The sequence below is a fragment of the Pleurocapsa sp. CCALA 161 genome (assembly GCF_003003995.1).
GTDB lineage: Bacteria > Cyanobacteriota > Cyanobacteriia > Cyanobacteriales > Xenococcaceae > Waterburya.
The window spans coordinates 1-57,671 of sequence record NZ_PVWF01000010.1; the positions used below are offsets into that span (position 1 = coordinate 1).

Consider the following 57,671-nt stretch of genomic DNA (forward strand, 5'->3'; position numbering starts at 1 on the left):
ACTTGTTACTTGTTACTTGTTACTTGTTACTTGTTACTTGTTACTTGTTACTTGTTACTTGTTACTTGTTACTTGTTACTTGTTACTCAGTTTTTCAAGTAACCTATCTAAAACGGATTTAGTCTAGCAAGCATCTTGAGCCTTTTGATTATAGCTAAATGAGCTACCAAACCATTGATTTGATAAAGCTTCTGCCTCTGGACTATCAATTACCGAATTAACAAACTCTTGCCATTGCGGATCATTGCTATGAATAATCATGCCATAGCGATCGCAAGTTAGAGGAACATCGGGAACTAAAGGATATTCTGCCGATGATAAATTCTGTTGTTGAGCTTCGGCGCGCAATAAAATTCCATCGCTAATCATTGCGTCTATCTTGCCTTGTGCCACCGCCTGTATACCTCGAATTCTGGCAGTCACTCCTTGGTATTGTTTGAGAGTTGCCTGAGGATAGCGTTGAGCAATAACTTTAGCCGTCGTGGTATTAGCAATCACGCCTAAAATATCACCATTTAAATCACCTCCAGGATCGAGAGAATTATCCTGTTTGACCAAAAATTGCGTCCCTGTGAGAAAAAAGCTGTCAGAAAAATTAGTGTTTTCTGGAGGAGTGGGGCGAATTGTGTTGGGACCACATTCAAGATCGATGAGGTTATCTGCCACTAAGCCAAAACGATTACTCGCGGTTGACTTAAGCAGCTTTACACTCAGAGTATTTCGTTCTAGATCTGTAATTAATTGTGATTTCAACAGAGCAAAAAAATCTAAACAGTATCCCTGCAAATTTTCCCTAGCGTCAAGATAGCCAAAAGGAGGAGCATCTTCTCTAATAGCAACGTTTAACACTCCTGTACGTTGGATTTTTGCTAAAGTATCCTCTGCCTTGACTGGAGATATAAAACTTAGAAGATACAGGCTACTAGCAAATAAAAATACTAAGTTACGATTCATCGTTAAAAACACTCATAAAGGCTGATAAGTAAGCAAGCATAATTGTTGATCAATCATTATCGGAATTAGTAACTAGCAGCCAAATTTCAGATCTTTAATTTAACCGATAAATTTTTAACTTTTTGAGGGGACGAACAGCCGTTCGCCCCACTTTTGACCTTACGTTGTACCCTTGGAGTACTTACATTTCAATGATTATTTTCGATTTGTGCAAAATAGCTAATAGATCAAGGATAGAAACCCAGCTTGGGTAAACCCAAAGATTCTGACCAACCCATCATCAGATTTAAGCATTGTACTGCTTGACCTGCCTGACCTTTAATTAAATTATCGATCGCCGACAAAACAATTACTCTACCTGTGCGAGAATCTACCTGAATGCCAATATATGCCAAGTTAGTACCACATGCCCACTTAGTTTGAGGATAAATACCGCTGGAGAGAATTTTTACAAAAGGAGAGGAGCGATAAAAAGCATTGTAGATGGTGATTAAATCTTCTCTAACTAGTCCAGGATCTCTCAAAGTGGCATAGACGGTAGATAAGATCCCTCTGACCATGGGAATTAAATGAGGAGTAAACTGCACAGTAACTTCCTGGCGGGCTAAAATACTGCAAATTTGCTCTATTTCAGGAGTATGGCGATGATTGGCGACTCCATAAGCTCCTAGAGAGTTATCAGCTTCTGCTAAGAGCAGATTAATCTTGCCTTGACGACCACCACCAGAAGTACCTGATTTGGCATCAATAATCACCGTCGAGGGATCGACCAAGCCGTTCTTAAGTAAAGGCGAAAGAGCGAGTAAACTGGCAGTGGGATAACATCCAGGACAGCCCACTAATTGAGCTTGTTTAATCTGTTCACGGAAGAGTTCTGGTAAGCCATAAACCGCAGATTTTGCTGTATCCTCGTCTGTGCGCTCTTTTTTATACCAGTCAGTGTAAGTATCTAAATTACTAAAACGATAGTCTGCCGAAAGATCTAAGACTTTACAGCCTTTGGCAATTAAAGCAGGAGCAAGATCGCAAGCTAAACCATTGGGTAGACCCAGAAATACGGCTGCACATCGTTGAGCAATAACATCTACATCAATTTTTTCTACTGTTAGATCTACACAATGATCTAGGTGAGGATAGATCGAACTATATTGCTTCCCTGCGCTGCTATCACCACCTAAATAAGCAATATCTACTTGCGGATGTTCTAATAAAAGTTTGACTAACTGAACTCCCCCATATCCAGATGCTCCTATAATTCCAATCGGCTTGTTGGCTGTCTCACTCATGTTGCTGTGCCTCTGACTAATCTTTAACTACGTTAATTTGATACCTTCTCTGAAGATCTATAGTTTAAGCACAAGTGAACAATATACAACAATAATTTTTGCTGTACAGCGTATATTAAGTCAATAGTTGTTGAAAATTCTGGATTTTTGCAGATGAAACGGCAGTTTACTCGATGGTTTGTAGTCGGAGTGGTTTGTATTTTTATTCTTGGCTATCTAACAGTTGAGCATAATCGAGCAGTAACTAGCAACTTAGACTCGGTACAAACAGCGCTAATCGCTAAAAACTTAGATCTGCCTCCTCGTCAGGATTTTCGCCTGGTTGTAATTAGCGATCTCAATAGTCAGTATGGTTCGACAGAATATGAGCCAGAAGTAGCCCAGGCGATCGCCTTAATCCCTCAATGGCAGCCCGATCTAGTCCTCTGTGGGGGAGATATGATCGCAGGACAAAAAGCCAGTTTAACCAAGTCCCAGATTGAGTCGATGTGGGCAGCTTTTGATCTGCAAATAGCAGCACCTCTGCGTAAACGAGGTATTCCCCTTGGCTTGACTATCGGCAATCATGATGGATCTGGAGCGATTAAAGACCAAACTTTGATTTTTCAAGATGAAAGAAACCTTGCTCAAGCTTATTGGCAACAGCAGCATCACTTTTTAAATTTTGTCGATCGCGCTAATTTTCCTTTCTACTATAGTTTTCAGCAAAATAAAATCTTCTTTCTCGTTTGGGATGCTTCGACCTCGCAAATCTCCCCCCAGCAGTTAGAGTGGATTGAGCAGACATTAGAGACTCCAGCAGCACAACAGGCAACCGCTAGAATAGTTTTAGGACACCTTCCGCTCTATCCTGTGGCAACGACGAAGAATAAGCCAGGAGAGTACTTGGAGCAAGGAAATAAACTGCGATCGCTGCTGACAGAAAATCGTGTGTTGATGTATATCAGCGGACACCATCATGCATACTATCCTGGTCAGGTTGAAAACTTAAAAATGCTTCATGCAGGTGCATTGGGACAGGGAGCAAGACAGTTAATTAATAGTCAATTATCACCCCGTCAAACAATTACCATCATTGATTTGAATCTGCCTAAATCAACATTTATTTATACTACCTACGATGCCACCACTTGGCAGAAAATTGCCCTAGAAGAATTACCAGCCTCGATTCCTACTAAGAATGTCACCATCTGGAGACACGACCTCACAATTCCTGATGGCAAGTCAATTAATATTCCAAAAAATAGCAACCAGTCGATCTTATAACGAAGTAGCAAGAGCAAGTAAGATTCACCATGATCATTAATACAAAATAACCATCTCTGAAATTAATTGAAATGACTTTAAGGGTAAATTCTTACACCCACTACTGTCGATTGATCATCGTGGCGCTTGATTGATCTGTCGCCAAGACTAAAAGTTCGCTTATATTAACATTGAGGGGACGAGTAGCGCAGAAAACTACAATTTCGGCAATATCATTGGGAGTCAAAGGATTCATCCCCTGGTATACTTTTTCAGCTTTTTCTACATCACCGCGAAAACGCACCTTACTAAAGTCAGTTTCGACAGTACCAGGATCGACAGAAGTGACTCGAATAGGAGTACCCAACAAATCCATCTTTAACCCTTGTGATAAAGCTCTAACGGCTGCTTTGGTGGCACAATAAACATTCCCCCCAGGGTAGGCTTGATGTCCAGCAATTGAACCAATATTAATAATATGCCCTTGATTACGTTGTACCATGACTGGTAAGAGCGATCGCGTTACATATAACAAGCCTTTAAGATTGGTATCAATCATTTCTTCCCAATTTTGGATCTCTCCTGACTGGAGTTTATCTAAACCACGGCTTAATCCTGCATTATTAATTAAAATATCGACATTACGCCAAGATTTGGGTAAAGAAGCCCAGGATGTTTCTACCGCAGTGCGATCGCTCACATCCATCTCTAATACATAAATTTTGCTATTATAAGCTGTCTTTAATTCTGCTGCTAAAGCTTCTAGCTTTTCTCGACGACGTGCAGCTAAAATTAACGCCGTACCTTCTTTGGCAAACATTTTGGCACAAGATGCCCCAATACCGCTACTTGCTCCTGTTATTAAAACAATTTGCCCTTGAATTGAAACCATATTGATTATTTATTTATCCAAAAACGCTATATTTTTTAGAGTAAATTTTTCTAATGATCAATTAAATATTTTGTTTAACAAGATGTGAGAGAACTTTCAGTCTTCGGCTACGCCAAGGCTGAGTTGAATCGAACTTGACACTAAGCGAGATTAATCCTAAAGGATACCCGCGCATGACTAGCTCCGCGTCCCTGAACGGATACACTCAATGCGATAAGTGCAAGCCCTAACCCTAAAGGGTACACTCAATGCGATAAGTGCAAGCCGCTTCGCATAAGGATTAGCTCCTTGCGTCCTAAAGGATTCCTAAAGGATTAGCTCGCTTCGCTCCCGTCACCGCTCCGCATATCGCGTCCCGCTCCGCATATCGCACTTCGTTATTATCTACTACAATTCTATCATCATATGATATGATGATAAATATGCTTAGACAAGCACAAAAAGTAAGAATTTATCCGACTGACGAACAAAAACAGCAACTAGCAGGTGCTATGGGTTGTTCTCGTTGGTGGTGGAATTTTGCACTTAACAAAAGTATTGAAACCTATAAAGAGACGGGCAAAGGCTTATCTCGTGCAGGACTAAATGCTTTGCTGCCTAATCTAAAAGAAGAACATGAATGGTTGAGAACAGAAGTTTATTCTCAATCCTTGCAACAGACATCACTTAATTTGTCTCGCGCTTTTATTAATTTCTTTGAAAAACGAGCTAGATTTCCTAGATATAAATCCAAGCATGGTAAACAATCTGTTGGTTTTCCTCAGTCAGTCAAGATTACAGGAGACGGGATTAAGCTACCTAAGATTGGATTAGTCAAGGCAGTATTCGATCGTCGCTATTTTGGCACAATCAAGACTGTTACTATCACCAAAGATAGTTCAGATAGATACTTTGCTTCCATTCTTTATGAAATAGAAGCTTGTTTTGTATCTGGCAATGGCGATAAAATTATCGGTTTGGATCTAGGAATCAAAGATTTTTGCATAGCTCATGATGGCACTAAGACTAGCAAATATGCTAATCCTAGACACTTTAAGAAGTATGAAAGAAATCTAGCTCGTAAACAGCAGAAATTATTTAGAAAACAAAAAGGAAGTAAAACCAGGCAAAAAGCTAAAAAATTAGTAGCTAAGGTTCACGTACGCATAAGTAATGCCCGTCAAGATTTCTTACACAAATTAAGTAGGAAACTGACCAACGAAAGCAAAGTCGTTGTGGTAGAAAACCTCTTCTTGAACGGGTCGCTCATGGGGGAAACCCCCAAGACCGCGCCCGTCCGCAACGTAAAAGGCATGGTGCGCAACCACAAGTTAGCTAAATTAATATCTGATGTTGGATGGGGGATGTTCGTTAACTTCCTGAGCTATAAACTAGAGCGTGAAAATAAACGTTTAGTTGAGATTGACAGATGGTTTCCCTCATCTCATATCTGCCCTGATTGCCTAACTCAAACACCAAAGATAGATTTGAGTATTAGAGAATGGACTTGCTTGAACACGACCTGTGGCAAAACTCATGATCGTGATGAAGCAGCAAGCCGAAACATCAGAGCAGAAGGCATCAGAATCATAAAGGCGGATGGAACAGCCGTCTCTGCTAGTGGAGGGAGCGTAAGACCCGACCGAGGACGAAAGACCAAGGTACGGCAGCACCCAGCGAAGCTAGAAACTCAGTCCTCGCCGTTAGGCAGGGCTGAGTAGTTCATCTATACAGGGTTTAATTGGGGTGGCAGCAATTTTTCCGCCAGCGATCGCCTTTTTATACTAAATCCGTTTCAGATAGGTTACTTGAAAAATTGAGTAATGAGTAACAATACTTTAATCTTGCACGGCTCAAGGTTTTACAAGAAGTTATTACTATGGTGGTGTTTGCAGGATTTAGCGTTAGCTATATGAAAGTCCCCGTGACTCGCAACTATTTTTTTTGCTGCCATGCTGCTAGTAGAGGCTGCATATCTCATTTTTAGCGAGACGAAAGCATAATTACTAAATTTAGAGGCTAGATCTAGATCGTTAAATAGAATTAAGTTCTTAATGAACAAGTGTAGTTTTTAAGAACATCTAAAAAGGCAAAAACTGCTGGTGTGTGTAGAGCATCTTTTAACACTGCTGCTTTAATAATCCTTTCTAACGGAACTGGCAAAGAATAAACCTTTAATTGTTCCGAAACGGGTTCGGCAGCAAGCTGAGGTAAAATCGCTGCACCTAATCCTTGCATTGCCATACTGGTCATGGCTGAATCCTGTTTCATTTCATAGGCAATATTTACGGGTTTTGGCGATCGCTGTAAAGATTGTCGGATTTTTAGAGAACAGCTATTATTCGCTGAGATAATTAGAGGATAGGCTGCTAATTGTTCCCAGGTTAACTGTGTTTGATTCAATTTTAGGCTACGGGGTAACAAGACCACATATTCATCTCGATAAATTTCCCAGGTTTCAAACTCTGGGGAACAAGGTAAATCGACGATCCCAATATCTCCTTGACCAGAACGCAACCTATTTTCAATCTCAAAATTCTCCTCAAGATCGGTAACGCTGACCTTAATCAAAGGAAACTGACGGCGAAACTGAGCAATTAACGCGGGTAAGATATGAGTTGCCGCACTGCGGAAGGCTACCAGTCTCACATTTCCTCCTTTTAAACCCTTAGCGCGATTAGCTTCGGTTACCATCTTCTGTAACAATTCTAAAATCTGTTTAGCTGGCAAAATCAATTGTTCCCCTACAGGGGTCGGATCTGCCCCGTTACGCCCTCGATTAAACAAAATTACGCCTAATTCTGCCTCTAAAGTAGCGATCGCATGACTAACTGCTGACTGGGAAATTTCTAAGTGCAAAGCAGCCTCGCTAAAATTTCGGTAATCTGCCACCGCTACTAAGATGCGTAGCTGAGAAATTTTTAGTTTATAGGGATCGATTGCACTCATAGATCTAGGCAAAATAAAATTTTAGAACCGAAAACAGACAAGAAGCAATAGTCACTTTTTACTTTATACGGTTTACTTTATACGGTTTGCATTACAGGTCACCTGGAGGTGCAATATTTAACTATGAATAAAATTCATAGTTAGTATGTCTAGCTTATTTTGTAGATTAAATGCCAAATAGCTACAGTTGATTTATCGAGAGAAAAGATACTTAAATACTTTTCTTTGTTGTTAATAACTGTAAAAATTAATCATGAAAGCAATCAATTCTATTGCCAATATTCTACGTAAAGCTGTAGATAGCTTAGTCATATCCAACCACGAACCTCAAGTTAGATATAAATGCGATCGCCATGGCAATCACTATTGGCAGGTATATGATTTCAATACTAACAAATCCTATATTTTCGGTTCTGAGCAAGATGTTAGAGTTTGGATTGAAAATCGTCATTATCGTCATTACTGTTTTTAACTGGGTTGGAAAATTGACCAAGCAAATTAGGAGAAAAAAATGAATCATGTTAATCCAGAGATTACTTCAACTATTGATAATAACCAAGTGGAGTTGGTAGAAAACAAGCTAATTTTAGGACTCAATAAGTTCTGGCGATTTTGTCTCTTTTATGGTGACTATTTGGCTAGTTTACATGCCAAGCAAAAGATTAAAAAGGTTAAGTCCTAACTTGTATTTAAGTAATAAAATACTTTCTGATCATCTCGAAGCTTAGTAGAATATATGTTCTATAGTGATGCTGTAAGAGTTGAAAGTAATTAATGGCAGAAATAAATAACTTACCACCAGCGAGTATTGAGGCGGAAGAAGCAATCCTGGGTGGCATTCTGTTCGATCCTGAAGCAATTACCAGGGTGGCGGAACTAGTCGTTAAAGATGCTTTTTATGTTAAGGCACATCAAGAGATCTATTACGCTGCATTGTGTCTCAATGCCAAGGGCAAACCAACGGATTTTATCTCTGTTAGTACATATTTAAGCGATCGCGATTTACTCGAACAGGTGGGTGGGACAACTAAGTTGGCGCAGTTACTTAACCGCACAGTGTCAGCGGTTAATGTGGATCGTTATGCCAACTTGATCATGGAAAAATATGTCCGTCGTCAGTTGATTACATCAGGGCATGAAATTGTCGATCTAGGATACGATAATACTTCAGAATTAGAAGTTGTCTTAGACGCTGCGGAACAGAAAATATTTCGTCTCACTCAAGAACGTCCTCAAGAGGGTTTAATTTCTATCGCCGAAACTTTGATCAATACTTTTAATACGATTGAAGAACTACACCAGGAAACGGCTTTACCTGGTATCCCTTCTGGCTATTATGATTTAGATGCCATGACCAGTGGTTTTAGTCGTTCTGACCTAATTATTATTGCGGGTAGACCATCAATGGGAAAAACGGCTTTTGCCTTATGTGTCGCTTCTAATATTGCGAGGAATTCTGAGTTACCCATTGCCGTTTTTAGTTTAGAAATGTCGCGGGAACAGTTAACTCAAAGACTATTATCTGCTGAGGCGAGAATTCCTAGTAACCGTCTGCGTTCGGGGAGAATTGCCCAAAACGAGTTTGGACAGCTAATTGATGGCGTAGAAAGACTTTCGGAACTGCCGATTTATATTGACGATACGGCTAACTTAACGGTAATGCAGATGCGATCGCAAGTACGTCGTCTCCAAGCGCAGCAAAAAGATCCTCTGGGTTTAGTGATGATTGATTATCTTCAATTAATGGAAGGGGGAGATAATGACAACCGCGTACAGCAGCTATCAAAAATGACACGCAGTCTAAAGGGTTTAGCCAGAGAGTTAAACGTACCGATTGTGGCATTGTCTCAGTTAAGCCGAGGAGTGGAACAAAGAACCAATAAACGCCCAATGCTGTCTGATTTACGTGAGTCAGGATCAATTGAGCAAGATGCGGATCTTGTCATGATGATCTATCGGGATGAATATTATAATCCTGACACCCCAGACAGAGGCATCACAGAAGTAAGTATCGTTAAACATCGTAATGGCCCTGTCGGCACAATTAAGCTGTTGTTCAACGCCGAATTAACTAGATTTGAAAGTCTAGCTCAACCTGGTAAATATTAATTAGTCTTAATTACTTAATTAGTCGTGTAAAATGAATTTCCTGGTGGAAAATTTTAGCTAAAATTCAGCCTGATTGAGTAGATATGTGACTTAATAAAGTAAGGTGAATTTAGATTCTAAGAGAAAATGATGGAAGGACAAGGCGTAAAGATCGGTAGTACCGCAATTATTTGGAGTTTAGCAACTGGAATGATGGCGATCTCAATTCCTATCGTTAAAATGACCGAAACGGGGATTATTTTGCCTGTAGCGGTAGTTATTGGAGTCAGTTTAAGCACGATCGCTATTTGGTTAAGCAGTTGGTTTTCTTAAACGAGCGAAGCTCGTAGCTGTAGGCTATAAGCTTAATCAAAAGTTGATTTGGACTACTCTTGATTCAAAACTCTTCATCTCTTCAAGATAGAAGAGGGGACTTAAACCCGTTTAGCTTAGAGCTTAGAGCTTTTGTTAAACTCTTTCAGAATGAGGTTTGGTATTATAAATTTAGCCAACTCAGGACAATCGCGCTAGCTAAACTAGCTGCCAACCACAAATCGAGTTGTTTATCATCAAGTCATCCGCTAAGTCTAGAGAATATAAGTTAATGATCTCTGCCACTGCTAAAGTACCTAGTTTCAACCTATCTCAAGTCAATCAACAATTAGAAAATGCTGAAGCTTCATCAATAGTGGAGTGGAGTGCCGAAACCTTTGGTGACGGCTTGGTCATGAGTACTAGCTTTGGTATTCAAGCAGCAGTAATGCTTCATTTGGTGACTAGAATTGTTCCTAAGATTCCAGTAATTTGGGTGGATACAGGCTATTTACCACCCGAAACTTATAAGTTCGCCGAAAATTTAGCTACCAGATTAGAGCTTAATCTGAAGGTATATCAGTCAACCATGTCTCCCGCTCGTATGGAGGCAATCCACGGTAAGCTTTGGGAACAAGATGATGTGGAAGCTTTTAATTACTACGATCGCATCCGCAAAGTTGAACCGATGCAGCGCGCATTACAAGAATTACAGGCTACTGCTTGGTTGGCTGGGTTACGTCGCGATCAAACTTCCCATCGTGAAGGTTTAAACAGAATCGATCGCCAAAACGATCTGTATAAAATTCATCCCATTTTAGATTGGAATGCCAAAGATATTTATTTATATCTGCTTAAGTATGATTTGCCCTATCACCCATTCTTCGATCAAGGTTATGTTACCGTTGGCGACTGGCATTCTAGTCGCCCATTCACTACCGACGATCATAATGCCAGAGATACCCGTTTTCGTGGCTTAAAACAAGAATGTGGCTTACATCTGCCTCAAACTAAGGCAGAGGAAGAGAGTCTTAATTCTAGTAGTCTTTAACCTTGCCGTTCCTACTATTTTAATCTGTTAACGTAGCGTATTTATTCTTCGTTTTCAAGCGATCGCCACCTCTTCTTTAATTACAAAAAGAGCGTGCGATCGCCAAGCTATAATCTTTTTTAATTGGTTACTGATAACAGCTAGTCAAAAGATAAACTTTAAGGCAAAATTGTCGCGTAGGCGGTGTTTTCTGGCTCTAATAACTGCTCATCCAGCAGATCGATATATACGTTCATATTGTTTAATTCAATAGCACCAAATACTGTAGCAAAAGCCGTGTCTGCCGCGTCTTTTCCCGTACCAATCCGCACTAGTCCATTAGTAGGCGCAAGACGAGTAGCATCAAATAAATACCATTGACCACCCAAATAAGCTTCAAAACAGGCATGAAAATCGGGTGGCTGTAACTGCCAGGCATAGGCAGAGACAAATCGAGCGGGAATGCTTAAAGCTCGACAAAAAGCAATTCCTAAATGAGCAAAATCTCGACATACGCCTACTCTTTCACTCGCCGTATCATAGGCTGAAGTTTGAGAGTCACTGCTTCCTGAAAGATAATCAATTTTATGATAAATCCAGTCGCAAATGGCTTGGACTCTTGCATACCCAGATTCACCGTTGCCAAATTCGTCTTGAGCTAACTTCATCAGGCGATCGCTTTGGCAATAGCGGGAAGGATATAAATAAGGAATAATCTCCAGAGGCAATTGATCGACAGAGGTTTCTTGAATTTTAGTTGTCTGATCAACGCGATGAGATAAATCTACGGTTGCCTGATAGTCGATAACTAGTTTTCCTGTCGGCGCAATTAGGCGAAAATAGCTGTTTTCATGATCTGAGTCGATATATTCTTCTATCTCATATTCAGGAGTGATTTTGAGATTTTGCCCTAAAATTTGCTGATACTCATTTGCTAAAACTCGAATATTGAAAATGAAAGTACTGCTACTAAAAAGATTGTAGTCTAGGTGGCAGCCAAGTTTAAACTTCATAATGTTTAGTTGATATTAATATTTTTATGTATTGTGTATTTTCCTCTAAAAACTGTCCTTTTGTTTTAGTTTATCAAGGTTAAAAGATAAAGTTTAAAAACTAAGGGTATTTAAAGTCAAAAGTCTTAAAGTCAAAAGCCAAAACTTGCTAATTGCTACCTACGAAATTAAGCTTCAATTCAGCTATTTTCAGTCTATGAAGGGTGATTTGCCAAAACATCTATCAAGAGAATGAGTATACATAATTAATGTCAACAAATATCCATGATTACTGACAAACTCAAACTAAATTTTTCTTCAAATAAAATCTACTAATTATTTAAAAATAGCTATTCAAATCCATCAAAAGATGGATATACTTCACTGCTTAAGGTAGATATACTAATGACAATTTTAATATAGGGAGATTAATTTTCATGAGCATAGAAGACCGTCTGAACGCTACTGCCAAAAATATTGAAGGCAAGGTACAAGAGGCTGTAGGAGAAGTAACAGGAAATCCTCAAGATAAAGCCGAAGGTCAGCAAAAGCAGGCAGAAGCTCAAGTTGAACATAGCGTTGAAAACGTCAAAGATGATCTAAAAAAAGCGATCGATGGATGATTTTGCTTAATTAGTTATTCATGGTGAGGGGAAGTTTATTGTAGTTAAGCTTCCTTTATTTTTTTAAGCAGAATGAATTTAGTATAAGGCGATCGCCATACGGCAAACTGGAAGTTTATTTTCTAAAATATAAAGAACACTTTACATTTCTTGATATTCTTTCTGAACAGGATTGCTTAAAAACACAACTACCATGACCAATACTATTGCTCAAACAACCAATAGCCAACCCTATAATCTTGAAGAATGGAGGCGGGGTTATGATTCCCAGCCCAACGAATATGAATACGAAATTACGGACATTGAAGGTGAAATTCCTGTCGAATTATCAGGAACTCTGTTTCGTAATGGGCCAGGCTTACTAGATATTGGTGGTTCGGCAATTCATCATCCTTTTGACGGTGATGGTATGATTAGCGCCTTTTCGTTTAAAAATGGCAAAGCACATTACCGTAATCGCTTTGTGCAAACCGAGGCTTATGTTAAAGAGAAAGACGCGGGAAAAATTCTCTATCGGGGTGTATTTGGGACGCAAAAACCTGGAGGACTTTTTAGTAATATCTTTGACTTTCAGCTGAAAAATATTGCTAATACAGGAGTAATTTATTGGGGCGGAAAGCTTTTGGCACTTTGGGAAGCAGCAGAACCTCATCGCTTAGATCCTAAGACATTAGAAACTATGGGGATTGATTATCTTGACGGTGTTTTATCTCCAGGAGATGCTTTTGCAGCACATCCTTGGATAGATCCCAGCTGCGAATTCGACAATGGCGCACCCTGTTTGGTTAACTTTCGAGTCGATCCAGGGCTTTCGAGTAAAATTACTCTGTTTGAATTTGCCCCTGATGGTCAGTTATTGCGTCGTCATGCCCATAGTGTTCCTGGATTTTCCTTTATCCACGACTTTATCATTACTCCCCACTACGCGATCTTTTTTCAAAATCCAGTTAACTTTAATCCTCTTCCTTTTCTGTTGGGAATGCGTGGCGCGGGAGAATGCGTCGAGTTTCAACCCCATAAACCCACTAACGTAATTGTAATTCCTCGCGATCCTCAGAACAAAGAAATTAAGACCTTTAGCGTTGAATCAGGCTTTGTCTTCCATCATGCTAATGCTTTTGAGCAAGATAACCAAATTCTCGTTGATTCCATTACCTATCAAACCTTGCCCCAGGTACAGCCCAATTCTAATTATAAAGAAGTAGATTTCGACAGTCTCGATCCTGGTCAACTGTGGCGATTTAAGCTCAATTTTGATAATGGTACTGTTGAACGAGAGATGTTAGAGAGTCGCTGCTGTGAATTTCCTACCCATAACCCGAATCAGGTTGGTCGAAAATATCGCTATTTATATATTGGTGCTGCTGCTAATGAAAATGGGCGAAACGCTCCACTACAGGCAATTTTAAAACTAGATCTAGAGACGGGAGCAAGACAACTGCATTCTTTTGCTTCTAGCGGATATACTAGCGAACCAATTTTCGTCCCCAAACCTCACGCTGAATCAGAAGATGCTGGCTGGGTCTTAACTTTAGTTTATGACGGGAGCAAACACCGTTCAACCTTAGCTATCTTAGATGGAGAAGATTTAGCAGGAAAAGCGATCGCCTTATTACATCTTAAGCATCATGTTCCTTATGGACTACACGGGAGTTGGTGCGATCGAGTCTTTATTTAAACAATCAAAGAGCTTTAAACTACAGTTTTTACCCTTTGGTTGAAATACCTAGAAATTACCTATAAATCTTTAAAAGTCCCCCATTATTTAATGGGGGGGGATACATACAAAATAAATACCAAGTTAACTGTTTAAGTCATCAAGTTTAGTATCAAAATTAATAATTGCTTTACGAGGCAATAAACTTACAATAAAATGATTTAGATTAGTTTTCAACTGCTTACTACTGCTACGATAAGGCTGAGGCAGAAACAGATCTCCTGCAATTAAATAAATAATTAACACGGTAAAACAGAACTCTACAAAAAGTTTCCAGCGCATTTTCCTTAAGCCAAATTGTAAGATTAATTATCCAAAATAGACAAGTCAGACCTCTACTTTTGAGTAGTGGACTCATTTAAAAAATGAAGACTTGATAAATTAGAATTGCTATTAATCTCAGTTTAATCACTCTAGCCACTCAACAACTTCCGTATTCTTGCTAATCTTTTCTTGAATCTAATTTTATTGACCTAAATCAATCATTTTAAATATCTATATTTCTATTTATTACCAACAAAAACCGCCTCAGAACAACTAGAGGCGGATTAATATAATTATTTAATTTCTAGCAACAACTAGTCGCGACTATTAATTGCGATCAATAGTCGGAGAATAAATATAAAGAGGTTGATGTAGGTTAGGTACATCGAAAGCGCCGCAGGTAAATATTGCTCGTCGGTATAGGTACGAGGGAGAACATAAAAGTCTACTACCGCTACTCCAGCAAATATGGCTACTCCCACACCCGAGATCGCAACTTCAAGCCAGCTTGGCGTGTATACACCAAAAACAGAAAAAAGTAATTGTCCGATTAAAACAACGAACAATGCCATCACGCCCAAACGGACTGTCTGCGCTAAAGCTAAACCATCTTCTTCTGATAGGTTAGAGCCAATTTTACGACCCACAATAAAAGTTACACCACAACCTAGGGCTGCAATACCGACTCCCTGAATACCCACTCCAGAACTACTGAGGGCAAGATAAACAATACCACTCAAGGTATAGCCTGAAAGCAAACTATAAAGAGCAAGTAAAGGTAAGGCAGTGGTATTGTTTCCCTGACTGGCAACTCCACGGGCAACAAAAAAGAGAACCAATTCGGCGATCATCGCCCCAATAAAGGTGGGCATGAATAAGTCGGGGCGAGCAGCAATTACGCCCAAGCCACCGTAAGTACCTAAAGCGGTTAAAACTAAACCCCCGCCAAGATAAGGTAGCGCATTGGTAATAACATTAGGGCCAAGGACTGCCTGTCCTTTAACCTCCTGCATCGCCTTTTTAAAGTTACTAGTATTACTCATTATTTTTGATTGAGATCTATTTAATTAGTTTAAGCTTGCTGATTTATTTTGATCTTAATTCAATTAATAATCTTAAGGTGGTGAGAAATTACCGAATCTTTAAACGAGAGAAAATTGTAAGCGATCGCCATATTTTTCCATTTTGCACAATATGGTATATTTTAAAATCAAGTTTTAGAGTGAATAGTACCTGATGGCAGTCAAAATCACCGAGGTAAACCGATCCCCAATTAGCGTAACAACCGTATCTGAATTTATTGACCTAGGGAAAAGCCGAAAAAACAGTGTAGCAATCCGTTCTGGTGTAGTTAAAAGAGTTAGCAGAAGATGTATTCAGTGAGAAGTTCGCTAGATGGTAATTAATTCTTAAACTTCTTAATGTTGTTTCAACTACTTTACTTCTGAAATGCCAACTCAATCCAGCGCACAAACTGCTTACAGTATCTTTGTTAGTCATCTTCAAGCGGGTAAAGTCGAGCAGGTGACAATTAAATCTCGTTTGCTTGAATATCGTCTTAAGGACGAATTTGGTGGTCAACGCTATAGCATTCAGAAAACTGGTTCTCAAGCTGATTTAATTAGCTTACTCAATAGTCACAACGTACAATTTGACACGGTTAGCGATAATTCAGATACTGCTACTGCTGCTGGTTTAATTACGCTGCTACTTTCTTCTGGGCTATTAGTTGGCGCTTTGGCTTGGCTGGCAAAATTTAGCACCGAAGGCGGAATAGGTTTGGATATGGGAGTCGGTAAAAGTAACGCCAGAGTATATCAAAAAGGCAAAACTGGGATTACCTTTGCTGATGTTGCAGGGGTAGATGAAGCAAAACAGGAATTACAAGAAGTAGTAGATTTTCTACAAAACGGGGATAAATACCGCAAAATCGGGGCAAAAATACCCAAAGGAGTACTATTAGTTGGTTCTCCAGGCACAGGTAAAACTTTACTAGCTAAAGCAGTGGCAGGAGAAGCAGAAGTACCTTTCCTGAGTATGTCTGGTTCGGAATTTGTCGAATTATATGTTGGCGTAGGTGCATCAAGAGTAAGGGATTTATTCAATAAAGCTAAACGTCAAGCACCCTGTATTATTTTTATTGATGAGCTAGACGCGATCGGCAAATCGCGGGGGAACAATCCCAACGGGGGCAATGATGAACGAGAACAGACTCTTAATCAGTTATTAACGGAGATGGATGGATTTGATGGTAACGAGGGAGTAATTCTGCTTGCTGCTACTAATCGTCCCGAAATACTCGATCCTGCTTTACGTCGTCCTGGTAGATTTGACCGACAGGTATTAGTCGATCGCCCTGATAAAAGTGGCAGAATTGAGATCCTTGGGGTTCATGCTCGTAAGGTAATCTTAGGCGAAGATGTCAATCTAGAAGAAATTGCTGCCCAGACAGCAGGATTTGCGGGGGCAGATTTGGCAAACTTGGTTAATGAGGCTGCATTGCTAGCTGCACGCCATAACCGTCAAGCAGTCTTGATGGTAGACTTTGGCGAAGCCTTCGAACGGGTAATAGCTGGACTAGAAAAGCGATCGCGTGTTCTTACTCTTCGAGAACGTCAAACCGTAGCTTATCATGAAGTTGGTCATGCTTTTGTGGGGGCATTAATGCCTGGAGGAGATAAGGTTGCGAAGATTTCTATTGTGCCTCGTGGTCTTGGTGCATTGGGCTATACGTTACAAACTCCAGAAGAAGATCGCTTTTTGTTGCTAGAAGATGAACTACGGGGCAAAATTGCTACTCTTTTAGGTGGAAGGGCAGCAGAATTAGTAGTCTTTAATAAGATTTCTACTGGTGCCAGCGACGACATTCAAAAAGCCACGGAATTAGCTGAAAAAGCTATAACTCAATATGGTATGAGTACTGTTGGTCCGATCTCCTTTGCCAAAGATGAAGGGCAGTTTTTAAATAGTTCAACCTCTAGACGTACTGTCAGCGGAGAAGTAACCGCGGAGATAGATCGCCTAGTTCAACAAAGCATCAATCAAGCCTATGAAATAGCGCAAAAGATTCTAGAACTCAATCGCGATTTACTAGAATCCACTACCCAAACATTGTTAAAGCAGGAAGTGTTAGAAGGTAGCCAGTTAAAAATGATCCTCTCACAGGTTAAAGCGCCTACAGAGTTAGCAGAATTTTTACAAGGTTAAAAATGATCGGGGCAAGGCAGTATCTTGCCCCTACAAATAATCGTACAAATATTTATTAAAGAACAATTTCATCCCCAATTTGAATAACCTTTCCTGCTTCAGTAGGAGATAAGCGAGTATTTACGGCAAGACGGAAATAATGATTAAAGCGCGATCGCTCTGTCCATTTTGGCAGGGTATTTTTTCTTTGCGTAATAAAGATTTTTTGAAACTTAGGCAGAGGTTCTCCTGTGTGCGGATCGCGGGTGACGACAACGCAGCGTTGGCAGGGATTAACCCCCATAAATTCAACGTCACCTATTTTAAACTTAACAGTAGAGTCTGGTGTAGTAAACAGTCGATCTTCCCAAAAAGCAGGTACTCCAGCAAGCTCAATATTGGCACGGAAACGCCGACGAATATCCCCTGTTTCTAGTTCAGGATACCAGGAGGCGATCGCTTCTAGAGTAGCAGTACTCACAATGGTTGCTCCAGGAGAAACTATATCATCAGGAAAACCCATGGTTAGATTCTGCTGCAACTCTACAGGAAAGCCAAAATATGACTCTAACCAATTACAAAGCGCTGCTTGTTCGAGCAGATTAAATTTTACCGTTTGATCTGTTCCCTGTATTTTTAAAGTTAAGGCGTTAGTATCCAGATCAAATTCTGAGCGCAGAGCATGAATTTTGGAGTTACGCTTACCATTAACAAAATTACCGTCGAGATCGCTAATCGCCCAAGTGCGATCGCCTTGTAATGCTCCAGATGCTAAAACAGTAACGCGATCGCAATCTACCCGATCTAATGATTTAACGGGATAAACAAACAAGGCAGAGACATAAGCAGTAGTGGCAGACATAATTCATCATTGCCAATTGTCCTCTAATTGTCTCGCAAAAAAAAGACCGAATCAAGTAAGTTACTCAATTCAGCCGTTCTACAACCTTCAATCACAATATTTAATTAACTTAAGCATATTATCTGCAATCAATTTCGTCGAGAACAGCAGTAGCTTTTGCACACAAAGCTTCATGACACTTACCGTTAGTGGCGACAATACAACCCCAACGCTTGACATCTCCTTGGTTATAGTAAACGGGCTTGCCATTGAGATAGCTAAATTTACCACCAGCTTCAGTGAGAATTAGCTCTGGCGCTGCAAAATCCCAGTCTTTAGCTGCCGATTTTCCTGATAAAGATAGATAAACATCAGATTCTTGCTCTAAAAGAGTAGAAATTTTTCCGCCCACGCCACCCATATATTTTTTATCCGCAAAGGGTAGGCGATCGATTAAAGCTTTAAAGCGATCGTCTCGATGAGAGCGACTGACAATCAAATAGAGATCTTCAATCTGTTGGCGATCGGATACCTTCATAGGAGTAATCTGACCATCTTTGGTTTCGACAAAAGTACCATTATCTTTCGACGCGAAATAAACTTTGCCCGCTTCAGGAATTGCCACAATACCAATTACAGGACGACCTTGATAGGCTAGGGCAATATGCATTCCATATTCTCCTGTTTTATCGATAAAGTCTCTTGTGCCATCTAGGGGATCGATAATCCATACCCAATCTTTAGGGATTGGTTCGGCTTTTTTGACATCAAAAGTTTCTTCAGACAAATAACCAAATTCTTCTGTTCCTAACTTCTCTTGGAGACTACTGAGAATGTATTTATTGGCTGCTAAATCAGCTTCGGTAACAGGCCCATCTTTCTTATCGTCAATATCTAAATCAGAGGTATCCTTGTGATAAAAAGAACTGAGAATATCCGCTGCACCCCAGGCAACAGAACGAGCAATTGTGAGAATTTCTGCTAATTCGGCTTGATTTTTGTCCAAAGCTATCTCCTAAGATTCTTTTTAATTTAATTATTGCCTCATAATTTTACCTATAATACGTTTGATGTGAATTAGCTTCGTTAAAATTGGCTGATTTTAAGTTTCAAGCTTTAAAAATTTACTTAATCTTTCACAGGGCTATTTCATTGCTTCAATGATTTTCATTGTCTCCACACTAACAGTACAGACACGCTGAAGTAAATCAATAACTTGTTCTTTATAGTCAGCAAAGCGATAAGTATTAAATTTCTCGGCGATAGTTTTGTCTTTGGGTTTTTTCTCCTTGTATTGATCTAAAATCCATTCCAACGCGCTACGATTGCCTAATTTATAATCCCACGCTTCAGGAGGAACACCATGTAAACTGGTATCTGTATCTAAGATAATCGTTCCTTTGTCTTGATCTGCTTTTAATTTTACTGTGGGCGATTTGGCTTTAGTTGAGGAAATATCAATGCGCTTTAATGTATATGGTTCGACGGTTTCGTAGTTAATATGTAAATCCATTAGTCGTCTTCCCCAGGCTACCCATTGTTGGAAATTGTCATAGAAAGGAATGCGAGGAAAATCTCGTTTCAAATTTTGTTCGTATTTTTGTCTGTAGGCGGGGTTATGTAAGACAGCGTAGGTGTAATGAAAGATATCCAGTTTTGTAATCGTAGGGGCGATTCGCGAATCGCCCTTACAGGAATCGCCCCTACAATAATGATTATGGAATTGTTGTAATCCCCAGTCGGTTATGTTATCGGTTCTATTTCCTGATTTATCGTAGCTGTAGAGAGATATACATTGACAACCTGCTGGAAGGCAATTCATATCAACTATGTATTGAGATGACAAAATATGAAAATCTTTAGGAGAAGCAATTCCTGGAATTATTATTACTAGATTTTTTTCTTTAAGAAAATTGTCCCAAGAATAGATAAATGAATTTAAATATTTATCAAAATAAACATATTGATTAACGTATGGTTTAATATATCCAGCAACTATATTACTCTCATCAAATATAATATCTGTGTTTTTGTTCCAAAATCTTTTGAGTTCTCTTGACCACTTGATAGATGAGTTAATTTTCTTTTCTTTCAAACTTAATCTATATTTTTCAATGAAAAATTCTATTTTTGTTTTCAGATTATATTTGGACAAATCATAAACCCAGTCAGCACGATTTGTTTCTAATCCTCTAGAAAAAAGTTTAAATACAGCTTGTTCTGATTTACCTGCTTTAACATCCTTATCAATCGACGGTAGTAGTTCATTAAAATTATTATCAGTTTGATTGAGCCAATTATTTTGTTTGTCAGAAATTATATGAGTAAAATTGACTTCAGTAAATTTAGTAGTAGCTAAGAACTGTAGTTTATCTTTAGCAATTTCTAACTCTGGACGACGAAAATAGAATACTTTACAAGGCGAAGTATTTTTATCTTCTTTTTTTACCATAAAGAAAATAGCCACCCCTGTTTGAATGCCAAAAACATTATTAGTAGTACCTGATAGCTTAGGATTAGCTCGAACATCTCCACCTAAGTCAATTATATATATATCACTAAATTCATCTGAAACTACTTTTCTAAATCCGTCATAAATTCTTTTATCTAGATAAGATCTATTGACAACATAAGCTACAATTCCATCATTGTTTAATCGATCTAAAGCCCAACGAAGAAAACGAGTACAAGGATCGTAAACGCTATTTTGATTTTGCGCTGTTCCATGTTTAATATATGTATCTTTTATTCTTTTATCTATACCGTCTTTGTAGCTGCGGTTAGCATTATTGTCATTAAAATTTTCTTGTTTAGCATTATATGGCGGATTGCCAAGTATTACGGATATAGAGTTGCTATTTTGACGACTAATTCTTTCGGTATTTTCAACGCTTAAATGAAATAAATTTCCCTGTTTATATTGAAAATAAGTATGTTCAAGTGTATCAACTAAACAGATATTATTAAACTCCTCATACTCACCCATTTTTTGTTTATAGGTGTATTCAATATTGAGATTAGCAATATAGTAAGGAAGAATTGAAATCTCATTACAGTGAATTTCATTTTGATATTTATGCTTGAGTTTATGTTTGGGAATATGCTCAATTAACTCAGTAACGAAAGTACCTGTGCCGACTGCTGGCTCAATTATGTGAACATCTTTATCTTCAAGTAGTTTTCCAAAGTGTTTGTGGGTTAAATAATCAACGCTTTGTACCATAAAGCGAACTATTTCATTGGGAGTATAAACGATGCCTAATCTATCCGCAGCTTTTGGATTATAAGCCTGATAAAAATTTTCGTATATAGCTTTTAGAAACTTTTGCTTCTCATGATGATTACCAATATTAGCAGCAGTTCGCTTAATAACTTTGTAATATCTTTGGATAGTCAAAAAAATATTTTTCTTTGTCTTGCCACTAAAAAAAGTATTAACTACACTCTGTAATTCTCTGGCAATATTATTCTCTTGATGAAATTGCGACTCATTAAAAATATTGATAAAAATATCTTCTGTCAAAATGTGCTGAATAATCATTTCTCGCACATCCAATAAACTAACTTCTGGATTAATTGAATCTCGACAGATCTGTAAAAACTTATCTCTATTCGCCAAAAAATTTGTATTCGTTTCCGACTCTCGATCAATTAAATCTCGCAGAGTTTCTAGAAGAGTAGGTAAATCTTCCTTAAAAGAAATAATTGCCTTACGAAAATCTGTTACTTCTGGCGGAACATAATTAATAAACCGAGCTATTAAACCATCCAAACCAGACGCATCTTTCATGTCAATACGTCCAGTTTCATCCCCATGCTGAATTAAAACAGCAGTAAGTGAATCTTCAAAAAGAATATTTCGATCTGGATATCCTTTGGCAAATTTCTTTTCTATCTCTTCATCAAGATTGTCATATTTATCTTTTGCTTCCCAATAACCATAATCAAGCCTAATTGCATCTTTAACCGTGCCATCTGGACGAATAGTTTTCCCAGCTTTAGTTTTATAATCAAGTTCGGGAATCAGTAAAAAATCTTTTGGTTTACAATATTCATTTAGTAAATTTTGAAAAGCAGTTCTAATTGCAGTTTCCTTACGCGATCCACCGTATTGAATGATTTTTTCTACTTCTGATTGATATTGAGTTATTAATAATCTAGACATAACTATTAAAGGAAAAATATAAAGTAGTTTTAATAAACTTATTCTTCCCTTTATAATTTTCGTAATCTTCTAATGATTTCCCACAATTAGATAAAGATTTGATAAAGATATTAACTTATAGACAAATCACAGATAAATAGTAGTAAATGGCAAATGAATAATTAGTCAACTCTAGATGTAGCGTATAAATTTTAGTTTTTATTAATTAGCAAGATTGGAAATATATTTAAACCTTAAACTTACTTAAGTAAAAACAAATACCAACATTTAATTATTGATGAAATGTCGGCTATTTTACACAGGTTTTTTATCTAGATATTATATAAGCTAAGTAATTTTACTTTTAACTTAAGTACCTAGCCGAAATTAATTACACATTTGATTTTCTTTTTCCCTTTTTTCCTGAGCTAAACTAGAAAATTTATTTTGCAGGACTACTTAATACTTATGTCATCTATGTCATCAAGAAATAATTTTTATTCCATTAAAGCAATGAAGTTCAGAACCCTTCACTATAGCTATTAACAATAACCAATGAATTTTGGTAACTTAAGCTTTCTCCAGCTATTTTTAAGCATTGGTATTATTTATTTATGTGTCTAAATTTTTAAATAACTTGCCTACTTCGGGATTATAAATCAGCATATAGTTCCAATAGTTTTCAAACACCGACTCTACATAGCCTTTGGTTTCTGGATAGGGAATTTTCTCGACAAAATCATCAGCATCCTGCAAACCATAACGCTTAACCCATTTGGCTACCGCATTAGGGCCAGCATTATAACTAGCCACTGCCAACATCGAGTTATTGTTATATTTCTGGTGGGTAAAGTCGAGATAGTAAGTGCCAATATTGATATTATCTTCAGGATTGGTCATGGAATAGTTAGACAAACCAATGTTTTGGGCTGCGGTTTTGGCTGTTGGAGGAATTACCTGCATCAAACCCATTGCCCCCGCTGAGGATTCGATTTCTGGTTCAAACCGCGATTCTTGGCGAATTAAAGAAGTAACTAATAAAGGGTTGAGTTGACGCTGTTTTGACCATTTTAAAATAGTTGACTCAAACGGAAGGGGATAGAGAGCTTGCCAATACTCAGGAGTTTGGCGCAACTGTTGCCATTGTTGTTTGTCTTGGGGAGTATCCCTATCTTGAAGCTCGGCAATTTGGTTGATGCCTCGAAGATTTTGTCCTTGGTGGAGTTGCAGTAAACCTTTGGTGAAGTCATCGGCAACGGTTAAGTTTGAGCGATCGCTGATTTCTGTCTGGAATTGAGTCCAGGCTTCCTGTTCTAGACCTAATTTATATAGCTCCTGGAAGGTTGCCGAACCTCCAGTCGGGGTGATTTTCTCTACCTGGAGTACTTGAGGAACTTGCTGACGTATTGTGGTAAAGTTGCCCACATCCCAACCTAAAGCTACCGCTGAACGCCAAGCATAATAAGATCTAGGGAATCTACCTAGTACAGATTTATAGGCGGTAGTGGCATCCTGGGGACGATTAAGTTTAGTTGCCCACTTGGCAATCCAGAAACCTGCTTGGGGTGCTAGTTTACTCTCAGGGTTATTGATCACAATTGGTTGCGCCCATTGCCAAGCGCTCACTAAATCTCCTGATTGGGCTTTATTGCTGGCAACCTTCCAGCGATATTCGGCTGCTGCTGCGGAAGATTTGTAGTCAGTTAAAAGAGTGTTTAGAGCTTGGGTAGCCCCTTGAGGGTTTTTTAACGCCTGTAAATATTGTGCTTTTTCTACTAAAGCTTCTGGTGCTTGTTGGGGAAATTGGGCGATCGCCCGATCGAGATAAGTTACTGCTTCTTTTGGTTGGACTAGAGTAGCCATCCGTCGTAGACCCCATCCCGTATCGACCGATTGGGGGTACTGTTGGATCAGCTGAAGATAGTATTTTTTGGCGGTAACTTGATCATTACCCAGGTGATATCCTCTCCCCGCGCGATATAGATTACGGGAGGTATCTGGTGCTTGAGCATAGGCTTGACCTGCTTTGCCATAATCCCACTTAAGCCAGTAGCTATCGGCGATCGCTTCCCACTCTGTTGGAGTCAACTGAGAAGCATATTCTTTGACCAAGCGATCGCGCATTTTGTCTACCCCAGGTGCATCAGGAGTATATTTAACCAAAATCGCCATGAGCTTTGGTTGATTGGGGTTTTTGCTTAATTGCTGCCGAATAATTTCTTGAGTTCGGGGATGAGTGGGAAATTGGGCGATCGCCTGTTGCCAATATTCAGGCTGAGATTTACCCAGAAGATATAATGCTTCTCCTGTCACAGCAGAGGTGGGATATTTCGCTACTACCTGTTGCCAAGTTTCAGTTGCTGCTCGATTGTCTTGTTCTAGCTGATATGCCTTACCTTTAGCCAGTAGAATATGGGCTGCCAAAAGAGGATATTCTTGCTCTAAACCCTCAAGTTCGGCTAATGCTGCTTTACCCTCGTGGCGATCGAGCAAATCTGAAGCCAAGAGGAAACTATGTTGAGTACTCGCTGGCGGATTACCCATAGCAAGGGACGTTTTTTTTGATGATAAATCGTTTGTATGCTTGGAAGTGTCGGCAACAGATTTATGTGCATCAATCAAAATTTTTAAACCGATTACTGTTGATATTGAAGCAAGAAGAATTAATAAAAAAACTTTGCTATTAAATAATTTCCACATATTAGTTTCTTAAAGACGGACAGTCAGAGCTATAGGATGATTGTTCCCTGAAAAAATATTTTTTATATCATCTAAATAACTGATTAATGATAATTATCAACTGGGCAAAACAGTAAGTAACAGTAATCTAAATACTTAGATTAAGATTACGTAATAAGTTTATTTTATTATGTTTTCTCTCGTTAAAATATACAGTTATATTAAATTTTTGATAAAGCCTTCAAAAAGTAAATTTATTTAAAGAAAATGAACTAAAAATATTAAATTCAATTACAATATAATTTGTAAAATTTGATTAGAGCTTAATACTAAAAACCCAAATTTATCTAAGCTTAAGCCCCAAACTTTGAAGTTTCATTTTCACAGTTTATTACTACTTTGCAAGTCCCAAAAATCTTCTCTTTTGGCGATCGCGCAATTGATCTCAAACGTCAGCAGTAACGATTCAATTCTGCTTGATACTGTTTCCACTGAGGCATAAACAGAGTAACATAGCTCCAAAAGCGCTCGTTGTGTTGGCGCTCTAATAAATGAACTAATTCATGAACAATTACATATTCTAGACAGTGTTTTGGTTTAGTGATCAACTCTAAATTGAGCCAAATCCTTTTGGCTTGGGTATTGCAAGTTCCCCATCTAGTCTTCATTTTTTTGACTCCCCAATCGTTGACACTGACACCGATAATCCGTTCCCATTTATCAATTAAACCAGGAAGTTCAGCCTTAAGCTGCTGACGATACCATTCAATTAGCACCTGTTCTCGCTGTTCTTTAATGCTACCGTATCGCACATATAAATTTAGTTTGGTTGGCTCAAGGACAACTTTGGGCGCTGCCTGGTGATAGATAATCTTGAGCAGATAGCGATCGCCTTGGAAATAGCAACTTTCCCCTGTAATGTATTGCCTGGGAGACTTCAAGTGTTGAGCTTCAAATTTAGCTTGTTTTTGTTTAATCCAGTCGATTTTTGCCCCGACAAACTCTCGAATAGTTAATTCATCAAGCTTTTGGGGGCAAATAAGACATACCTGACCATTGGGGGGATGAACTTTGATATAGAGATTTTTAATATTTTTGCGGACTACATCAACTTCTAGATTACCAATTCTCATGCTAAATCAGATTACTTTACTCGCCTCAGTATAAACAAAGCAAGATTAAGCAATTTTTACTAGCTTTTCACTCAATTCCCAGAGACGTTTACCCTTGTTGTTATCCATAGCTTCATCAGAGATTTCTTGCTGGAAAGCAGTCCGATCTTCTTGCTGGCGATTACCCCAACTATAATAAACTCCCGACTCATTAAATTGAGGATCGGCGACTACTTTGGCAACTCTTTCCCCTGCTAATTCTTCCGTCACATAGCCTCCTGTAATTTTTTTCTGAAACCAAGGAAAGATCGTCCGAAATAGAGAATAATGGTTACGGAATAAGCCTGTCTCTGCGACACATCCAGGATAAAGAGCATTAAAAATAATTCCTGTAGAATCGTGATAGCGATCATGTAACTCCCGCATGGTCAGCATATTGCAGAGTTTACTATCTTTGTAAGCTTTTCCTGGTTTAAACTTCTTGCCGTCAATCATGGCGATTGGTGCTTTAAAACCTGCTTCCATCCCCTGTAGATCTCCTAAGTCTGGGGGTGCAGGGATGGGAATTTTACCGCCAATTTCTTTGGGGTTAGCGGTGACAGTACCTATAGTTACCAATTTTTTTTCGGGCGCTGGAGAATTCTTGAGATCCTCCAGCATAAGATTACACAGCAAGAAATGTCCAAGGTGATTAGTAGCCACACTTAACTCATAGCCTTCTTGACTACGCTGCGGTTCTTTTTCTAGAGGGAGATAAACTGCGGCATTACACACTAGAGCATCTAAAGACTTGCCTGTAGCGCGAAAATCTTGAACAAACTGATGCACGCTAGCTAGTGAAGCAAGATCAAGATGAATAATACTATATTTGTCCTGGGGAATACCAACTTCTTTGGCTACTTTTTCTGTTTTAGCTAGATTGCGACAAGCCATAACTACATGCCAACCACGGTTAGCCAAGGCTTTAGCAGCATATAAACCGACACCAGAAGATGCGCCAGTAATTACAACAGTTGATTCTTGTACCATTTTCTTAAAGATCTTGTTTTTTATTAGTATTCATACCTATTTATAAAATCTCATACTCTATAACTCTTGGTGAGCAGTCAGTTATAAAGTGTCATATTTTTAGTCAACTTCTAAAACATCTAATTCTTGGTTGTGCTTTGCTATCTTTCTTTTATGGACTTGAAAGGTAGGTATCCAAACAATCTGTTGATAACGAAAGCGATCGCCTAAAAAACAATTTGAAATTACGCTCAACTCAGACTTTATACCCGATCAAATTTGATGTAGCTGTCAGATGGTAAATTAGTAGCTGTCGCCAATGAATTTAAAGAACTTAAAATAGTCATCATGACCAAGCAACACCGCATAACTTTACTTCCTGGGGATGGTATAGGGCCCGAAATTATTGCCGTAGCGGTAGAAGTATTAGAGGCGATCGCCCAAAAACATGAGCTAAAGTTTAGCTTTACCGAAGCTTTAATTGGTGGTGCGGCGATCGATGCCACAGGCGAACCTTTACCAGAAGAGACTTTAACCGCTTGTCGTCATAGTGATGCGGTATTACTGGCGGCGATTGGCGGTTATAAATGGGATAATCTCCCTCGTCACCAACGTCCTGAAACGGGACTACTGGGAATGCGGGCAGGATTAGGATTATTTGCTAATCTTAGACCTGCAACAATTTTACCTCAGTTAATCAATGCTTCCTCCCTCAAGCCAGAAGTGGTGGCAGGAGTGGATATTATGGTGGTGCGTGAATTGACGGGGGGGATCTACTTCGGACAGCCTAGAGGAGTGTTTACCACCGAAACTGGTGAACAAAGAGGCGTAAATACCATGGCATATAGCGTTAGTGAAATTGATCGCATTGCTAAAGTTGGTTTTGAAACTGCTCAAAAACGCAGCGGGAAACTATGTTCTGTGGATAAAGCTAACGTGCTAGATGTTTCTCAACTATGGCGCGATCGCGTCACAGCAATGGCAGAGAATTATAGGAATGTGGAATTAAGTCATCTTTATGTAGATAATGCGGTCATGCAGCTAGTGCGCGCCCCGAAACAGTTTGATACTATCGTTACGGGCAATTTATTCGGTGATATTCTTTCTGATGCAGCAGCAATGCTCACGGGTAGTATCGGCATGTTACCTTCTGCTAGTTTGGGTGAGGCTGGTATGCCTGGGGTATACGAGCCTGTTCATGGCTCTGCCCCTGATATTGCTGGTCAAGATCAGGCTAACCCTCTAGCGCAAGTATTAAGTGCAGCCATGATGTTACGCTACAGTTTAAACGAGCCTGACGCAGCGACGGAAATTGAAACGGCGGTCAATCGAGTTTTAGACCAGGGTTATCGTACCGGAGACATTATGTCCCCTGGCATGAAAGCTATTGGGTGTAAAGAAATGGGGCAAGTTTTATTAGCCGCCCTGAGTGAATAATCTTGTAAGGCTGATCTGGAGTAGTTATCAGCTATCAGCTATCAGCTTTTAGAACCCAAACAATCAAGTTCCTAATTCCTATAATATTGTTCAAAACTCTTGTTCAAAGTCATTTGATCAATTAATTAAGACTTGATGCCTATCGTCTTTTTTTTGGGTATAGCCACCCAGAAAAAAGTTTGGTCATTCTGGGCATCAATACATAGGTCATCAGCAATACCAAGATGGCAGTAATTATTAAACTTTTGACCAACAACGGCAAGAATAATAATTCTAGCAGAGGTGCAAGAGTCAAATTTGCTAATTGAATTGAGGGAAAGAGCGCTAGCAAAGTAACGGTTGCCATCTTGTAACGCGGTGGTGGATGAATTTGCGGGGAAGAAGAAGGCAAAGTAAACCAAGTTTCTAAGCCTGTAATCACCCTAATTCGTGCAGGTTCTAAACGCAAGCTCTCCGCGCGGGCTAGCCACTGACGACGACATTCTGATTGTTCCCAAATCTGTAAGTTGCTGGCACGATCAAATTTAAAAATAATGCGATATTCGTTATCTGTTGGACTGCTAGGACGAAAAACGTTAGTGCCTAAATGCCCTTCAAAGGTCATCGCAGCAGCGGTAATTCCTGAAATAAACTTCTCAAATGCTACTTTACACCCAGGCTTTACTTTGCGCGAGATAACTACCGTGACGGGGGGATCGATTAAGTCTTTATCTCTCATACTATTACTGCTAACTGTTTGTCTTTCAGTTTTTGAATAAGCTTATCTTGGCTCAAATTATAAAATCAAAAGATAACATCATAATTTGGTGATAAAAGACTAATTAGTAACTAAAAATACAAACTTATTATGGTTAACTGTATACAGTATGCAGTATTAACAAACTAACTATTAATGACTAGGGCTTAACCTTTATGCTAGTCACCAAAGAAAAAGTATTCAAGCAATTTTGGTATCCTGTGATGCCTGTCTCTCAGATGTCAGGACAACCCGAGGGATTCGAATTATTGGGGCAAAAACTGGTTTTATGGCTAGATGATTCTGGTAGAGCAATAGTAGCAAGCGATCGCTGTTGTCATCGTTCAGCACAATTATCCAAAGGCAAGATTATTGATGGTAATATTGTCTGTCCCTATCATGGTTGGCGGTACGACGGACAAGGAGTCTGCGTAAAAGTTCCTCAGTTAGAAGACAGCAGCCAGATACCTAAAGGTTATCAAATAAATACCTATTTAGCTCAAGAACGTTATGGATATATCTGGGTATGCTTGGGCGAACCTTTAAATGAAATTCCCGAAATACCCGAAGCGAACGATCCTAATTTTCGCTTAATTCCTGAATTTTATGAAACCTGGTATTGTGCGGGGTTGAGAGTGATGGAAAATGAGTTCGATCTAGCTCATCCTACCTTTGTTCACACTACTACTTTTGGTAGCCAAAAGCATCCGATTCCCGATGCGATCGAGGTTAGCGAAACTGATTATGGGGTCACGGGAAAAGCAATTCTGGGTGTATTTAATCCCGAACAGCAACAGCAGAATCTCAAAATGGATGAAGACATAACCACAAGAAATTTAGATTTAGATTGGTATTTACCTTTCACCTGCAAGCTAAGAATAAATTATCCCAATGGTTTAGTCCACATCATCGTTAATACCGCTACACCGATTAATGATTCTTCTTCGCAGATTGTTCAGTTTTGCTTGCGCAACGACACCGAAGCAGAAACAAAAGCAGCAGATGTGGTGAAATTTGATCGCGCTGTGACTTTAGAAGACAAAGCCGTATTAGAAACTACGGATTATGACGTGCCGTTGGATTTAAAACAAGAACAACACATGATGACAGATAAGCCAGGAATTTTGATGAGGCGGAAGTTAAGCAAGCTGTTGGCAAGTAATAAATAAAAGAAAAGATAGAGGCGAACGGTGACGGACATGCCTCCAGACACTTATCCTTTAGGGCTAGTACTAAGCGTGAATCTTTTAAGGCATTTGCCCATATAAAAATGAGTATTAATCAAGACGTAATCGATCGCAAGGACATAAATCAACCTAGAGGGGAACCGCCTCGTGGGGGTTGGCAAGGTGCAGTTTCTCGTTATTTTGAATTTGACCGATATCGGACTAATTTTCGCACCGAAATTTTGGCAGGCGTGACTACTTTTATGACGATGGCGTACATTTTGGTAGTTAATCCGTTAATTCTTTCTGATGCCATATTTCTGAATCAGCCCAAAGATTTATTTGCCGAGTTGGTAGTAGCAACGGCAGTATCGGCAGGCATTGGCACACTGATTATGGCATTGTTGGCAAAATATCCTTTTGCCCTTGCCCCGGGAATGGGGATTAATGCTTTTTTTGCCTATTCGGTAGTTCTGGATTTAGGTATAAATTGGCGTACCGCCTTAGCTTGTGTATTTGTCGAAGGCTTGGTTTTTATCCTGCTGACAGTTAGCGATATTCGTCGCCATCTAATTACTGCTGTCCCCAGTTCGATTAAATCAGCAACTACGGTAGGAATTGGTTTATTTTTAGCCTATATTGGCTTAGGAGGGGCAACAGAAGTAGGCGGCGCGGGTCTAATTGTCGCTAGCGAAGTTACTAAAACCGATTTTGGTAGTTTAGCTCAACCTCAAGCTTTGATGGCAATTTTTGGTATTTTCCTGACTGCTTTCTTTATGGTGCGACGGATCAAAGGAGCATTGTTATGGGGAATTATTGGTACTGCTAGCTTGGGGTGGATCTTTGGTGTGACCAACACACCTCAAGGATTTGCTTCTATTCCAGCCTTTCCCAAAGATTTATTTGGGGCAGCATTTGTGGGTTTAGGAGGAATCAATGGCAGCAACTGGATTGATTTTCTGGCTGCACTGTTGGTGTTTCTCTTTGTGGATCTGTTCGATACTATCGGCACATTGGCGGGAGTGGGAATGCAGGCAGGATATATCGATGAGAATGGCGAATTACCAAGGGCTAATCGAGCCTTAACCGCAGATGCGATCGCCACTACGGCTGGGGCAGTCATGGGAACATCTAGCGTTACTACCTTTGTGGAGTCGGCTTCAGGCGTTGCTGAAGGAGGGCGTACTGGTTTTGCATCAGTCATAGTTGCAGCCTTGTTCTTTATTTCTTTAATCTTTACACCGATTTTTGAAGCTATACCGGCCTTTGCTACTACTCCAGCCCTAACCATTGTGGGTGTATTGATGATGGCAAGCATCACAACTATTAACTGGGAGGATTTAACCGAAGCCATACCAGCTTTTTTAACTATATTCTTTATTCCCTTTGCCTTTTCCATTGCAGCAGGATTATCTATTGGCTTAATTGCCTATCCCCTATTAAAAACCTTTAAGGGCAAAGCGCAAGATGTACCTTTAGTCACTTGGATTCTGGCAGCTATATTTGTCGCTCGCTTTATTTTTATGACTTTGCGCTTTGGCTAACCGTACAGGCAAACGGCTATTCACCCCCACCACAAATAATCAACAATTAACAAAATGACCAATCAAGAATTGACTTTAGCAGAAGAAATTAAAACAGAAGCACCTGCTTCAATTGAATCCGATTTAATTTATGGTTTAGAAGCCCGTCCCCCTTTTGTCGAATCTATCTTTGTCGCGTTGCAGCACGTATTTGCCTGCTTCGTCGGAATTATTACTCCTGGCTTAATTATCTGCGGAACATTAGAAGTGTCGCCAGCCGATACTACCTTTATTTTGAGTATGTCCTTGGTAGTATCAGGTATTGCTACTTTTATTCAAGCAAAAAGGTTTGGGCCAGTGGGTTCTGGATTATTAAGTATCCAAGGAACTAGCTTTGCTTTCTTAGCTCCAATTATTGCTGCGGGTTTGGCAGTCAAAGAAACTGGAGGTTCTCCCACAGATGCACTAGGTCTAATTTTTGGGTTATGTTTTTTTGGAGCTTTAATTGAAATTATTATTAGTCGTTTTTTGCACTTGGCAAATCAATTAATTACACCTTTGGTTACGGGGGTAGTCGTGACTTTGATTGGTTTGACCTTAATCAAAGTTGGGATCACTTCTATGGGTGGAGGAGTAGCCGCCCAAAATAATGACACTTTTGGCAGTTGGACTTATTTAGGTGTTTCTCTGTTGGTGTTGGCGGTAATTGTTATTCTCAATAGTCTCAACAGTAACTTTTTGCGCATGTCATCGGTAGTTATTGGTTTAGCTGTAGGCTACATAGTTTCAATTCCCTTGGGATTAGTCGATTTTAGTAATTTATCTCAACTGCCTTTAATTGCTTTGCCGATACCGTTTAAATATGGCTTAAAATTTGATTTTGGGGCATTTATTCCCTTTGCTTTTTTATATGTAATTACTGCCATTGAATCAATTGGCGATTTGACCGCAACCTCGGCTATTTCTGGCGAACCGATTAAAGGGCCAATATACTTTCGTCGACTTCAAGGCGGAATTTTAGGGGATGGAATTAATTCCATGATTGCTGCTGCTTTCAATACTTTTCCCAACACTACTTTTAGTCAAAATAATGGTGTTATTCAATTGACGGGAGTAGGTAGTCGCTACGTGGGCTATTTTATTTCGGTAATTTTTGTGGTTCTTGGTCTTTTTCCGATTATCGCGGGAATTTTTCAGGCTTTACCCCAACCAGTCTTGGGTGGGGCGACCATTATTATGTTTGGAACTGTGGCGGTAGCAGGAATCAAAATTCTGTCGATGGTCAATCTAACTAAACGTAATTCAATTATTTTGGCGGTTGCTTTAAGCATGGGTTTGGGGGTAACTTTTGTTCCTGAAATTCTCGAGGCTTCACCTGAACTAATTAAAAGTATTTTTTCTTCAGGTATTTCAACAGGAGGACTCACTGCTTTAATTTTGAATATGATTTTGCCAGGAAGAGAATAATTACTGATTTTTGGTGGTCTTTCGATGAGCATTAGTAGCAGAGTATTTTGATGTAAACGTAATTATGTTCCTGCCCACAATACAACTAACGACTAATAACTAAAGACTGATTAATATGTATCAACTTAAAGCAATTATTATTGGCGCAGGGATGGCTGGATTAGCTGCTGGTATTGCAATGCGTCAAGCAGGATACGAAGTAGAAATTTACGAAAAGACAAAGAAGTTACGTCCTGCGGGGGCGGGGATTTCTCTGTGGTCGAATGGGATTAAAGTTCTCAATAAATTAGGACTAGGGAAGCAAGTCGCTGCTATTGGCGGACAGATGAACCGCATGGAATACCGTAATAGTCAGGGAGAAGTTTTAAATGATGTCAACTTGATTCCTTTAATGGAACAGGTAGGACAAAGACCTTATCCTGTATCTCGAACTGATCTACAAGAGATGATGCTCAACGCCTTCGGTAAATCAGATGTACAGATGGGAATGCGCTGTATAGAAGTTAAACAGGATGCAGATAGTGCCACAGCTATTTTTGAGGATGGGACTATTGCTACAGGAGATGTGATTATTGGTGCAGATGGAATTCATTCAGTAGTGCGTAGCTATCTTGCTTGCGGAAAGATAGAATCTCGCTATGCAGGTTATGTTAACTGGAATGGATTGGTTGAAGCTAGCCCCGATTTGGCAGAAAGTGATGTTTGGGTAATTTATGTAGGCGAAGGGAAACGCGCCTCGATGATGCCTGTGGGGGGAAATCGGTTTTACTTTTTTATGGGCTGTCCAAAACCTCAAGGAACAACCCCACCTAATGGAGATATTCGCGCCGAGTTAAAAGAAATCTTCGCAGGGTGGGCGCAGCCAGTACAGAACCTAATTGAGAAGCTCGATCCTGAACAGGTAAACCGTCTGGAAATTGGCGATATAGATCCCTTGCCTAACTTAGTAGAAGGTCGAATTGCCTTAGTCGGAGATTCGGCACACGCAACTACTCCAACTTTAGGACAGGGAGGCTGTCAGGCGATGGAAGATGCAGAAGTACTTTGTCGCTATTTGATTACAACTAATATTAGCGTCGAAGATGCCCTCAAGCGTTATGAAGCAGAACGAAAAGAAAGGGTGGCGCAGCTAGTATTGAAAGCCCGCAAGCGGACTGATACTATCTATAACAAAGAGCCAGATTTAACCCAGCAGTGGTACGAACAATTAAAGCAAGAAAATCCTCAAGATGTTACAGGTGCGATCGCAAAAATCATTCTTGGAGGCCCTTTGCATTGAACATTGAACAGACATGCCAGGTAAATTAATGACTCACGTATTAGATACGGTAAATGATTGTCCAGATCAAGGAGTTGCGATCGCAAATTATGGAAACCTAATCTCAAATATAGATTCTAAAATCTTCTTCTCTTGCTTTAAAGACACTATTCTAATCGCCAGTGAATAATAAATATGCGATCGCAAAATTAAATAATCTGTCTCAGGAAGAGTTTACTGCTGTTTTGGGGAAGATTTGGGAAGAAACACCCGAAATTGCTGAGAAAGCTTGGCAAGATAAACCTTTTGAGAATTTAGAAGCTTTATATCAGGCTATGCTTGCCGTGGTCAACCAGATGAGTGAAGCTAAACAGGTAGCGTTAATTAAAGCTCATCCCGATTTGGGTAGCAAAACTAAGATGGCAGAAGCTTCAGTGCAAGAACAAGCAGGAATAGGCTTAGATCGCTTATCTAAATCAGAATATCAGCGTTTTCAATTTCTCAACCAGGCTTACAAAGACAAGTTTGGTTTTCCTTTTATAGTTGCGGTGAAGCATCACACCAAAGAAAGTATTTTAGAAGCATTTGAAACTCGTTTAAATAATACTCAAGAACGAGAAAAACAACAGGCTTTAACTGAAATTAGTAAAATTGCTCGACTACGTTTAGACTCTTTAATTGATTAAAGTATATGTAAGTATTTCATATATCTATACGGCTTATTGCTCATCCTTCTTCCCTTAAAATAAATGTCTACCTTACTGGTCAACAACATTCATACTCTTGTGACAATGGACAACGAACGTCGCGAAATTCGGCGTGGCGCGCTATTGGTTAGGGATAATGTCATCGAACAGATAGGAACAACCGAAGAATTACCTGATACTGCCGATGAAGTTCTAGACTTACAAGACAAGCATATTGTATTACCAGGGCTAGTAAATACCCATCATCATTTCTTTCAAAATCTAACCCGTGTAACTCCCGCAGGACAAAATGGTGACTTATTTCAATGGCTGACTGCACACTATCCTTTGTGGTCTAATCTAACTGGAAAAGGGATGTATTATAGTTCTCAGTTAGCAGCGACAGAATTAATCTTGTCAGGCTGCACTACCGCCAGCGATCATCACTATATATTTCCTAATGACTGTACCCTTGATGAGCAAATTAGAGGAGTGAGGGAAATTGGTTTGCGGTTTCATGCCAGTCGGGGAAGTATGAGCGTCGGGGAAAGTAATGGCGGTTTGCCTCCAGATTCTCTGGTAGAAAAAGAAGCCGATATTTTGAAAGATTCTCAACGGTTGATTGAAGAGTATCATAATAGCGATCGCTATTCTATGCTGAGAATTGTCCTAGCCCCCTGTTCCCCTTTTTCTGTATCTACAGACTTAATGCGCGAGTCGGCTGCAATGGCGAGAAGTTACAAAGGAGTGAGATTACATACTCATCTGGCAGAAAATAAAGGAGATGTGGAATATAGTCTATCTAAGTTTAATCTCACTCCTGGAGATTATGCCGAGTCGGTGGGTTGGCTAGGGGATGATGTCTGGCACGCTCATTGTGTAAAATTAAGCGATCGCGCGATCGATAAATTTGGTCAAACTAGTACGGGAGTCGCCCATTGTCCCTGTAGTAATATGCGTCTGGCTAGCGGTATTGCCCCGATCCGCAAAATGCTCAACAAAAATGTGCCTGTTGGTTTAGGAGTGGATGGGGCAGCTTCTAACGATGCTACTAACTTATTCCATGAAGCCCGCCAAGCTTTCTTACTCGCTCGCGTTAGAGATGAAGATGCTTCGGTAATGACTGCCCGCGATGTCCTAGAAATTGCCACTAGAGGCGGTGCCAAAGTTTTGGGCAGAGATGATCTCGGCTATCTCGCCCCAGGAATGGCAGCAGATTTTATTGCAGTCGATCTAGATAAACTTGGATATGTGGGAACACAAGCCGATCCTGTATCGGCATTAATTTACTGTCAAACCGATCGCATCGACTACAGTTTTATTAACGGTAAAAAAGTTGTAGATCGAGGCAATTTAACTACCATTGAGCCTGAAAATTTGATCGCAAAAGCTAATTTAGTTGCGATCGCTTTAGCTAATGGTTAAGGCTTTACTCTGTTAACCTCCGACTCAAATCTTTTTTTGTTACCTAATTGTAATCTAAAGTAAATTTTACCAAATCACTTAAATTTGATTTGTATACTGTATACATTAATACGATGGCATCAAGATAATAATGATAATTTTGCTTATGATCAACAGGTGTGAGTTTGGATATGAACGATAGAAAAACTGAGTCTTGGTGTCCTAATTTTATTCAGAATTTTAATTTAATTAAAAATTCAATTTGGTTATTTTTCCCTGTTACCTTGCTATCAATTTCTACTATTGAAACCTCGGCATCAGAAGAATTATCTAGCTTGGACGATACGAATAGAATGTCTCAAGTTAATCATGTCCGACAGTTGAAATCACCTCAAAATTTGCCTAATCTCGAAAAAAATAACGGGATGTCTCAAATTACCAACGTGAAACAGTTACGAGACGTTGCTCCTACAGATTGGGCTTATGAAGCGCTGCGTTCATTAGTAGATCGTTATGGTTGCATTGCGGGGTTTCCTAACCAGACTTATCGTGGCAGTCAAGCTTTATCTCGGTATGAATTTGCTGCGGGTTTAAACTCTTGTCTCAATCAAATCGAACGTTTAATTGCCTCAAGGGACAACGTATCTCAGGAAGATCTAGAAACCGTACAGCGGTTGAGTCAGGAATTTGAAGCAGAATTAGCAACCCTTGGTGGCAGAGTTGATAGTCTTGACAGCCAGGTAGCTGTTTTGGAAGATAATCAATTTTCTACTACTACCAAATTTACAGGTGACATCTTTTTAAACGCTACAGGTGCAACTGCCAGTGATGATGTTTTAGCAGAGACAGTTAGTCTTGATACACCTCTTAGTCTTCGTCGCGCAGGGCGAGATGCAAATAATAATCCGATCATTAGTAATATTACCGAAGATCCTGAAATAACCTTTAGTTACTATACTTGGCTCAACTTCAACTCTTCATTTACAGGAAAAGATAACTTTACTATTCAATTAGTAGCAGGCAACGGTGATTCTCCTGCTAATAATTATGTTTCCGCAGGGCTTTATAACACTTTTGGCACTCCTTTTACCGATCAAACTGGTACAGCTTCAGGAACAAATAGCGTTGAACTACGAGAATTGTTCTATGATTTTCCGATTGGCGAAAAGCTCAGAGTTATAGTAGGACCAAGAATTAATTGGTATCGCTATTTTGATAACAATAACTATACTTTCTTTCTGACTGGTGCAGGTAGCTATAACTCTAGTGGGGGAACTCTAGTAAATCCAGTCGATCGCGGTTCGGGCGCAGTAATAACCTATGATTTTAATGATTCACTCAGCTTTAAAGTTGGTTATTTGGGAGAAAACACCGAATTTTTACCATCACAGTTCTTTAATACCTCTTCTGATCCTAATCAAGGATTATTTAGTGCAACTCAAAGTCTCACTGCCGAATTAGATCTGGCGATCGCCGAACGAGCTAACATCCGTTTAATGTACACTAGAGCTACGGTGGATAATAATCAACCTATCCTAGATGCAAATGGCAACGTCACAGGCTTTGGTGTTGGTGGGGCAACAGGTGAACCCATCTATGGAATAGCTGATGATGGTTTTGGTGGCACAATCGGCGATGCTCCTTCTGATACTTTTTCTGTTAACTTTGACTGGGCAATTCTCGACAAGCTGGGCATATTTGGTCGCTATAATTATGGCAGCACCAGCATTAGACCGACAAATCCCGCTCTGGACAATGGCGAAGTAAATGCCCAGGCTTTTCAAGCTGGAGTAGCTTTTCCTGACTTGGGGAAAGAAGGTGCATTAGGGACTTTATCTTTTGTAATTCCTTTCGATGTACTTGATGGAGAAGAGTTTCTCGTATCTGGGGCGGGGGATGATGGTACTCAATACGAGTTGGAAGCTACCTATAATTTCCCTGTCAATGATAATCTATCAATTCTTCCTGCCTTTTACTTCGTAGCTAATCCTAACAATTTTGAAGATAATCCTAATATTTACGTGGGTAATGTGCGAATGCAGTTTAGATTGTAGTTAATCCTGAGCTTATATCTAAATAGCTGTATAGCTAGCGATCTCCTAAGTAGTATACGAGTTATCTAATCAGTACGAAACAATATGATAGGTTAGAGTAACCGTATACAGTATACTTATTTATCTTCGGCTGCTTAATCTATGAAATCAATAACTATTGCTAACCTGACGATCAATGGCGATCGCCTGAATCAAAGCATTGCGACCTTAGCAAACATCGGTCAACTACCTAACGGTGGTGTAAAACGGATCGCCTATAGCCAAGAAGACATAGAAGCTCGAAATCTAATTCAGCAATGGATGAGAGAGCTTGAGCTGGAGATAATTATAGATGCAGCAGGAAATATAATTGGCAGATATACTGGTAAAAATCCAGTCGCTTCGGCGATCGCCACTGGTTCGCATATTGATACTGTTCCCTGTGGCGGACATTATGACGGTGCTTATGGGGTGTTGGCAGGATTAGAAGTAGTCAGAGTTCTTCAAGAAAACCAAATTAAGTTAGACCGAACGATAGAAGTGATTGTTTTTACCGATGAAGAAGGCAGTATGATCGGCTCAAAAGCAATGTCCGACAGAGTCGTTGGCGATCCTGAATATTATCGTCGTCCCGATGGTACAGATATTCAAACCTGTTTAGAAAGAGTTGGAGGTAATTGGGATAAGCTTACTCAAGCTCGTCGTAATCTTAATGATATATCTGCCTTTGTTGAACTTCATGTCGAACAAGGTCCTGTTTTAGAATCTATGGGCAAACAAATCGGTGTAGTAGAAGGTATAGTCGGACAAAGACGGTTCAATATTACAGTTAAAGGTAGTGCCAACCATGCTGGTACAACTCCAATGCAAATGCGCTGTGATGCATTAGTTGCAGCTTCTCAAGTTGTCTTATTGGTCAATCAAATTGGCAACAGTCCTGGTCAACAGGTAGCTACTGTCGGCAAAATTGAAGTATTCCCTAATGCTGCTAATGTTGTTCCTGGTTGGGTAGAAATGAGCTTGGATATTCGCGATCTGTCTAGCTTACACATAGATAGCTTGCTAAAGCAATTACGTGTTCATCTCGAAGAAATTGCCGTCACTACTAACACCCAAATTCGTTTAAATTCCTGTCTGCATAACGAACCAGCTTTAGCCGAATCCTATATCCAAAAAGCGATCGCCCTAAGCTGTGAAAATCTCAATTTAAGTTATACTCATTTGCCCAGTCGCGCTAGCCATGATGCTCAAGAATTAGCTTTAATTAGCGATATGGGGATGATTTTTGTTCCCAGCAAAATGGGAGTTTCCCACGATGCCAGCGAATATACTTCTCCTGAACAGTGTATTCAGGGGGCAAACGTATTATTGCAGACATTAATTAGATTAGGAAAAAGCAAATAATTATTGATCCCTATTGAATTTAAGATCTAATTGTTTCGTTCATTGATTTATAAGCTGCCCAACCGCCTAAATCAGAAATATCGGGCCAGTTATACTTTTCAATTAACTCTTGGGGATATAACATTGCGATCGCATTTTCTTCTCCTTCTAAATTTACTGTCTCTGGATACATATGAGGAGGTTCGTTAGCCAAGAGATACTCATACTGGTCGTTAGTCATTTCATAGATTTCTCCAGGAATGCTAATACCATTTGTTTCGGTTGCATAAATAGCGGGATGCCAGCCGTTTTCTGCTGCATGAAGACGGTATTGAGGAAGAGTTTTGGTAGTTTTCATAAACTTCGCCGACTGAAGGTTTTGATGGTCTGGTTGTCCTTTCAAAGCCGAACCACAGATGAAAACTTGTTTGCTCTCTGATTTTGTTGTCATGATGTTAATTATGATGTGTGTAATTCAGGATTCTTGATAATTGTTAATTCCTCGAACATTTTGGCTTTACTAGCAATTAAATGTTTTTAAATAGTTGTTCGAGCCAAATCTGAGTTTTTCAAAGCATCGCTTTACAATTTCTCGATGTTCTCAGCGGAAGAGATTAAGAACTAAATGTTTGAATGAGCTGGTTATTTTAGTATACAGTATACAATAATTAACTTTGAATTTAGAGTATTTTAAAATTTTTTAGCACAAGAATTTTGGCTATTGAGCGTAAAATTTATTTTGACAATTAATCATTTTCACTGGGCAAAACAGTTATAGTTAGGCAAAATTTTGACAAGTTTGTTGTGTCAGTAGATTGCAGACTTCTTGATCTGTGGTTTGGGTAAAGTCTTTATACCAAAAACCTACTCCATTAAGAGTTTTGGGAGTTACTAGACAGGTGATTTGATCTACTTTGGGTTGCAAATTGGCGATCGCCTGTTGAGAAGCCACGGGAATGGAAATCATAATTTTTGCGGGGTGGTGTTGACGTAATACTTCCACCGCAGCTTGCATCGTTAAACCAGTAGCCATACCGTCATCAACTAAAATAATTGTGCGATGCTCGATTGTCAGCATTGGGCGAGAATGACGATAACAAGATTCACGCCATTTTAATTGCGCTTTTTCCTTAGCAGCGATCGCTTGTATTTGGCTGGCAGTTACTCCACTGGCTTGAGCTGTATCTTGATCGACAATAGTTATGCTGCTGCTAGAATTGTCTGCTAGAGGAGCCTCAGCAACTGCTCCCATGGCTATTTCTGGATAGTTGGGTAAGCCGAGTTTTCTAACTAAACAAACGTCTAAAGGAATGTTGAGATTCTTAGCTATTTCGTAAGCTACAGGTACGCCACCGCGAGGTAGTGCCAAAACTATAGTTTGAGCTTGGTGTTTATAGGCCAAAAGCTGTTGAGCTAATTTTTTACCTGCATCATGTCGATCAGAAAAAACTGCATTCATTTTACATTCACGAGCTTTTACTTATCATTATTCTAAGGCTTGTATAGCGATACGCAGTTATATTAAGACAATCATTACTCGTTACTCGTTACTTACGAGCAAATAACTATAATATGTCCTAACCTAATCTTGTACGGCTTAAGTTTACAGCTTAAAACAAATGAGTCTGACTTTTCATTGACACAGACGGACAATAGCGATCGCTAAAATTCTAGCTGATTCCAGAGCAAAATGATTAAAATTATTCAAGAATCTATTTCAGATATACCAAAGTTACCCCTGCACCACCTTCTTTTTGGGAAGCAAGTTCAAACTTTTCTACCTGGGGATGACGCTGAAGATATTCATGAACACCTTGGCGTAAACGTCCTGTACCTTTACCATGGATGATCCATAATACTCCTGCTTCAATAGCTTTGGCGATCGCATTATTAATTTCCAACTCGGCATTATCTACCCTTTGACCACGAATATCAAGGGTGTTATTGGATGTTCTAACTAACACCACTGTTTTTTTGCGTTGCTCCTGGGACAAAGGTTTTTTCTTCGTCTCTTTGGGTTTCGTATCCGCTTTTTGTCCGCTCAAAGATTCTATCTCGCCGATTCCGACATTCATTTTCATAATGCCAAAGCGGACAGTTAATTGTTCTGTCTCCTCATCAATACTCAACACATCTGCTGTTTGATTCAGACGAGGAATTCTGATTTTTTCCCCCACCTTAGGTTTATAACTGAGTTTAGCTGTTTTTGCAGCTTGGGTTTTGGCTAGTTCCTTGCTAGTAATCAGATCTAAGGCTTCTGTGGCTTGCTGGGTTTTCTGCATGGTTTGCTCTCCCTGCTGTAGCCGACGAATAACGTTTGCCACCTCTTTTTTTGCTTGGGCGATCGCATCCTGTACCGCCTGTTCCTGATATGCTTTTAAAGACTGTTCTCGTTCTTGCAATAAAGAGGCTTTTGCTGATACTTCGGCATAGAAACGCTCGGTTTGTTCTAATAGCTTACCCGCTTGATTAGCTTTCTCTTCCTGTTCTCTCTTTTGGGCTTCTAGAGCAGCAATTACTTGGTTTACGTCTTCTGCCGATCCTGTTCCCACTAAAGAATGTGCTTCTTCAATGATGTTTGGATCTAAGCCTAAACGTTGAGCAATAGTCAGAGCATTAGAACGCCCAGGTATTCCCCATAAAAGCTTGTAAGTTGGCTGAAGGCTACTATCATCAAACTCTACCGAAGCATTCTCAAATCTGGCATCTTGGTACTTGAGAGCTTTTAATTCGCCATAGTGGGTAGTAGCAATGGTTAATAAGCCATGTTCCGCTAAATATTTTAATAAAGCGATCGCCAAAGCACTACCTTCGGCGGGATCTGTCCCTGCACCAACTTCGTCTAAGAGAATTAAAGAATTACCCTCATGATCGCGTAAAGCTTGAATGATTCGACTAATACGGCGTATGTGTCCTGAAAAAGTCGATAAACTTTGCTGTAAAGACTGTTCATCCCCAATATCAGCCAAAATCACCTCAAACCAGGGCAATTCTACGGGTATCTGAGCGGGTACAAACATTCCTGCTTTTGCCATCAGGGCAGCTAACCCCATAGTTTTCAGGGTAACGGTTTTTCCTCCCGTATTTGGTCCTGTGATCGCTACTACCTTAGTTTCCGACTTAACTAACACATCAATTGGGACTACTTCTGTTCCTTCTTCATGACGCTGCTGCCACACTAGCAAAGGATGACGTAAACGACGCAGGATAGTATCTTCCTCATTGATAAACCGAGGCGGATTTGCCTCTAACCATAAGCCATAACGCGCTCTGGCAGTGGCTAAATCTAAGATCGTGGCGGCAATCAAAACTCGTTCCAAGTCTTCCTGTACCCCTGCCACCTTGTCTGACAATCCCTTTAAGATAATCTCTTCTTCCCGCTGTTCTTGACGTTCTTTTTGCCGTAGCTGATTACCCAAATGAATAATTACATTCGGCTCAATATAATAAGTTGAACCTGTACTGGATACATCATGCACAATCCCTTTAATCGTCTCTTTTTGACCAGGTTTGACCGAGAGTACAAAGCGATCGCCTCTTTGAGTAATTACCGCCTCCTGAATCGCTGTGGGGTTACGCTGTATAATGCCTTGCAGTACTGTATAGATTCGACTGCGTAAATTTTTGATCTCACTGCGAATACCTGCCAGTTTTGGGTTAGCGCGATCTGTTATTTCCGCGCGATCGTCAATGCAATGATAGATCTCTTGCTCTATCTCAGGATAGGTACGCACATCAGCTACTAGCTCCGCCAGAGTTACCAACTCTTCGTTGGCATCAATCAAACGTCGCAGATAACGCATTCCTGCTAGGGTAGTTGCTATATCTAGCAATTCTTGGGCGGATAAGATACCGCCAATTCCTGCTCTTTCTAAAGCCGCGCCAACATCTTTAATCCCTTTAAAATTCCAACCAGAATCTAGCTGCTGTTCTAAGTTATAAATCTCCTTGGTTTGAGCCAGTAAATTCTCGCTTTCGGCTTGGGTAGTAGGCAATTTTAACTGACGCGCTGCCACCACACCTAACTTAGTTGCTGCAAAGGTAGATAAATGCTGGCATAAACGTTGCCATTCCAATAAGTTTAAAGTTTCAGTGGTAATCACAGGCCGTCTGTTATGCTTCTACTTAATTATGGTCAGATTAAAACAAAATATGTCATGAAGTTACGCTATATTAAGAATACTTGACACAAGTAAACCTCGCAATAAGGAGATAACCGTAACCATGGAAAAAAAAGAAGGCAAATTTGGCTTTACCAACTATGCAGAGATTTGGAATGGTCGCCTAGCAATGATTGGTTTTGTTACGGCGATTATCGTAGAAATGAATACTGGACACGGTGTTTTAAAACAGCTAGGCATTTTGTAATCACTAGCTTAATTAATATAGTCATTTTAATTAATTTCCCTATGGTTACTTTGTATTAATGATGATGGTGAATTTTACTTGTTACTTGTGAGACAGTTGCGTTGCGGAGGTTTCCTCCGTTGAGCAAACTGTCGAACCCGAAGGGTTACTTGTTACTTGCTACTTCGTTATAAGATCCACTGGTTGCTATTTGAAATGACTATATGTTACTTATTTACCCCTCTGATAAATAAATTAGTTTTATTTATTGGAGGTTTTTTGTACAAATGCTTAAACTAATGTAGCTGGAAGTGCGTTTTGAGTATTTACCATCTACTTGCTACTTGCTACTTGCTACTTGTGAAATTTAATCTTCAGGATTAGTTTGCTGCTTCTGTCTGTGGTTAATTTTCCACACCAAACCTGATACTAAGTTGGTAATTATATGCGCAATGACAGGAACTAGTAAGTTCCCAGTAATCAAAGCGCAGTAGCCCAGGGTAAAACCGACGATTGTTGCCCACACCACATAGGGCCATTGTCCATTACCACTCAAATGCAAAACTCCGAACAGAACGCTCGAAACCAATACCGCCAATAAATCAAACCCCAAAGCGGGTAGCATTACTCCGCGAAACAACAGCTCTTCGCTCAAACCAGGTAGCAATCCCAACCAAATTAAATCACTCCATTCTAAAGGTTTAATCACTAGTTCAAGGTAAACATCGGCGCTACGTCGATAGGCTGGCCAAAAACGATAGACAATACCGCTGGTTAGAGTAATCCCTAAAGCTAAACCGATACTCCACAATAGAGCTTGAGGAGTAAACTGAAACGATAATAGCTGCACTCCCCCTAGCTTTTGCCAAATTTTAGCGATCGCCAATAAGAAAATGGCGGTAATGCCCATAAAAATCAGGATTTGGTTACGGCTCAGGGGTTCTAGTTCGGGGGTTTTTGGGTTGGCCACAGTTTTTACAAGCTCTCAAGAGCAGATATATAAGGATTTAACATGCGAAAGTCTACTCCCGCACGTCTAGCAGCGATCACGCCTAAAGCTTCTAGATAAGAATCAACTTTCGTTACCTTGATGCCCAATGGTTCGGGAGGAACTTGAATTTTAGTTGTATTATTAGTGACGGCAATAATTTGAGCTTGATTAGCAAAGTTGAGAATAGCACTTCCACCACAGGCAGTATAGGGAACTACCACTATATCTACTTCATCAGACCAAATAGCATTGCGGGAATGAGATTGCTCAGTAATAAACTGAGGTGCGCGGCTTAAACCCACTAACACACAGGGGAGGAAGGTATAGCCCAATTCTTCCGCAGCAGCACGGGGAGATACTTCTGGATCGACTGTCAAGGGTGATAGGGCAGGGGCATGGGCAGCAGGAATTTGAAACTGACGGACAATCAAATGGGAAATCACGGCTTCTGCACCAGCTAGATGATCTACTCCTGAACCATGACGGTAATTTTGGAGGGACTCGCTCGCATCATCGGGAAAACGAGCAACCACAGCGATCGCTTCTGCCCCTCCTTGCTTAATCAACTTTTCTGCTGCTCTAAGTAAGCTGCCAGGATTACCTAACGTACCCCAACTTGCGCCAGAATCAGCAGTGCGCAATTCTACCTCTAAAGGCGCATCCGTGACTACATAGTTGGTTAAATCTATTCCTAGGGTTGCTCTAGCAGCATCTGCTGCCTGGAGATGTCTCAAACGTAACTCTGGTTCAATTGCGCAATCTAATAGCAGTCCGATTTTGTTTTGCCTGACAGGGCTTAAACCCCAGTCTTGAGCTGCAAAACGGTCTAAGCCATAACCTTCAACATAGTAAGTATTATCCAAGGGCCAATACAGCTGTGCGCCATTAAGAACATTGGGATGAGTAATCAGGCGATCGCTAATTTGGGCGATCGCTTTGGCAACGGGAAGAGCATCGCCCGCATAACCACCAATAGCTGCACCTACCCCTGTGGGAACAATCAGCACAACTGTAAAGGGGGACATAGTCTGATTTGCCACTAAAATTTAACTCTCTCTGGTCACAACGGCTTCTACCGTTGCCGTTTGTTGTTCTCGATCAACTTTGGTAACTGCCCAGCGGAGTGGTTTTCCTGACTGTTCTAGTCTGGTTTCAATCTCTTTATTTAACTTAACTGGATTTTCTTGAAGATTAATTTCAGCGGTAATAAAGTGTGTAGTCATTAGTTTCACCTGAGCTATCAATACATATTTTCTAATTTAAGTTGCACCGATGGTAAAATATAAAGCAATAATTAATATTTTTTGATTATTTATTTACCTTTTGACTTGTGAAGGCTCGATTAATTTCCATGCCATAATGTCAGCGAACAAAGTTTGATAGCCTATAACATTAGGATGCAATCCGTCATCTCCTAACTGAGTATCGATCCAGTCTATACCTCTAGATAACCAAAGATCAAAAATATCTAGGTAAGGAATATTTCTGTCCTGACAAGCCTGTAAGGTTGCTTCTTTATAGCGATATTGATCTAAATGATTGTAATAAAGACAATCCATAAAAGGCATTTTTGCCTCGCTGACGGGAGTCATACCAATAAACATTACGGGGCAAAGATCTTGCGCCACATTTAGCAGATAATCAAGATGCTGACGAAAGCTATCTAAATCAGTATATAGCTTGCCACTGGGCTTCCCTAGCCTCGCCGAATCATTCAAGCCAACCGAAAGCAAAATTAAGTCTGGAAGACGATTGCGCAATTCACCGCGGCAGTTAAATTCCTGCTCTAAGCGAATGGCGACTTGATTAACGCGATCGCCCCTCACTCCTAGATTATACAAAACATGTCCTGCTCCCTGGGGCGACATCCATTCCCGTCGCAATCTTTCCACCCAGCCACCGCCGACATAGTCGCCATAACCATAAATCAAACTATCTCCCAAAGCAACTACTTTCAAAGGCTGTTGGCGCTGTAGCTTTTTGTGTAAAACCCGATCATTACTCGTGACAAAGCTAGAGTTGGGACTGAGAATAGTCTGCATAAAAAAAGAAAATAAGATCTGAAAATATTTAGAGCGTTTTACAAAACAATATTTATATTTAGCAATAATACACAATTACGGCTCTGGTCTTGAAAATAGAGTATAGCCGATCCCCTAAAAATGTATTACTAATTGCTCATTGTTGTGAGCCAGTTTAAAATCCGATTCCATCCCCACCAACAATCGCGATCGCCATATTTTTGTTGGCAGTTTGGGCTACTGACATAGCCAACATGTCCCCCTGCTTTAGTTAAAATTAGGTTTAAAGCTTCATTATGGCGACAGACGGTTTTGAGCCGAGGAATAATACTGGGAGCAAACATGGGATCGTCTTCTGCATAAAGAATTAGAGTAGGCTTCTCAATTTTGGGCAAAATTTGAAATGGACTACTAGCAGTATAGTAATCTTCTACGGAGTCAAAACCTAAGCGAGGAACAACTAAATGATGATCAAAACCCCAAATGCTGTTGGCTTTTTCAATAGCCGATCGCTCAAAATCTTGAGGATGATATGCAGAGATTTTCAGCACTAACTTGGTTAATTCTTTAGCGATCGCCTGTTCGATATATTTGCCTAGAGGATGTTTCATTAGATAGGGCAAAGAAAGATTGGAGTCGAGATTAGGACAAATAACTGCACCTCCCGCCACATCAGCAGAATTTAGACCATTTACCGCCAAAAACTGAGAATAATAAATTCCCCATAAAGCTAATTGTCCCCCCAGAGAATAGCCAGTCAACCAAAAGGGTGCAGGACAGCCCAAAGTTTTGCTTTCCCCCGCAATACTGACAAAATCTTTGCCCTCATTAATCCCATCTGAAGTTAGTACCGAGGATAATTTTGCCGATTCTCCATGAGCGCGCCAGTCAAACAGCACCACAGCATAGTTCTGAGCATAAGCTTTTCGGGCTAAAATTCTCAAAAACCACTGATTGTCTAGCGTACCTGTAATGCCATAAGTGCCGACAATCGTTCCTTGAGGATTTGGAGGGATTGCTACCCAACCAGCTAAAGGTACTTCTCCCTGGGTAAATACTACCTTCTGATAATGAGGCTCTGGTTCACTAATAGTTTCTTGCCAGATCTGGCCTGAGCGCATGGCTACATAGATCGTCATCAAAAAACCATTGTCTAAAAACCAAGGTGGGGAATAGGAACTATGCAGCATTAATCAAGTCTAAATCTTGTTTTTATTTATTTGTTCAAGCTTACAGCTCATAGCTTATAGCTTATAGCTTATTCAGAGTGAGATCACAGACAAATTTTACCAGAGCGTTATTTTTCAAACTAGTTTGGGAATAATAACGGTGTAAACCCTGAAATATTTGCATAATTTCTCTAAACAATGAATTTAATCAGAGTTTTTACCATCGCCAACAATGGTTTTAAAGAAGTTATTCGCGATCGCATCCTTTATTTTATTGGCTTTTTTTCCTTGCTACTAATTCTGGCTCAAAGAATTATCCCTGAAATTGCAGCAGGGACTCATGAAAAGATTTTGCTCGACATTGGTATTGGTGCAATCAATATTCTCAGCGTAATCGTGGCAATTTTTATAGGTACGGCGCTAATTAACAAGGAAATTGAAAAACGGACGTTATTGATGCTCATTCCTAAACCAATTAGCCGTGCTGAATTAATCTTAGGTAAACATCTAGGACTTACTGCCGTGTTAGGGGTGATGATTGCCATTATGATGGTCATCTATCTAGCTATGCTCAGTCTTTCCCAGATTGACTATCCCACAGCAGCATTGATTACTGCATCCGTTTATCTGTTGCTCGAATTAGCCTTAATCGCTGCGGTGGCAATTTTCTTTGGCGTATTTACCAGCTCAATTTTAGCCACCTTATTTAGCTTCGGTGTTTATTTGATGGGACACTTTAGCGAAGATTTAGTTGAATTAGGCAAACTAAGCAAAAATGCCAGTATTGAGAGCTTAACTACTAGTCTTTATTTGGTGCTACCCAATCTTTCACGGTTAGATTTAAAAAATGAAGCTGTTTATGGTTTATTACCAAGCTCAGGAGAATTAATTGCCCATGCCATGTATGGTTTACTGTATACCGCTCTACTCTTAATTATCTCGATCATGATTTTTGCTCAAAAAGAATTTTAAGTAGTTTTACTGAGTATTAGTAACTATCTTGTTACAATAATTCTCAATATCTTCATAGCTTTTTCTAAGCTAACTATATTTAATCGCAATTTAACCTATTTTGATTGATTACTCATTTACAAAATAGCTAATTACCGATTATAAATGCCAAAGATCATCAGCTTTCGCTAAATCTTGATACTTATTGCTTAAAACGAGATAATAAGTGAAAGTTTGGATAACCGTCCAATTATCCTCGAAAGCTAATCGACATCATGAAGGCAAAATTGTTGAATACGCGCAAAACATCTAAGCAGCATTTGTCATTATGTTAGAAAGTTCTGGGTCGTTACAGCTACATTTAAAACCTGCACTCAGCAACGTGAATCTTCTTATTGTTTCCAATCAGTCAGAAAACTTTAAAGCGATCGCCAGTTGTTTAGATGCAGCCAACATCATTTTTTGTGCCGATCTGATTAGTAATCTAGATCTAGATCAATTAAGCGACCCTGCTGACCAATATAGTGCAATTTTCTATGATTACGCTGTCAATCCTGAAAACAACCAGCTAGAATCATTAATCGACAACATTCAGTGGTGTTGCCATTTATATCCTGATATTCCCCTGATTCTAATTACTGATGTTTTAGGTGATGAAGCAGCAGCCAGATTAGTTCAATCAGGAGTCAGTTGTTATCTACTCAGACATAAACTCGCTCAATTACCTAACATTCTCAAAAAATCTTTATTCGATTTTGCCAATAAACAAGCAATAGTCAACCAACAGCAAGACTTAATTAAACAACAACAGTTTCAGCTTCAACAGCTACAGGCAGAAATTAAAATTAATCGTGATGTTGAAAAAACTCAAGCAATTAGATTAGCGCAGCAGCAAAAAGTAATTGAACAAGAACGCAATAAAGTACAGCAGCTAGAAGCAGAAATTCAATCCTGGCTTGATGGAGAAGAAGCTAAGCAAGAACATCTTTCTCACTTGAATCATGAACTGCGTAGTCCAATTTCTTCAATGTTGGGTTTTGCAGGAATGCTCAAAGAGCAATATTATGGCGAACTGAATGAGCGGCAGATGCGATATGTTAACGCCATGCTCAGTGTCGGTCAATATATGTTGGATCTGGTCAATAATTATCTTGATATTGCTAAGATTGACGCCAACAAACAAACCTTGGATTTAGAACGATTAGCCGTCGCTGAAGTTTGTCAGAATGCGCTCTTTTGCCTAGAAAAGAAAGCCGAACAAAAAGGATTAGAGTTAAACTTCGACTTGGGGGATGATATCGACTTTTGTACTGCTGACTCCCGCTGTTTAAGACAAATTTTAATTAATCTATTAAGTAATGCTGTTAAATTTACCCAGCAAGGACACATTACCCTTCAGGTTCAACAGGATGCAGAGTTTCTTAACTTTGCCGTAATCGATACAGGGACAGGAATATCAGCCGAAAATATGACTAAATTGTTCAAGCCATTCCCCCAAATTAGCAATCATCAAGAAAGTACAGGTTTGGGTTTGGCACTGTCAAGAAAACTAGCTCGACTTCATGGTGGAGACATTATAGTAACTTCTGAATTAGGTCAAGGCAGTTGTTTTACTCTGAGCATTCCTCGATTCAGTGAACAATAAAAGCTATTTTTCTTAAGAATAGACAGTGAGTTTAACCTAATTAATAGTTTAAGTCTGAACGCTCAGATTAATTAGTAACAGGAGTGGCTTTGGTTACCGAACCATTGTTAATACCCATAGTAAAGTTCAAAGGTATGTCAGGATAGCTTTTACTAACCTGTCGATAAACATCGTAATTGGTAGGCAAGTTTAATTTTTCACCATCTTTGTCAAACTTAACTCGGTATTCTATATTTTGACCTAGTTCAAGCTTGCCGATTTTCTCCACAGAATTTTTTTTGCCCGATTCGATCTCATCAACAGAAGGTTTAGGCGGTAGTTTGGGCCACCAAATATCTTTTTCATTTTCTTTCATTACTGCTCCTTCTGGCTTTTGTCCATTGACGGTAGTCAAGGAAGTGGACTCGAACTCCTCATAATGACCTCTTTTGTCGTCTGTCGGCGCATTGGTATATCTCACTCGCCAGGTATAGGTGGCTTTAGCCGTTGCCTCATATTGTCCTGCACCAGATTGACTTGTCCCACAGCTATTGATAGCGATCGCCAAACCCAGACTTACTGTGGCTAGACAAAGATGATTAAATTTTCGTCGAGTAATTAATGGGGAAATTTTGAGCATAGGTATTATTTGGGTATTACGACATAAGATTTTTTCTGATTAGTAATCTAAGCTATTTTGGCAAAAAATAGACAAGATATAAACATAATGTAATGACATAATTTAAGTTTTTAAATTTCAAACAAATTACATTTTTTATATATCTGTTTTTGGATTAAATGTCAGATTAAAGCAAAAATTAGTCGCCTTTTTAAAGAAATAAAGTAAGCTATCTAAATATCTCATTTTGAGCTAAAACGTCAATCTTGACATATTTTATAAGTTTAATGTACATTAATTCGATTATTATATTATTTAATACTTAAAGTTATAAATTCTAAATTTACTACAGACTTTTTAAAAAACTCTATGCAACTAAATATAAATAATGTTGATCATCAAGAATCTCGCATTTTATTATGGTCACAGCGCAATATAGAAAATTTTATTTTTAACTCTTGTTTATTTGAATTTGAAGACATTATTAATGATGTTGACGTAGCCGATCTTATTTCACCTCCACAATATAAGTTTATTGGTAAAATCACCAAAAAGTTTGTCAAAAAGACTACACAATACTGTCAAATTGCAGCTTATCTTAATCCATATTTTCAGCCTGTTTATTTAGAGCGAGAGTACGATATTTTCTTAACTATTTTAGACTTTTCCGATAATTTATCCTCAATTAATTTATTAAAAAATCGACGTAAAAAATGTCAGTTTTCAGTGTGCTATTTAATTGAAATTTGGCATAAAGATCTGCCCAAGTTAAAAAATTTTATCGAATTTTTCCAAGACTTCGACTTAATTTGTCTCGGGCATTCTGAAATAGTAAATGATGTTCAGAAAATTATTGATCGTCCTTGTATCTATCTTTCTCCTGGAGTTAATGCAGTCAAGTTTTGTCCTGATTTGGCAAAAAGCGATCGCTCAATCGATCTGGTTACTTTGGGTAGACGTTCGGAGATAGTTCATGGAGCTTTATTAGAATTAGCCGAGCAAAAAAATTTTTTCTACTATTATGACTATATTAGTGGTGCTAAACAACGCAACAATTGCCACCAAGAACATCGAACTTTGATTGCTAATTTGCTTAAAAACAGTCGTTACTTCATTGCTAATTATGCCAAAATAAATCAGCTTCAAGAAACTCATGGACAAAGAGAAATTGGCTATCGTTTTTTTGAAGGAGCAGCAGCAGGATGTGTTTTACTTGGCTGTTCTCCCGATAATGTAGCTTTTAAGCATTATTTTGATTGGGATAATGCGATAATTCCCATTGACTTTGATGAATACAACATTGTCAAAATTATTGCCGAACTCGATTCTCAGCCAGAACTTTTAAAGCAGATTCAGACTGATAACGTGGTAAATTCTTTGCTAAAACATGACTGGGTATATCGGTGGGAACAAATATTACGGAAATTAGGTATGTCAATCACCCCTGGTATAGAGCAACGCAAACATCAACTACAAGAGCTGGCGATCGCCTATTCAAAAAGATAGTTACCTACTTTGAATGGTCTACTAAGTATTTTATATTACCCAAATTTTGAATTTTAAATGAATTGCATTTTTTTTATAAAAGTAGGCTTCCCAAGTGGCAATCAAAAAAAATGAAAAATCTGATCGACGAACGTTGGTCAGAAGTATGGGCAATTTGTTATAGCCAGGAAACGTTCTCACCAAAATTCACATTAATTACGGTAGAAGTAAAAATACTTAGCAATCAAAAAGGACATCGATCGCTAAAATAAACTTAATTCCTCCCATAATTATTGATGAATACTTTTCCCGAAACTCTAGACGCAGCAGTAGAACAGGCAAAAGAAGCTGCCCAAACAGCGATCGCCGATGGTTACAATCTAGTTCAGGTGGAGTTAGTTGTGCCTGAAATTGCCTTGCAGTCTGAGGCATTAGCCTTGGAGTTTGCCCAACTGTTTGCTGCCACTGGTTCACGGGTAAAGGTGATGTTTCCCGATACAGGTGCATCTGCTCTTGCCAAACGCAATTGGGGTGAACAGCCTTTTGCTGTTACGGATATGGGTAGTCGCTTTACCTCAATTGAAACTCAAATTGCCGAAGAAGATGAAATCTTTATTGTGGCTTGTCCTTCGGCGGTAGAAGTTGACCGCGCCGAGAAACTGAGTCAGCTTGCAGGCGATCGCCCTGTACTTTTTCTGATTCCCCAACTAGAAGATGTAGCAGTGGTGGGGATTGGTTTAGCCGCCAGACAGTTACGCGATCGCTTTATTAAGAATATTTATTCTTGTTATTATCTGCGTCCCCTTGAAGAAGGGGCAATTTTGCGCTGTCATCCCTCCCCCTGGCAAATCTGGCTAGAGCGAGATTCTGGTTATGAATTAGCCACAGAATTAACTACTAAGCCAATGGGAGAAGATTTAGAGCGATTGATGATCGACTTGACTAATCCTCAAACAGCAAACAGTGATGGGAAGTCGTCTAAGAAAAAAGTGAGCTTGTTAGGTAATTTACAAAAGTTCTTGAATGCTCTTAGTCAATAACGGGTAACTTACATTAGCTATTCAAAATTGGTCAATGTGTTGAATCAATATAGGTTTTGCCTGGCTGCTAGCATTATTACGGGTATATTGTTTAGCCTGTCGGGGTTTGGGCTATCTCTACATGACTATACAATTCAAGATGATGCCAGACAGCACGTTTTTTGGCTACAGCGATTAAACGATCCCGAATTATTCCGTGATGACTTAATTGCTGATTATTTTAGTTCAGTTGCTCCTGCTGGATATAAATTTATTTATTGGCTAGCAAACCGATTGGGAGTTGAGCCATTAATCTTTAATAAGATCCTGCCTTTATTGTTGGGAATTGGCACGAGTATCTATCTTTTTCTGGTTACTCTAGAAATCTTTCCTGTGCCTTGGGCAGGTTTCTTTGCCAGTTTATTATTAAATCAAAATCTTTGGTTATTAGACGATCTGGTTTCGGGAACTCCTAGATCTTTTTTCTATATCTTGTTTTTAGGGTTTATTTACCATCTTTTACGTCAACAACTCTTACCCTGCATCTTGCTAATTGTATTGCAAGGACTATTCTATCCTCAAGCCGTCTTAATCTCGACAGGTATTCTGTGCCTCAACTTAATTACTCAAAAACAGGGTAGATATTTATATCTAACAGGATTAATTGCTGCTGTCTTTACCGTCAGTATCTATAAACTTCAGACTGCTGAATTTAGCGAAGTAATCACTTTAGCCACAGCTAAACAGCTTCCCGAATTTTATTCCGCAGGCAGAAGCGCGTTTTTTAGCGATAACCCCTGGTATTTTTGGCTGGTGGGTAAACAGAGTGGTTTCTTTCCTTTTGAATGGCAATACTTTTTGATGTGTTCTTTTGGTCTATTGCTGCCATTTATTGAGAAATTACCGCATATATTTCCTTTAGTAGGTACAATTAAGAGTAAATTAATTATAATTTGGCAAATAGTGCTTAATTCTTTTATTTGGTATGCCTTATCTCATTTAATGTTATTTCAACTCCATCTTCCTAGTCGTTATTCACAACACACCAATCGAATAGCGATCGCTGTACTTTCAGGCATTACTCTGACGATCTTAATACACAAGCTAATACAGCAAATTGCGCCGCATTCGCCGACTCGCCAGTTAATTATTATGGGGATCGCAATTAGCGCCTTGCTCTATCCCACCTACGCTGTTCAAGCCTATCCCTATCGATTAGGATATGTTACGGCAAAAACACCAGAACTCTATCAATTTCTGCGACAGCAACCGAAAAATATTGCGATCGCTACTCTGGGAGAGTCAGGAGATTTTATTCCCAGCTTTGCTCAACGTAGCGTGTTAACCGCCAGAGAATACAGTATTCCTTATCATTGGGATTACTACAAACAAATTCGCCAGCGTACCCAGGACTTAATTCAGGCTCAATATAGTCCAAATCCAGCAGATTTTCGACAGTTTATCCAACAGTATCAAGTAGACTTTTGGCTCATAGATCGTCCAGCTTTTAGTGCCGAATATCTCCAGCAGAACGACTGGCTCAATCAATTCCAGCCTGAAATACAGCAAGCGATCGCCAATCTAGAAGATTCAGCGATCGCCAAAAAAATCGACCAGTGTAGTATTTTTCAAACCCCCACTCTTAATGTGCTAACTAGCAAATGCTTGCTTGAAAACTAGACGTTGCTCAGTGCTTGGTAACGACGAAAAGCTTATATCCCTCTTTTGTGACTCTGCGAGATTAAAGCTTAAAGCTTTGTTGGTAGATCAACTCATTTGAACATCTAAATCTGGACGTAAAATTTGTGCTTGGCGGAGATAACGATGGACAATTGCTGATTGGTCAACAGAAGTATTGATCTGAATGAGGATTCTAATGCAGCGTTTAAGACTCCCTTTAACATTCATTTGTTGCACATCGATTAGTGGCACATGATCCCAACCAGGACGTTTTCTAGCAGCAGCAGCAGGGAAGATGGCATCAAGATCGTCTGTGACAGTAAAAAAAGCGCAAACTATATCTTCTGGTCGAAACAAGTTATGAGCTTCAAGTTCAGCGATTAACTCATGGACTGCATCACTCATAGCAGCCTCTGTATTTTCAGTTACAGTTGTTGCTCCACGAACTCCTCTTACTTGCCATTCAACCATTTTCTTCTCCCCTTAAGTTGGTTTTTCTGTCGATTCAGCACAATTATTAAAGCAAACCCTATCCTACAGATATAAAGGTATTTCATCTACTCAAAAAATACTATAAAGCCACCGCAGCTTTAAAACCTCCTCGTTCACAAAGAAATAAACAGAAATTCTTTCCTTAGAAGAGGTAACTGTTCATTGTTCACTGTTCACTGCTCACTGTTCACTGCTCACTGTTCACTGCTCACTGCTCACTGTTCACTGCTCACTGCTCACTGTTCACTGCTCACTGTTCACTGCTCACTGTTCACTGCTCACTGTTCACTGCTCACTGCTCACTGCTCACTGTTCACTGCTCACTGTTCACTGCTCATTGTTCATTGTTGAATAATAGCCTCGCATCTTACCAGGATTTAATAAGCCGTTTGGATCTACCTGTTGCTTAAAAGCTACTTTTTGCGGATCGATTTGTTTGTTCCCACCGTCTTCAATAGTATAAACATGAGGGTTAGCAATAAATGCACCTTGAGATTCATGTTCAGCAATAATTTCCTTCAGTCTTGCTTCAGTACTGTAGCGGATTAATTGTAATCCCGCAGGTATAGCTTTATCTCCTGCACGCAAAAATTCTAGGTGAATCATAATTTCATCTCCACCTTCCTCTTGTTGATATTGCTGATACAGTTTTTCTAGCCTTTCCAGGGTGAAATAAAAAGTTTGTAGATAGGTTAAATTGCGATCGCAGCTACGAGCATGAAGAGTTGTATGATTCCAGGTGAATTCTAGAAGGCTATTCCCTTTGATAGCTGAACCTGGCTGACTATAGGTTATTTCTCCCTGGTACTCTTTGACTAAATCCTCAAAGGCAGCAAAATCATATGCTGAAATCATTAATAGAGCGCCATGCTTTCCTTC

50 protein-coding genes and 2 pseudogenes (1 of these 52 running past the window's edge) are annotated in these 57,671 nt (G+C 39.5%); 27 read left to right on the top strand and 25 right to left on the bottom strand.

Annotation, left to right across the window (positions count from 1 at the left end):
- Nucleotides 1-123: 123 nt before the first annotated feature.
- Entirely contained in the window at nucleotides 124-954 is an 831-nt protein-coding gene (locus C7B62_RS04175) for an amino acid ABC transporter substrate-binding protein (RefSeq protein WP_106233361.1), read from the bottom strand.
- Nucleotides 955-1,181: 227 nt separating this feature from the next.
- Entirely contained in the window at nucleotides 1,182-2,240 is a 1,059-nt protein-coding gene (gene argC, locus C7B62_RS04180; protein ID WP_106233362.1) for an N-acetyl-gamma-glutamyl-phosphate reductase, read from the bottom strand.
- Nucleotides 2,241-2,393: 153 nt separating this feature from the next.
- Here argC and C7B62_RS04185 point away from each other — a divergent pair, with 153 nt between their 5' ends.
- On the top strand, nucleotides 2,394-3,506 hold the full coding sequence (locus C7B62_RS04185) for a metallophosphoesterase (RefSeq protein ID WP_106233363.1): 1,113 nt from the start codon (nucleotides 2,394-2,396) through the stop codon (nucleotides 3,504-3,506).
- 100 nt (nucleotides 3,507-3,606) lie between these two features.
- Here the strand turns inward: C7B62_RS04185 and C7B62_RS04190 are convergent, their stop codons facing one another.
- Nucleotides 3,607-4,377, bottom strand: coding sequence for an SDR family oxidoreductase (locus C7B62_RS04190; protein WP_106233364.1), 771 nt, complete (start codon nucleotides 4,375-4,377; stop codon nucleotides 3,607-3,609).
- 410 nt (nucleotides 4,378-4,787) lie between these two features.
- Between C7B62_RS04190 and C7B62_RS04195 the strand changes: the two genes are divergently transcribed.
- Nucleotides 4,788-6,077, top strand: a complete 1,290-nt coding sequence (locus tag C7B62_RS04195; protein ID WP_106233365.1) for an RNA-guided endonuclease TnpB family protein — start codon at nucleotides 4,788-4,790, stop codon at nucleotides 6,075-6,077.
- A gap of 125 nt (nucleotides 6,078-6,202) precedes the next feature.
- Nucleotides 6,203-6,343, top strand: a pseudogene (locus C7B62_RS27055) (DMT family protein); the annotation flags it as partial.
- Between the two features lie 56 nt (nucleotides 6,344-6,399).
- Here C7B62_RS27055 and C7B62_RS04205 read toward each other — a convergent pair.
- Nucleotides 6,400-7,305, bottom strand: coding sequence for a LysR family transcriptional regulator (locus C7B62_RS04205; protein WP_106233367.1), 906 nt, complete (start codon nucleotides 7,303-7,305; stop codon nucleotides 6,400-6,402).
- Nucleotides 7,306-7,558: 253 nt separating this feature from the next.
- Between C7B62_RS04205 and C7B62_RS04210 the strand changes: the two genes are divergently transcribed.
- The 5 genes from C7B62_RS04210 to cysH all read left to right on the top strand — a co-directional run bounded on the left by C7B62_RS04210 (nucleotide 7,559) and on the right by cysH (nucleotide 10,756).
- Nucleotides 7,559-7,777 carry a hypothetical protein gene (locus C7B62_RS04210; RefSeq protein ID WP_106233368.1) on the top strand — a complete coding sequence of 73 codons (219 nt, stop codon included), beginning with the start codon at nucleotides 7,559-7,561 and terminating at the stop codon, nucleotides 7,775-7,777.
- 39 nt (nucleotides 7,778-7,816) lie between these two features.
- Nucleotides 7,817-7,987: a hypothetical protein gene (locus tag C7B62_RS25580; RefSeq protein ID WP_158260623.1), complete on the top strand. Its 171-nt coding sequence runs from the start codon at nucleotides 7,817-7,819 to the stop codon at nucleotides 7,985-7,987.
- A 92-nt stretch (nucleotides 7,988-8,079) separates the two neighbouring features.
- Nucleotides 8,080-9,414 carry a replicative DNA helicase gene (dnaB, locus tag C7B62_RS04215; RefSeq protein ID WP_106233369.1) on the top strand — a complete coding sequence of 445 codons (1,335 nt, stop codon included), beginning with the start codon at nucleotides 8,080-8,082 and terminating at the stop codon, nucleotides 9,412-9,414.
- A 126-nt stretch (nucleotides 9,415-9,540) separates the two neighbouring features.
- Complete coding sequence (locus tag C7B62_RS04220; RefSeq protein WP_106233370.1) at nucleotides 9,541-9,726, top strand: hypothetical protein; 186 nt, start codon at nucleotides 9,541-9,543, stop codon at nucleotides 9,724-9,726.
- 271 nt (nucleotides 9,727-9,997) lie between these two features.
- Nucleotides 9,998-10,756 carry a phosphoadenosine phosphosulfate reductase gene (gene cysH, locus C7B62_RS04225; protein WP_106233371.1) on the top strand — a complete coding sequence of 253 codons (759 nt, stop codon included), beginning with the start codon at nucleotides 9,998-10,000 and terminating at the stop codon, nucleotides 10,754-10,756.
- 158 nt (nucleotides 10,757-10,914) lie between these two features.
- On the opposite strand, the gene C7B62_RS04230 is transcribed toward cysH, so the two are convergent.
- The gene (locus C7B62_RS04230) at nucleotides 10,915-11,748 is read right to left on the bottom strand and encodes a transglutaminase family protein (protein WP_106233372.1); all 834 of its coding nucleotides are present in this window, start codon (nucleotides 11,746-11,748) and stop codon (nucleotides 10,915-10,917) included.
- A 416-nt stretch (nucleotides 11,749-12,164) separates the two neighbouring features.
- Between C7B62_RS04230 and C7B62_RS04235 the strand changes: the two genes are divergently transcribed.
- Together C7B62_RS04235 and C7B62_RS04240 are read left to right on the top strand one after the other, a co-directional pair.
- Entirely contained in the window at nucleotides 12,165-12,350 is a 186-nt protein-coding gene (locus tag C7B62_RS04235) for a CsbD family protein (protein WP_106233373.1), read from the top strand.
- 193 nt (nucleotides 12,351-12,543) lie between these two features.
- Nucleotides 12,544-14,028, top strand: a complete 1,485-nt coding sequence (locus C7B62_RS04240) for a carotenoid oxygenase family protein (RefSeq protein ID WP_106233374.1) — start codon at nucleotides 12,544-12,546, stop codon at nucleotides 14,026-14,028.
- Between the two features lie 617 nt (nucleotides 14,029-14,645).
- Here the strand turns inward: C7B62_RS04240 and C7B62_RS04250 are convergent.
- On the bottom strand, nucleotides 14,646-15,374 hold the full coding sequence (locus tag C7B62_RS04250; RefSeq protein WP_106233376.1) for a Bax inhibitor-1 family protein: 729 nt from the start codon (nucleotides 15,372-15,374) through the stop codon (nucleotides 14,646-14,648).
- A gap of 403 nt (nucleotides 15,375-15,777) precedes the next feature.
- Between C7B62_RS04250 and ftsH the strand changes: the two are divergent.
- Nucleotides 15,778-17,538: pseudogene (ftsH, locus tag C7B62_RS04255) on the top strand (ATP-dependent zinc metalloprotease FtsH); the annotation flags it as partial.
- Between the two features lie 55 nt (nucleotides 17,539-17,593).
- Here the strand turns inward: ftsH and C7B62_RS04260 are convergent.
- The 7 genes from C7B62_RS04260 to C7B62_RS26790 all read right to left on the bottom strand — a co-directional run bounded on the left by C7B62_RS04260 (nucleotide 17,594) and on the right by C7B62_RS26790 (nucleotide 27,556).
- Nucleotides 17,594-18,379, bottom strand: a complete 786-nt coding sequence (locus tag C7B62_RS04260; RefSeq protein ID WP_106233378.1) for an MOSC domain-containing protein — start codon at nucleotides 18,377-18,379, stop codon at nucleotides 17,594-17,596.
- Between the two features lie 118 nt (nucleotides 18,380-18,497).
- The gene (locus tag C7B62_RS04265) at nucleotides 18,498-19,364 is read right to left on the bottom strand and encodes a 3'(2'),5'-bisphosphate nucleotidase CysQ (protein ID WP_106233379.1); all 867 of its coding nucleotides are present in this window, start codon (nucleotides 19,362-19,364) and stop codon (nucleotides 18,498-18,500) included.
- Nucleotides 19,365-19,502: 138 nt separating this feature from the next.
- Nucleotides 19,503-22,523: a type ISP restriction/modification enzyme gene (locus tag C7B62_RS04270; protein WP_106233380.1), complete on the bottom strand. Its 3,021-nt coding sequence runs from the start codon at nucleotides 22,521-22,523 to the stop codon at nucleotides 19,503-19,505.
- 591 nt (nucleotides 22,524-23,114) lie between these two features.
- Nucleotides 23,115-25,124, bottom strand: coding sequence for a transglycosylase SLT domain-containing protein (locus C7B62_RS04275; RefSeq protein WP_233219805.1), 2,010 nt, complete (start codon nucleotides 25,122-25,124; stop codon nucleotides 23,115-23,117).
- A gap of 509 nt (nucleotides 25,125-25,633) precedes the next feature.
- The gene (locus C7B62_RS04280; RefSeq protein ID WP_106233382.1) at nucleotides 25,634-26,314 is read right to left on the bottom strand and encodes a M48 family metallopeptidase; all 681 of its coding nucleotides are present in this window, start codon (nucleotides 26,312-26,314) and stop codon (nucleotides 25,634-25,636) included.
- Nucleotides 26,315-26,359: 45 nt separating this feature from the next.
- The gene (locus C7B62_RS04285; RefSeq protein WP_106233383.1) at nucleotides 26,360-27,322 is read right to left on the bottom strand and encodes a protochlorophyllide reductase; all 963 of its coding nucleotides are present in this window, start codon (nucleotides 27,320-27,322) and stop codon (nucleotides 26,360-26,362) included.
- Nucleotides 27,323-27,421: 99 nt separating this feature from the next.
- Nucleotides 27,422-27,556 (bottom strand): hypothetical protein, encoded by a 135-nt coding sequence (locus tag C7B62_RS26790; protein ID WP_255413985.1) that lies wholly within the window; start codon nucleotides 27,554-27,556, stop codon nucleotides 27,422-27,424.
- Between the two features lie 93 nt (nucleotides 27,557-27,649).
- Between C7B62_RS26790 and leuB the strand changes: the two genes are divergently transcribed.
- The gene (gene leuB, locus C7B62_RS04290; RefSeq protein WP_106233384.1) at nucleotides 27,650-28,738 is read left to right on the top strand and encodes a 3-isopropylmalate dehydrogenase; all 1,089 of its coding nucleotides are present in this window, start codon (nucleotides 27,650-27,652) and stop codon (nucleotides 28,736-28,738) included.
- A gap of 139 nt (nucleotides 28,739-28,877) precedes the next feature.
- Here leuB and C7B62_RS04295 read toward each other — a convergent pair whose 3' ends face one another.
- On the bottom strand, nucleotides 28,878-29,456 hold the full coding sequence (locus C7B62_RS04295) for an antibiotic biosynthesis monooxygenase (protein ID WP_106233385.1): 579 nt from the start codon (nucleotides 29,454-29,456) through the stop codon (nucleotides 28,878-28,880).
- Between the two features lie 194 nt (nucleotides 29,457-29,650).
- Between C7B62_RS04295 and C7B62_RS04300 the strand changes: the two genes are divergently transcribed.
- From C7B62_RS04300 to C7B62_RS04335, 8 genes are all read left to right on the top strand, one after another.
- Nucleotides 29,651-30,643: an aromatic ring-hydroxylating dioxygenase subunit alpha gene (locus C7B62_RS04300; RefSeq protein WP_106233386.1), complete on the top strand. Its 993-nt coding sequence runs from the start codon at nucleotides 29,651-29,653 to the stop codon at nucleotides 30,641-30,643.
- A 101-nt stretch (nucleotides 30,644-30,744) separates the two neighbouring features.
- Nucleotides 30,745-32,184, top strand: a complete 1,440-nt coding sequence (locus tag C7B62_RS04305) for an NCS2 family permease (RefSeq protein ID WP_106233387.1) — start codon at nucleotides 30,745-30,747, stop codon at nucleotides 32,182-32,184.
- 54 nt (nucleotides 32,185-32,238) lie between these two features.
- Nucleotides 32,239-33,630 carry a uracil-xanthine permease family protein gene (locus C7B62_RS04310; RefSeq protein ID WP_106233388.1) on the top strand — a complete coding sequence of 464 codons (1,392 nt, stop codon included), beginning with the start codon at nucleotides 32,239-32,241 and terminating at the stop codon, nucleotides 33,628-33,630.
- 115 nt (nucleotides 33,631-33,745) lie between these two features.
- Nucleotides 33,746-34,909 (top strand): FAD-dependent urate hydroxylase HpxO, encoded by a 1,164-nt coding sequence (gene hpxO / locus C7B62_RS04315; protein WP_106233389.1) that lies wholly within the window; start codon nucleotides 33,746-33,748, stop codon nucleotides 34,907-34,909.
- Between the two features lie 161 nt (nucleotides 34,910-35,070).
- A complete protein-coding gene (gene uraD, locus C7B62_RS04320) occupies nucleotides 35,071-35,574 on the top strand; it encodes a 2-oxo-4-hydroxy-4-carboxy-5-ureidoimidazoline decarboxylase (protein WP_233219806.1) in 504 nt (167 codons plus the stop codon).
- 63 nt (nucleotides 35,575-35,637) lie between these two features.
- Nucleotides 35,638-36,999 carry an 8-oxoguanine deaminase gene (locus C7B62_RS04325; protein WP_106233390.1) on the top strand — a complete coding sequence of 454 codons (1,362 nt, stop codon included), beginning with the start codon at nucleotides 35,638-35,640 and terminating at the stop codon, nucleotides 36,997-36,999.
- Nucleotides 37,000-37,169: 170 nt separating this feature from the next.
- Entirely contained in the window at nucleotides 37,170-39,032 is a 1,863-nt protein-coding gene (locus tag C7B62_RS04330; protein WP_106233391.1) for an iron uptake porin, read from the top strand.
- Between the two features lie 141 nt (nucleotides 39,033-39,173).
- Nucleotides 39,174-40,415 carry a Zn-dependent hydrolase gene (locus tag C7B62_RS04335; protein ID WP_199194058.1) on the top strand — a complete coding sequence of 414 codons (1,242 nt, stop codon included), beginning with the start codon at nucleotides 39,174-39,176 and terminating at the stop codon, nucleotides 40,413-40,415.
- Between the two features lie 19 nt (nucleotides 40,416-40,434).
- Here C7B62_RS04335 and C7B62_RS04340 read toward each other — a convergent pair whose 3' ends face one another.
- The 3 genes from C7B62_RS04340 to C7B62_RS04350 all read right to left on the bottom strand — a co-directional run bounded on the left by C7B62_RS04340 (nucleotide 40,435) and on the right by C7B62_RS04350 (nucleotide 44,497).
- On the bottom strand, nucleotides 40,435-40,845 hold the full coding sequence (locus tag C7B62_RS04340) for a gamma-glutamylcyclotransferase family protein (RefSeq protein WP_106233392.1): 411 nt from the start codon (nucleotides 40,843-40,845) through the stop codon (nucleotides 40,435-40,437).
- A gap of 327 nt (nucleotides 40,846-41,172) precedes the next feature.
- Nucleotides 41,173-41,853, bottom strand: a complete 681-nt coding sequence (locus C7B62_RS04345) for a phosphoribosyltransferase (RefSeq protein WP_106233393.1) — start codon at nucleotides 41,851-41,853, stop codon at nucleotides 41,173-41,175.
- A 253-nt stretch (nucleotides 41,854-42,106) separates the two neighbouring features.
- The gene (locus tag C7B62_RS04350) at nucleotides 42,107-44,497 is read right to left on the bottom strand and encodes an endonuclease MutS2 (RefSeq protein ID WP_106233394.1); all 2,391 of its coding nucleotides are present in this window, start codon (nucleotides 44,495-44,497) and stop codon (nucleotides 42,107-42,109) included.
- A 121-nt stretch (nucleotides 44,498-44,618) separates the two neighbouring features.
- Between C7B62_RS04350 and C7B62_RS04355 the strand changes: the two genes are divergently transcribed.
- Nucleotides 44,619-44,762, top strand: coding sequence for a chlorophyll a/b-binding protein (locus C7B62_RS04355; protein ID WP_106233395.1), 144 nt, complete (start codon nucleotides 44,619-44,621; stop codon nucleotides 44,760-44,762).
- A gap of 346 nt (nucleotides 44,763-45,108) precedes the next feature.
- Here the strand turns inward: C7B62_RS04355 and C7B62_RS04360 are convergent, their stop codons facing one another.
- The 5 genes from C7B62_RS04360 to C7B62_RS04375 all read right to left on the bottom strand — a co-directional run bounded on the left by C7B62_RS04360 (nucleotide 45,109) and on the right by C7B62_RS04375 (nucleotide 48,943).
- On the bottom strand, nucleotides 45,109-45,711 hold the full coding sequence (locus C7B62_RS04360) for a CPBP family intramembrane glutamic endopeptidase (protein ID WP_106233396.1): 603 nt from the start codon (nucleotides 45,709-45,711) through the stop codon (nucleotides 45,109-45,111).
- Nucleotides 45,712-45,716: 5 nt separating this feature from the next.
- Entirely contained in the window at nucleotides 45,717-46,757 is a 1,041-nt protein-coding gene (locus C7B62_RS04365; RefSeq protein ID WP_106233397.1) for a DUF3326 domain-containing protein, read from the bottom strand.
- 21 nt (nucleotides 46,758-46,778) lie between these two features.
- Complete coding sequence (locus C7B62_RS26045) at nucleotides 46,779-46,955, bottom strand: hypothetical protein (protein ID WP_199194059.1); 177 nt, start codon at nucleotides 46,953-46,955, stop codon at nucleotides 46,779-46,781.
- Nucleotides 46,956-47,048: 93 nt separating this feature from the next.
- On the bottom strand, nucleotides 47,049-47,774 hold the full coding sequence (locus tag C7B62_RS04370) for a GDSL-type esterase/lipase family protein (protein WP_106233398.1): 726 nt from the start codon (nucleotides 47,772-47,774) through the stop codon (nucleotides 47,049-47,051).
- Between the two features lie 128 nt (nucleotides 47,775-47,902).
- On the bottom strand, nucleotides 47,903-48,943 hold the full coding sequence (locus C7B62_RS04375) for a YheT family hydrolase (RefSeq protein ID WP_106233399.1): 1,041 nt from the start codon (nucleotides 48,941-48,943) through the stop codon (nucleotides 47,903-47,905).
- Nucleotides 48,944-49,120: 177 nt separating this feature from the next.
- On the opposite strand from C7B62_RS04375, the gene C7B62_RS04380 reads away from it, so the two are divergent.
- Nucleotides 49,121-49,894, top strand: coding sequence for an ABC transporter permease (locus C7B62_RS04380; protein WP_106233400.1), 774 nt, complete (start codon nucleotides 49,121-49,123; stop codon nucleotides 49,892-49,894).
- 307 nt (nucleotides 49,895-50,201) lie between these two features.
- Nucleotides 50,202-51,518, top strand: a complete 1,317-nt coding sequence (locus C7B62_RS04385) for a HAMP domain-containing sensor histidine kinase (protein ID WP_106233401.1) — start codon at nucleotides 50,202-50,204, stop codon at nucleotides 51,516-51,518.
- A 67-nt stretch (nucleotides 51,519-51,585) separates the two neighbouring features.
- Here the strand turns inward: C7B62_RS04385 and C7B62_RS04390 are convergent, their stop codons facing one another.
- Nucleotides 51,586-52,137 (bottom strand): hypothetical protein, encoded by a 552-nt coding sequence (locus C7B62_RS04390; RefSeq protein ID WP_106233402.1) that lies wholly within the window; start codon nucleotides 52,135-52,137, stop codon nucleotides 51,586-51,588.
- A 348-nt stretch (nucleotides 52,138-52,485) separates the two neighbouring features.
- Here C7B62_RS04390 and C7B62_RS04395 point away from each other — a divergent pair, with 348 nt between their 5' ends.
- The 4 genes from C7B62_RS04395 (at nucleotide 52,486) to C7B62_RS04405 (ending at nucleotide 56,300) form a co-directional block, all read left to right on the top strand.
- The gene (locus tag C7B62_RS04395) at nucleotides 52,486-53,622 is read left to right on the top strand and encodes a glycosyltransferase (protein WP_106233403.1); all 1,137 of its coding nucleotides are present in this window, start codon (nucleotides 52,486-52,488) and stop codon (nucleotides 53,620-53,622) included.
- Nucleotides 53,623-53,732: 110 nt separating this feature from the next.
- Nucleotides 53,733-53,873: a hypothetical protein gene (locus C7B62_RS25585; RefSeq protein WP_158260624.1), complete on the top strand. Its 141-nt coding sequence runs from the start codon at nucleotides 53,733-53,735 to the stop codon at nucleotides 53,871-53,873.
- A 24-nt stretch (nucleotides 53,874-53,897) separates the two neighbouring features.
- On the top strand, nucleotides 53,898-54,641 hold the full coding sequence (locus C7B62_RS04400) for a DUF1995 family protein (RefSeq protein WP_106233404.1): 744 nt from the start codon (nucleotides 53,898-53,900) through the stop codon (nucleotides 54,639-54,641).
- Between the two features lie 36 nt (nucleotides 54,642-54,677).
- A complete protein-coding gene (locus tag C7B62_RS04405) occupies nucleotides 54,678-56,300 on the top strand; it encodes a hypothetical protein (RefSeq protein WP_106233405.1) in 1,623 nt (540 codons plus the stop codon).
- An 87-nt stretch (nucleotides 56,301-56,387) separates the two neighbouring features.
- Here the strand turns inward: C7B62_RS04405 and aroH are convergent, their stop codons facing one another.
- Both aroH and C7B62_RS04420 read right to left on the bottom strand, forming a co-directional pair.
- Nucleotides 56,388-56,771, bottom strand: a complete 384-nt coding sequence (gene aroH, locus C7B62_RS04410) for a chorismate mutase (protein ID WP_106233406.1) — start codon at nucleotides 56,769-56,771, stop codon at nucleotides 56,388-56,390.
- A gap of 348 nt (nucleotides 56,772-57,119) precedes the next feature.
- Nucleotides 57,120-57,671, bottom strand: the 3' end of a protein-coding gene (locus C7B62_RS04420; RefSeq protein WP_106233408.1) for an FAD-binding oxidoreductase. The gene runs 816 nt beyond the window's last position; 552 of the gene's 1,368 nt are visible here — the last part of the coding sequence; its start codon lies off the right edge, out of view; it ends in the stop codon at nucleotides 57,120-57,122.

Bases quoted from the DNA above. Each gene is read 5' to 3' on its own strand.
- hpxO (WP_106233389.1), top strand. From the start codon at position 33,746: ATGTATCAACTTAAAGCAATTATTATTGGCGCAGGGATGGCTGGATTA.
- C7B62_RS04295 (WP_106233385.1), bottom strand. From the start codon at position 29,456: ATGAGAGATAAAGACTTAATCGATCCCCCCGTCACGGTAGTTATCTCG.
- C7B62_RS04175 (WP_106233361.1), bottom strand. From the start codon at position 954: ATGAATCGTAACTTAGTATTTTTATTTGCTAGTAGCCTGTATCTTCTA.
- C7B62_RS04310 (WP_106233388.1), top strand. From the start codon at position 32,239: ATGACCAATCAAGAATTGACTTTAGCAGAAGAAATTAAAACAGAAGCA.
- C7B62_RS04385 (WP_106233401.1), top strand. From the start codon at position 50,202: ATGTTAGAAAGTTCTGGGTCGTTACAGCTACATTTAAAACCTGCACTC.
- C7B62_RS04250 (WP_106233376.1), bottom strand. From the start codon at position 15,374: ATGAGTAATACTAGTAACTTTAAAAAGGCGATGCAGGAGGTTAAAGGA.
- C7B62_RS04205 (WP_106233367.1), bottom strand. From the start codon at position 7,305: ATGAGTGCAATCGATCCCTATAAACTAAAAATTTCTCAGCTACGCATC.
- argC (WP_106233362.1), bottom strand. From the start codon at position 2,240: ATGAGTGAGACAGCCAACAAGCCGATTGGAATTATAGGAGCATCTGGA.
- C7B62_RS04400 (WP_106233404.1), top strand. From the start codon at position 53,898: ATGAATACTTTTCCCGAAACTCTAGACGCAGCAGTAGAACAGGCAAAA.
- C7B62_RS25580 (WP_158260623.1), top strand. From the start codon at position 7,817: ATGAATCATGTTAATCCAGAGATTACTTCAACTATTGATAATAACCAA.
- C7B62_RS04325 (WP_106233390.1), top strand. From the start codon at position 35,638: ATGTCTACCTTACTGGTCAACAACATTCATACTCTTGTGACAATGGAC.
- C7B62_RS04365 (WP_106233397.1), bottom strand. From the start codon at position 46,757: ATGTCCCCCTTTACAGTTGTGCTGATTGTTCCCACAGGGGTAGGTGCA.
- C7B62_RS04390 (WP_106233402.1), bottom strand. From the start codon at position 52,137: ATGCTCAAAATTTCCCCATTAATTACTCGACGAAAATTTAATCATCTT.
- C7B62_RS26045 (WP_199194059.1), bottom strand. From the start codon at position 46,955: ATGACTACACACTTTATTACCGCTGAAATTAATCTTCAAGAAAATCCA.
- C7B62_RS04280 (WP_106233382.1), bottom strand. From the start codon at position 26,314: ATGAGAATTGGTAATCTAGAAGTTGATGTAGTCCGCAAAAATATTAAA.
- C7B62_RS04260 (WP_106233378.1), bottom strand. From the start codon at position 18,379: ATGTCTGCCACTACTGCTTATGTCTCTGCCTTGTTTGTTTATCCCGTT.
- dnaB (WP_106233369.1), top strand. From the start codon at position 8,080: ATGGCAGAAATAAATAACTTACCACCAGCGAGTATTGAGGCGGAAGAA.
- C7B62_RS04340 (WP_106233392.1), bottom strand. From the start codon at position 40,845: ATGACAACAAAATCAGAGAGCAAACAAGTTTTCATCTGTGGTTCGGCT.
- C7B62_RS04375 (WP_106233399.1), bottom strand. From the start codon at position 48,943: ATGCTGCATAGTTCCTATTCCCCACCTTGGTTTTTAGACAATGGTTTT.
- C7B62_RS04285 (WP_106233383.1), bottom strand. From the start codon at position 27,322: ATGGTACAAGAATCAACTGTTGTAATTACTGGCGCATCTTCTGGTGTC.
- C7B62_RS04270 (WP_106233380.1), bottom strand. From the start codon at position 22,523: ATGTCTAGATTATTAATAACTCAATATCAATCAGAAGTAGAAAAAATC.
- C7B62_RS04345 (WP_106233393.1), bottom strand. From the start codon at position 41,853: ATGAATGCAGTTTTTTCTGATCGACATGATGCAGGTAAAAAATTAGCT.
- C7B62_RS04230 (WP_106233372.1), bottom strand. From the start codon at position 11,748: ATGAAGTTTAAACTTGGCTGCCACCTAGACTACAATCTTTTTAGTAGC.
- C7B62_RS04195 (WP_106233365.1), top strand. From the start codon at position 4,788: ATGATGATAAATATGCTTAGACAAGCACAAAAAGTAAGAATTTATCCG.
- C7B62_RS04190 (WP_106233364.1), bottom strand. From the start codon at position 4,377: ATGGTTTCAATTCAAGGGCAAATTGTTTTAATAACAGGAGCAAGTAGC.
- C7B62_RS04370 (WP_106233398.1), bottom strand. From the start codon at position 47,774: ATGCAGACTATTCTCAGTCCCAACTCTAGCTTTGTCACGAGTAATGAT.
- C7B62_RS04395 (WP_106233403.1), top strand. From the start codon at position 52,486: ATGCAACTAAATATAAATAATGTTGATCATCAAGAATCTCGCATTTTA.
- aroH (WP_106233406.1), bottom strand. From the start codon at position 56,771: ATGGTTGAATGGCAAGTAAGAGGAGTTCGTGGAGCAACAACTGTAACT.
- C7B62_RS04335 (WP_199194058.1), top strand. From the start codon at position 39,174: ATGAAATCAATAACTATTGCTAACCTGACGATCAATGGCGATCGCCTG.
- C7B62_RS04380 (WP_106233400.1), top strand. From the start codon at position 49,121: ATGAATTTAATCAGAGTTTTTACCATCGCCAACAATGGTTTTAAAGAA.
- C7B62_RS25585 (WP_158260624.1), top strand. From the start codon at position 53,733: ATGAAAAATCTGATCGACGAACGTTGGTCAGAAGTATGGGCAATTTGT.
- C7B62_RS04240 (WP_106233374.1), top strand. From the start codon at position 12,544: ATGACCAATACTATTGCTCAAACAACCAATAGCCAACCCTATAATCTT.
- C7B62_RS04355 (WP_106233395.1), top strand. From the start codon at position 44,619: ATGGAAAAAAAAGAAGGCAAATTTGGCTTTACCAACTATGCAGAGATT.
- cysH (WP_106233371.1), top strand. From the start codon at position 9,998: ATGATCTCTGCCACTGCTAAAGTACCTAGTTTCAACCTATCTCAAGTC.
- C7B62_RS04305 (WP_106233387.1), top strand. From the start codon at position 30,745: ATGAGTATTAATCAAGACGTAATCGATCGCAAGGACATAAATCAACCT.
- leuB (WP_106233384.1), top strand. From the start codon at position 27,650: ATGACCAAGCAACACCGCATAACTTTACTTCCTGGGGATGGTATAGGG.
- C7B62_RS04210 (WP_106233368.1), top strand. From the start codon at position 7,559: ATGAAAGCAATCAATTCTATTGCCAATATTCTACGTAAAGCTGTAGAT.
- C7B62_RS04300 (WP_106233386.1), top strand. From the start codon at position 29,651: ATGCTAGTCACCAAAGAAAAAGTATTCAAGCAATTTTGGTATCCTGTG.
- C7B62_RS04185 (WP_106233363.1), top strand. From the start codon at position 2,394: ATGAAACGGCAGTTTACTCGATGGTTTGTAGTCGGAGTGGTTTGTATT.
- C7B62_RS04235 (WP_106233373.1), top strand. From the start codon at position 12,165: ATGAGCATAGAAGACCGTCTGAACGCTACTGCCAAAAATATTGAAGGC.
- C7B62_RS04220 (WP_106233370.1), top strand. From the start codon at position 9,541: ATGATGGAAGGACAAGGCGTAAAGATCGGTAGTACCGCAATTATTTGG.
- C7B62_RS04330 (WP_106233391.1), top strand. From the start codon at position 37,170: ATGAACGATAGAAAAACTGAGTCTTGGTGTCCTAATTTTATTCAGAAT.